This is a genomic window from Arthrobacter sp. KNU-44 (assembly GCF_051843155.1).
Classification (GTDB): Bacteria; Actinomycetota; Actinomycetes; order Actinomycetales; family Micrococcaceae; genus Arthrobacter.
On the sequence record NZ_JBPXNG010000002.1, the window covers coordinates 1 to 55,828 of the forward strand.

General features: G+C 64.1%; 52 protein-coding genes and 5 pseudogenes (1 of these 57 cut by a window edge). 30 read left to right on the forward strand and 27 right to left on the reverse strand.

The window, feature by feature from the left end; all coding sequences use genetic code 11:
• Positions 1-86: 86 nt before the first annotated feature.
• From ACSVHC_RS00890 to ACSVHC_RS00915, 6 genes and pseudogenes are all read left to right on the forward strand, one after another.
• A pseudogene (locus ACSVHC_RS00890) lies at positions 87-884 on the forward strand (IS256 family transposase); the annotation flags it as partial.
• A 131-nt stretch (positions 885-1,015) separates the two neighbouring features.
• The gene (locus tag ACSVHC_RS00895) at positions 1,016-2,236 is read left to right on the forward strand and encodes a tyrosine-type recombinase/integrase (protein ID WP_439180390.1); all 1,221 of its coding nucleotides are present in this window, start codon (positions 1,016-1,018) and stop codon (positions 2,234-2,236) included.
• On the forward strand, positions 2,233-3,174 hold the full coding sequence (locus ACSVHC_RS00900; protein ID WP_439180391.1) for a tyrosine-type recombinase/integrase: 942 nt from the start codon (positions 2,233-2,235) through the stop codon (positions 3,172-3,174). Before ACSVHC_RS00895 ends, ACSVHC_RS00900 begins: the two co-directional genes overlap by 4 nt.
• Positions 3,171-4,160: a tyrosine-type recombinase/integrase gene (locus tag ACSVHC_RS00905; protein ID WP_439180392.1), complete on the forward strand. Its 990-nt coding sequence runs from the start codon at positions 3,171-3,173 to the stop codon at positions 4,158-4,160. The genes ACSVHC_RS00900 and ACSVHC_RS00905 overlap by 4 nt, the downstream gene beginning before the upstream one ends.
• A 109-nt stretch (positions 4,161-4,269) precedes the next feature.
• Positions 4,270-4,728: pseudogene (locus tag ACSVHC_RS00910) on the forward strand (transposase); the annotation flags it as partial.
• Positions 4,729-4,997: 269 nt separating this feature from the next.
• On the forward strand, positions 4,998-6,518 hold the full coding sequence (locus tag ACSVHC_RS00915; RefSeq protein ID WP_437773689.1) for a GH1 family beta-glucosidase: 1,521 nt from the start codon (positions 4,998-5,000) through the stop codon (positions 6,516-6,518).
• Between the two features lie 551 nt (positions 6,519-7,069).
• Here ACSVHC_RS00915 and ACSVHC_RS00920 read toward each other — a convergent pair.
• From ACSVHC_RS00920 to ACSVHC_RS00950, 7 genes and pseudogenes are all read right to left on the reverse strand, one after another.
• Positions 7,070-7,285 (reverse strand): hypothetical protein, encoded by a 216-nt coding sequence (locus ACSVHC_RS00920; RefSeq protein ID WP_437773688.1) that lies wholly within the window; start codon positions 7,283-7,285, stop codon positions 7,070-7,072.
• A gap of 104 nt (positions 7,286-7,389) precedes the next feature.
• On the reverse strand, positions 7,390-7,974 hold the full coding sequence (locus tag ACSVHC_RS00925; protein ID WP_437773687.1) for an SOUL family heme-binding protein: 585 nt from the start codon (positions 7,972-7,974) through the stop codon (positions 7,390-7,392).
• A 241-nt stretch (positions 7,975-8,215) separates the two neighbouring features.
• The gene (locus ACSVHC_RS00930; RefSeq protein ID WP_439180394.1) at positions 8,216-8,716 is read right to left on the reverse strand and encodes a MarR family winged helix-turn-helix transcriptional regulator; all 501 of its coding nucleotides are present in this window, start codon (positions 8,714-8,716) and stop codon (positions 8,216-8,218) included.
• Between the two features lie 93 nt (positions 8,717-8,809).
• Positions 8,810-8,954, reverse strand: a pseudogene (locus tag ACSVHC_RS00935) (transposase); the annotation flags it as partial.
• A gap of 311 nt (positions 8,955-9,265) precedes the next feature.
• A complete protein-coding gene (locus ACSVHC_RS00940; RefSeq protein WP_437773686.1) occupies positions 9,266-10,099 on the reverse strand; it encodes an anti-sigma factor in 834 nt (277 codons plus the stop codon).
• The gene (locus ACSVHC_RS00945) at positions 10,086-10,658 is read right to left on the reverse strand and encodes an RNA polymerase sigma factor (protein ID WP_437773685.1); all 573 of its coding nucleotides are present in this window, start codon (positions 10,656-10,658) and stop codon (positions 10,086-10,088) included. Before ACSVHC_RS00945 ends, ACSVHC_RS00940 begins: the two co-directional genes overlap by 14 nt.
• A 182-nt stretch (positions 10,659-10,840) precedes the next feature.
• Positions 10,841-11,560 carry a DUF4397 domain-containing protein gene (locus ACSVHC_RS00950; protein WP_437773684.1) on the reverse strand — a complete coding sequence of 240 codons (720 nt, stop codon included), beginning with the start codon at positions 11,558-11,560 and terminating at the stop codon, positions 10,841-10,843.
• 804 nt (positions 11,561-12,364) lie between these two features.
• Here ACSVHC_RS00950 and ACSVHC_RS00955 point away from each other — a divergent pair.
• Positions 12,365-12,904 carry a TspO/MBR family protein gene (locus ACSVHC_RS00955; protein ID WP_437773683.1) on the forward strand — a complete coding sequence of 180 codons (540 nt, stop codon included), beginning with the start codon at positions 12,365-12,367 and terminating at the stop codon, positions 12,902-12,904.
• 472 nt (positions 12,905-13,376) lie between these two features.
• Here ACSVHC_RS00955 and ACSVHC_RS00960 read toward each other — a convergent pair whose 3' ends face one another.
• A complete protein-coding gene (locus ACSVHC_RS00960) occupies positions 13,377-13,688 on the reverse strand; it encodes a MerR family transcriptional regulator (RefSeq protein WP_437773682.1) in 312 nt (103 codons plus the stop codon).
• A gap of 133 nt (positions 13,689-13,821) precedes the next feature.
• Here ACSVHC_RS00960 and ACSVHC_RS00965 point away from each other — a divergent pair, with 133 nt between their 5' ends.
• From ACSVHC_RS00965 to ACSVHC_RS01000, 8 genes are all read left to right on the forward strand, one after another.
• Positions 13,822-14,247 (forward strand): Hsp20/alpha crystallin family protein, encoded by a 426-nt coding sequence (locus ACSVHC_RS00965; RefSeq protein WP_437773681.1) that lies wholly within the window; start codon positions 13,822-13,824, stop codon positions 14,245-14,247.
• Positions 14,248-14,460: 213 nt separating this feature from the next.
• Entirely contained in the window at positions 14,461-14,916 is a 456-nt protein-coding gene (locus tag ACSVHC_RS00970) for a J domain-containing protein (RefSeq protein WP_439180395.1), read from the forward strand.
• A gap of 34 nt (positions 14,917-14,950) precedes the next feature.
• Complete coding sequence (locus ACSVHC_RS00975; protein WP_437773775.1) at positions 14,951-15,325, forward strand: hypothetical protein; 375 nt, start codon at positions 14,951-14,953, stop codon at positions 15,323-15,325.
• A 22-nt stretch (positions 15,326-15,347) separates the two neighbouring features.
• Positions 15,348-15,731, forward strand: coding sequence for a hypothetical protein (locus ACSVHC_RS00980; RefSeq protein WP_437773678.1), 384 nt, complete (start codon positions 15,348-15,350; stop codon positions 15,729-15,731).
• Positions 15,732-15,976: 245 nt separating this feature from the next.
• Positions 15,977-16,597 (forward strand): helix-turn-helix domain-containing protein, encoded by a 621-nt coding sequence (locus ACSVHC_RS00985; protein ID WP_439180397.1) that lies wholly within the window; start codon positions 15,977-15,979, stop codon positions 16,595-16,597.
• Positions 16,594-17,052, forward strand: a complete 459-nt coding sequence (locus ACSVHC_RS00990) for a DUF6036 family nucleotidyltransferase (RefSeq protein ID WP_437773676.1) — start codon at positions 16,594-16,596, stop codon at positions 17,050-17,052. Before ACSVHC_RS00985 ends, ACSVHC_RS00990 begins: the two co-directional genes overlap by 4 nt.
• A 287-nt stretch (positions 17,053-17,339) precedes the next feature.
• Positions 17,340-18,398, forward strand: a complete 1,059-nt coding sequence (locus tag ACSVHC_RS00995; protein WP_437773675.1) for an LLM class flavin-dependent oxidoreductase — start codon at positions 17,340-17,342, stop codon at positions 18,396-18,398.
• A gap of 217 nt (positions 18,399-18,615) precedes the next feature.
• Positions 18,616-18,969 (forward strand): TraR/DksA family transcriptional regulator, encoded by a 354-nt coding sequence (locus tag ACSVHC_RS01000; protein WP_437773674.1) that lies wholly within the window; start codon positions 18,616-18,618, stop codon positions 18,967-18,969.
• Positions 18,970-19,382: 413 nt separating this feature from the next.
• Here the strand turns inward: ACSVHC_RS01000 and ACSVHC_RS01005 are convergent, their stop codons facing one another.
• The 3 genes from ACSVHC_RS01005 to ACSVHC_RS01015 all read right to left on the reverse strand — a co-directional run bounded on the left by ACSVHC_RS01005 (position 19,383) and on the right by ACSVHC_RS01015 (position 23,623).
• Positions 19,383-20,459 (reverse strand): methyltransferase, encoded by a 1,077-nt coding sequence (locus ACSVHC_RS01005; RefSeq protein WP_437774010.1) that lies wholly within the window; start codon positions 20,457-20,459, stop codon positions 19,383-19,385.
• A gap of 810 nt (positions 20,460-21,269) precedes the next feature.
• The gene (locus ACSVHC_RS01010; protein ID WP_439180398.1) at positions 21,270-22,160 is read right to left on the reverse strand and encodes an NAD-dependent epimerase/dehydratase family protein; all 891 of its coding nucleotides are present in this window, start codon (positions 22,158-22,160) and stop codon (positions 21,270-21,272) included.
• Positions 22,161-22,270: 110 nt separating this feature from the next.
• Positions 22,271-23,623, reverse strand: coding sequence for a NosD domain-containing protein (locus ACSVHC_RS01015; protein ID WP_439180399.1), 1,353 nt, complete (start codon positions 23,621-23,623; stop codon positions 22,271-22,273).
• A gap of 391 nt (positions 23,624-24,014) precedes the next feature.
• On the opposite strand from ACSVHC_RS01015, the gene ACSVHC_RS01020 reads away from it, so the two are divergent.
• From ACSVHC_RS01020 to ACSVHC_RS01050, 7 genes are all read left to right on the forward strand, one after another.
• On the forward strand, positions 24,015-25,295 hold the full coding sequence (locus ACSVHC_RS01020; protein ID WP_437773671.1) for an ABC transporter substrate-binding protein: 1,281 nt from the start codon (positions 24,015-24,017) through the stop codon (positions 25,293-25,295).
• Between the two features lie 66 nt (positions 25,296-25,361).
• Positions 25,362-26,249 carry a carbohydrate ABC transporter permease gene (locus tag ACSVHC_RS01025; RefSeq protein ID WP_437773670.1) on the forward strand — a complete coding sequence of 296 codons (888 nt, stop codon included), beginning with the start codon at positions 25,362-25,364 and terminating at the stop codon, positions 26,247-26,249.
• A 119-nt stretch (positions 26,250-26,368) separates the two neighbouring features.
• On the forward strand, positions 26,369-27,292 hold the full coding sequence (locus tag ACSVHC_RS01030; protein ID WP_437774009.1) for a carbohydrate ABC transporter permease: 924 nt from the start codon (positions 26,369-26,371) through the stop codon (positions 27,290-27,292).
• A 27-nt stretch (positions 27,293-27,319) separates the two neighbouring features.
• Positions 27,320-28,690, forward strand: coding sequence for a NosD domain-containing protein (locus ACSVHC_RS01035; protein ID WP_437773669.1), 1,371 nt, complete (start codon positions 27,320-27,322; stop codon positions 28,688-28,690).
• Positions 28,691-28,807: 117 nt separating this feature from the next.
• A complete protein-coding gene (locus ACSVHC_RS01040) occupies positions 28,808-29,899 on the forward strand; it encodes a LacI family DNA-binding transcriptional regulator (RefSeq protein WP_437773668.1) in 1,092 nt (363 codons plus the stop codon).
• A gap of 49 nt (positions 29,900-29,948) precedes the next feature.
• A complete protein-coding gene (locus tag ACSVHC_RS01045) occupies positions 29,949-30,902 on the forward strand; it encodes a carbohydrate kinase family protein (protein WP_437773667.1) in 954 nt (317 codons plus the stop codon).
• The gene (locus ACSVHC_RS01050) at positions 30,895-32,433 is read left to right on the forward strand and encodes a glycoside hydrolase family 32 protein (RefSeq protein ID WP_437773666.1); all 1,539 of its coding nucleotides are present in this window, start codon (positions 30,895-30,897) and stop codon (positions 32,431-32,433) included. The genes ACSVHC_RS01045 and ACSVHC_RS01050 overlap by 8 nt, the downstream gene beginning before the upstream one ends.
• A 266-nt stretch (positions 32,434-32,699) precedes the next feature.
• On the opposite strand, the pseudogene ACSVHC_RS01055 reads toward ACSVHC_RS01050, so the two are convergent.
• A pseudogene (locus tag ACSVHC_RS01055) lies at positions 32,700-33,158 on the reverse strand (transposase); the annotation flags it as partial.
• A gap of 159 nt (positions 33,159-33,317) precedes the next feature.
• Between ACSVHC_RS01055 and ACSVHC_RS01060 the strand changes: the two are divergent.
• From ACSVHC_RS01060 to ACSVHC_RS01070, 3 genes are read left to right on the forward strand one after another with little or no spacing between them, the layout of a single operon-like run.
• Entirely contained in the window at positions 33,318-34,538 is a 1,221-nt protein-coding gene (locus tag ACSVHC_RS01060) for a tyrosine-type recombinase/integrase (RefSeq protein ID WP_439180390.1), read from the forward strand.
• Positions 34,535-35,476: a tyrosine-type recombinase/integrase gene (locus tag ACSVHC_RS01065; protein WP_439180391.1), complete on the forward strand. Its 942-nt coding sequence runs from the start codon at positions 34,535-34,537 to the stop codon at positions 35,474-35,476. Before ACSVHC_RS01060 ends, ACSVHC_RS01065 begins: the two co-directional genes overlap by 4 nt.
• Positions 35,473-36,462: a tyrosine-type recombinase/integrase gene (locus tag ACSVHC_RS01070; protein ID WP_439180392.1), complete on the forward strand. Its 990-nt coding sequence runs from the start codon at positions 35,473-35,475 to the stop codon at positions 36,460-36,462. The genes ACSVHC_RS01065 and ACSVHC_RS01070 overlap by 4 nt, the downstream gene beginning before the upstream one ends.
• Before the next feature lie 81 nt (positions 36,463-36,543).
• Here ACSVHC_RS01070 and ACSVHC_RS01075 read toward each other — a convergent pair.
• From ACSVHC_RS01075 to ACSVHC_RS01090, 4 genes and pseudogenes are all read right to left on the reverse strand, one after another.
• Positions 36,544-37,341, reverse strand: a pseudogene (locus tag ACSVHC_RS01075) (IS256 family transposase); the annotation flags it as partial.
• 155 nt (positions 37,342-37,496) lie between these two features.
• Positions 37,497-37,718 (reverse strand): hypothetical protein, encoded by a 222-nt coding sequence (locus ACSVHC_RS01080; protein ID WP_437773665.1) that lies wholly within the window; start codon positions 37,716-37,718, stop codon positions 37,497-37,499.
• Positions 37,719-38,437: 719 nt separating this feature from the next.
• Positions 38,438-38,980 (reverse strand): DUF6036 family nucleotidyltransferase, encoded by a 543-nt coding sequence (locus ACSVHC_RS01085; RefSeq protein ID WP_439180401.1) that lies wholly within the window; start codon positions 38,978-38,980, stop codon positions 38,438-38,440.
• On the reverse strand, positions 38,970-39,515 hold the full coding sequence (locus ACSVHC_RS01090; protein WP_439180402.1) for a hypothetical protein: 546 nt from the start codon (positions 39,513-39,515) through the stop codon (positions 38,970-38,972). The genes ACSVHC_RS01085 and ACSVHC_RS01090 overlap by 11 nt, the downstream gene beginning before the upstream one ends.
• Before the next feature lie 212 nt (positions 39,516-39,727).
• Between ACSVHC_RS01090 and ACSVHC_RS01095 the strand changes: the two genes are divergently transcribed.
• Both ACSVHC_RS01095 and ACSVHC_RS01100 read left to right on the forward strand, forming a co-directional pair.
• A complete protein-coding gene (locus ACSVHC_RS01095) occupies positions 39,728-40,225 on the forward strand; it encodes a hypothetical protein (RefSeq protein ID WP_439180404.1) in 498 nt (165 codons plus the stop codon).
• Positions 40,204-40,860, forward strand: a complete 657-nt coding sequence (locus ACSVHC_RS01100; RefSeq protein WP_439180405.1) for a nucleotidyl transferase AbiEii/AbiGii toxin family protein — start codon at positions 40,204-40,206, stop codon at positions 40,858-40,860. Before ACSVHC_RS01095 ends, ACSVHC_RS01100 begins: the two co-directional genes overlap by 22 nt.
• A gap of 34 nt (positions 40,861-40,894) precedes the next feature.
• Here the strand turns inward: ACSVHC_RS01100 and ACSVHC_RS01105 are convergent, their stop codons facing one another.
• From ACSVHC_RS01105 to ACSVHC_RS01150, 10 genes are all read right to left on the reverse strand, one after another.
• Complete coding sequence (locus tag ACSVHC_RS01105) at positions 40,895-41,173, reverse strand: HPr family phosphocarrier protein (RefSeq protein ID WP_439180406.1); 279 nt, start codon at positions 41,171-41,173, stop codon at positions 40,895-40,897.
• Between the two features lie 55 nt (positions 41,174-41,228).
• Positions 41,229-42,941, reverse strand: coding sequence for a phosphoenolpyruvate--protein phosphotransferase (locus tag ACSVHC_RS01110; protein ID WP_439180407.1), 1,713 nt, complete (start codon positions 42,939-42,941; stop codon positions 41,229-41,231).
• A 157-nt stretch (positions 42,942-43,098) separates the two neighbouring features.
• A complete protein-coding gene (locus ACSVHC_RS01115; RefSeq protein WP_439180408.1) occupies positions 43,099-43,947 on the reverse strand; it encodes a PRD domain-containing protein in 849 nt (282 codons plus the stop codon).
• Positions 43,948-44,034: 87 nt separating this feature from the next.
• Positions 44,035-45,456, reverse strand: a complete 1,422-nt coding sequence (locus ACSVHC_RS01120) for a glycoside hydrolase family 1 protein (protein ID WP_439180409.1) — start codon at positions 45,454-45,456, stop codon at positions 44,035-44,037.
• Between the two features lie 27 nt (positions 45,457-45,483).
• Positions 45,484-47,439: a beta-glucoside-specific PTS transporter subunit IIABC gene (locus ACSVHC_RS01125; protein ID WP_439180410.1), complete on the reverse strand. Its 1,956-nt coding sequence runs from the start codon at positions 47,437-47,439 to the stop codon at positions 45,484-45,486.
• 487 nt (positions 47,440-47,926) lie between these two features.
• Entirely contained in the window at positions 47,927-48,298 is a 372-nt protein-coding gene (locus ACSVHC_RS01130; protein WP_439180411.1) for a DUF2255 family protein, read from the reverse strand.
• A gap of 19 nt (positions 48,299-48,317) precedes the next feature.
• Positions 48,318-49,175 carry an aldo/keto reductase gene (locus ACSVHC_RS01135; RefSeq protein WP_439180412.1) on the reverse strand — a complete coding sequence of 286 codons (858 nt, stop codon included), beginning with the start codon at positions 49,173-49,175 and terminating at the stop codon, positions 48,318-48,320.
• A complete protein-coding gene (locus ACSVHC_RS01140) occupies positions 49,172-49,606 on the reverse strand; it encodes a cupin domain-containing protein (protein WP_439180413.1) in 435 nt (144 codons plus the stop codon). The genes ACSVHC_RS01135 and ACSVHC_RS01140 overlap by 4 nt, the downstream gene beginning before the upstream one ends.
• A gap of 22 nt (positions 49,607-49,628) precedes the next feature.
• Positions 49,629-50,615, reverse strand: coding sequence for an aldo/keto reductase (locus tag ACSVHC_RS01145; RefSeq protein ID WP_439180414.1), 987 nt, complete (start codon positions 50,613-50,615; stop codon positions 49,629-49,631).
• Between the two features lie 2 nt (positions 50,616-50,617).
• Positions 50,618-51,529 carry a helix-turn-helix transcriptional regulator gene (locus ACSVHC_RS01150; protein WP_439180415.1) on the reverse strand — a complete coding sequence of 304 codons (912 nt, stop codon included), beginning with the start codon at positions 51,527-51,529 and terminating at the stop codon, positions 50,618-50,620.
• 132 nt (positions 51,530-51,661) lie between these two features.
• Here ACSVHC_RS01150 and ACSVHC_RS01155 point away from each other — a divergent pair, with 132 nt between their 5' ends.
• The 3 genes from ACSVHC_RS01155 to ACSVHC_RS01165 all read left to right on the forward strand — a co-directional run bounded on the left by ACSVHC_RS01155 (position 51,662) and on the right by ACSVHC_RS01165 (position 55,229).
• On the forward strand, positions 51,662-52,000 hold the full coding sequence (locus ACSVHC_RS01155) for a carboxymuconolactone decarboxylase family protein (RefSeq protein ID WP_284990170.1): 339 nt from the start codon (positions 51,662-51,664) through the stop codon (positions 51,998-52,000).
• Between the two features lie 122 nt (positions 52,001-52,122).
• Complete coding sequence (locus ACSVHC_RS01160; RefSeq protein ID WP_439180416.1) at positions 52,123-52,989, forward strand: MBL fold metallo-hydrolase; 867 nt, start codon at positions 52,123-52,125, stop codon at positions 52,987-52,989.
• 1,193 nt (positions 52,990-54,182) lie between these two features.
• The gene (locus tag ACSVHC_RS01165) at positions 54,183-55,229 is read left to right on the forward strand and encodes a quercetin 2,3-dioxygenase (RefSeq protein WP_439180417.1); all 1,047 of its coding nucleotides are present in this window, start codon (positions 54,183-54,185) and stop codon (positions 55,227-55,229) included.
• A 74-nt stretch (positions 55,230-55,303) separates the two neighbouring features.
• Here ACSVHC_RS01165 and ACSVHC_RS01170 read toward each other — a convergent pair whose 3' ends face one another.
• Positions 55,304-55,828: the 3' end of a carboxyl transferase domain-containing protein gene (locus ACSVHC_RS01170; protein ID WP_439180418.1), read on the reverse strand. 1,023 nt of this gene lie beyond the right edge of the window; only the last 525 of its 1,548 coding nucleotides appear in the window; its start codon lies beyond the right edge, outside the window — the gene reads right to left on this strand; it ends in the stop codon at positions 55,304-55,306.

Consider the following 55,828-nt stretch of genomic DNA (forward strand, 5'->3'; position numbering starts at 1 on the left):
GGACTGTCTGAATAACGGTGTGTGGCTCCGGCCTGATCCGAAAGGAGACGGCCGTGTCTGAATCCACGACCGAGATGACAGGGGTGATGATCGATCCTGTGACGGGAGAGATCATCGATCAGAAGGAGCTTGCGGAGCGGCTGCTCGCGCAGGCCAAGGAACAGGGCGTGAGCCTGGTGGGCCCGGGCGGGCTGCTGAACCAGCTCACCAGGAACGTGCTGGAAACCGCTCTGGAAGCGGAACTTACCGAGCACCTCGGGCACGAGCACGGCCAGACGCCGATCGCAGCCAACATGCGCAACGGCACCCGGCCCAAGACCGTGCTGACCGAGATCGGCCCGGTCGAGATCGAGGTGCCCCGGGATCGGGACGGCTCGTTCGAGCCGGTGATCGTGCCCAAGCGGAAACGGCGCCTGGACGGGATCGACCAGATCGTGCTCTCGCTCTCCGCCCGGGGGCTGACTACCGGGGAGATCGCCGCGCACTTCGAGGAGGTCTACGGGGCCAAGGTCTCCAAAGACACCGTCAGCCGCATCACGGAGAAAGTCGCCGGGGAACTGGCCGAATGGTCGTCCCGGCCTTTGGACCGGATCTATCCGGTGCTCTTCGTCGACGCGGTCGTGGTCAAGGTCCGTGACGGGCAGGTGCGCAACACCGCGTTCTATGTCGTCATGGGCGTCACCGTGAACGGGGAGCGGGAGATCCTGGGGATCTGGGCCGGCGACGGCGGCGAGGGTGCCCGGTTCTGGCTGCAGGTCTTTACCGAGCTGAAGAACCGGGGCGTCGAAGATGTGTTGATCGCTGTCTGTGATGGGCTCAAGGGCCTGCCGGAGGCGATCACGACCACGTGGGAGCGGACGGTCGTGCAGCAGTGCATTGTCCATTATGCCGACCTTCGGATTATGCCGATGTGGTCGCGGGATCCTTTGCGGGACAAGGGCCCGACCCTGGCAAGGTCGGCATAATCCAGTGCGCTGATCCATGCTTGCCTTTCCGTCGTGGAGAGGAGAACGTCATGGTCAAGGTATTGCGGTCGTTCGTGCGGGGACCCTTGGAGCCGCACGTCGAAGGGTTCGCCGGGCAATTGCTTCGACAAGGGTATTCGCGGGCCTCGGCCGAGCAGCAGGTCTGTTTCGTCGCGCATCTGGACCGTTGGATGCAGGGTGCGGGCGTCGGTCTAGGCGATCTGAATGGGGTGGTGCTTGACCGTTACCTGGCCGAGAGACGTGGAGCTGGCTATCGAGAATATCGGTCGGTCAAGGCGTTGCAGCCGCTGCTGGACTACCTGGTTCCGCTTGGAGTGCTGCCTGTCCCGCGTGAGGTTCCGTTGGGGCCGGTGGAGGAGTTGTTGGCCGACTTCCGCGGCTGGCTGCTCCGTGAGCGGGGTCTTACCGAGGGCACGGTTCGCGGCTACGTCGACTGCGTGCGGCCTTTCGTCGCGGGTCGCCTGCGCGGTGAGGTGCTCGACCTTGCCGGCCTGACCGCAGCTGACGTCACCGGGTTCGTGCGGACTGCTTGTCCCGGACGGGCTGTCGGGTCGGCGAAGTTGATCGTGTGCTCGTTGCGGTCGCTGCTGGGCTGGTTGCATGTCACCGGCCAGGTGCCCATGTCGCTGGCCACAGCGGTGCCGTCGGTGGCGGGTTGGCGGCTGTCAGCCTTGCCGAAAGGACTCGAGCCTGACGAACTGCGGCGTTTGCTGTCCGGCTGCGATCGGCGCACCACGGTCGGTCGGCGCGATTTCGCAGTGATGCTGCTGCTGGCGCGGATGGGCCTGCGCGCTGGCGAGGTCGCAGCTCTCGGGTTGGACGATATCGATTGGCGCCGCGGTGAGGTGGTGATAGTGGGGAAAGGCAACCGGTCCGAACGATTGCCACTGCCCGATGAGATCGGCGCGGCGATCGCGGCTTACCTTCGCCGGGGCAGACCTGCCGACGCCGAGGGACGCAACGTCTTCGTTCGTGTTCACGCCCCGCACCGGCCATTGACCACCGGAGGCGTGACCATGATCGTGTTCGACGGCGCGCAACGCGCAGGGCTCCCCAGAATGCACGCCCACCGGCTGCGCCATACCGCTGCCACCGCGATGCTGCGCAGCGGCGCCCCGCTGACCGAAGTCGGGCAGGTCCTTCGGCACCGGTCAGCGATGTCCACGGCGATCTATGCCAAGGTCGACCACGCGGCTCTGGCCGTGCTGGTCCGGCCCTGGCCCGTCGACCCGGCCAGTGGTCTGTCATGAGCCGGCTTCTGAATGAGCAATTGGCTGACTACCTGGGGCTGCGCCGTGCGCTGGGTTACCGGTTGGCCCGGCCGGAGAAGCTGCTCCGCCAGTTCCTCGATCATCTCGAGCAGGCCGGCGCGGATGTCGTCACGACCGAGGCGGCGCTGGACTGGTCGCGGCTGCCTGCCAACGCAGACTCTAACTGGCACGCCTATCGGTTGTCGGTGGTTCGTGGCTTCGCCACCTACCTGCGCACCCTCGATCCGGTGCATCAGGTCCCAGCCCCGGACATGCTGCCGCAGCGGCCGCACCGCGCGAGCCCGTACTTGTATTCCGACGCCGAGATCGCAGGGCTGATCGCCGCGACGGCCACGCTACGCACCCCATTGCGGCGGGCCACGTTCTCGACGCTGATCGGTTTGCTTGCCGTGACCGGCATCCGCGTCGGCGAGGCGATCGCATTGAACCAAGATGACCTGGACCTCACGCAACGGCGGCTCCTGGTGCGGTTTGGGAAGTTCGGTAAGACCAGAGCGCTGGTGCTGCACCCAACGACAGCAGACGAGCTGCGCGGCTACCAGCAGCTGCGTGATCGGCTTGCCCCGTCGACCGGGACGTCGGCTCTGCTCGTATCCACGGCGGGAACCAGACTGATCTACTGCAATGTCCACCACACGTTCAAGCAGTTGTCCCGTCTCGCCGGTCTGCGACCGCGATCCGGGTCATGCCGGCCCCGCATCCACGACCTTCGGCATTCCTTCGCCGTGCGGTCGATGCTCGACGCCTATGCAGCAGGCCAGGACGGGCAGACCCGCCTGACGCTGCTGTCCACCTGGATGGGCCACGTCCATCCGGCCAGCACCTACTGGTATCTATCCGCATCGCCCGAGCTCATGGCCTTCGCCGGGCAACGCCTCGACGCATACCTCGCCGACCAGTCAGCAGGCCGGTCATGAGCGCCCTCGCCCCGACCTTGGAAGCGTTCTTCACCGACCGCCTTATCCGGCAGCGGAACGCCAGCGCACACACAGTTGCCGCCTACCGCGACAGCCTGCGGCTGCTGCTCGGATACGCCTCGGCACAGACAAGGCTCACGCCGTCAGCACTGGATCTATCCGATCTCGACGCACCGTTGATCGCCGGCTTCCTCGATCACCTCGAACACGACCGGGGCAACAGCATCCGCACCCGCAACGCCCGCCTGGCCGCGATCCACTCCTTGTTCCGGTTCGCCGCAATGGCCCACCCCGAGCACGCCGCCAGCATCGCCCGGGTGCTGGCAATCCCGCCAAAACGCTTCGACCGGGCCCTGATCACCTACCTGAAAGAGGCCGAGATCAATGCGCTTCTCGCCGCCTGCGACCGAACCACCCGGACCGGCAGACGCGACCACGCGCTGCTGCTGCTCGCCGTTCAGACCGGGCTACGGATCTCCGAAATCACCGGGCTCACCCGCGCTGACGTGCACCTTGGCACCGGCGCGCACGTCGCTTGCCACGGCAAAGGGCGCAAAGACCGGATCACCCCGCTGACCAGCGGCACCATCACCGTCCTCCGCGGCTGGATCAACGAACAGCACGGCGACCCCAACAACCCCCTGTTCACGACCCTCCGCGGCGCGAAGCTCAGCCACGATGCAATCGAGCACCGAATCGCCCACTACGCCAGCACAGCGGCCGCCGCCTGCCCATCACTGCAGGGCAAAACGATCACAGCACACGTGCTCCGGCACACCTGTGCCATGCGGCTCCTGCACGCCGGCGTCGACACCAGCGTGATCGCGCTATGGCTCGGTCACGAGAGCGTCGACACCACGCAGATCTACCTACACGCAGACCTCGAACTCAAGGAGAAGGCCCTGGCCAGAACCAAACCACCCACCGGCCGGGCCGGCCGATACCAGCCGCCCGACAGCCTCATCGCCTGGCTCGAAGGGCTCTGATTATGCCGACCTCGCCAGCGTCAGACCCCTGTCCCGCAAAGGATCCCGCGACCACATCGGCATAATCCGAAGGTCGGCATAATGCACGTTATGCCGACGTCGGCATAACGTGCACCTGATCCGCAACAGCTTCCGCTACGCCGGCCGCCAGCACCGCGACGGGATCGTCAAGGCGCTCAAGCCGGTCTACACGGCCCCGTCCGAGCAAGCGGCGAAGGACCGGTTCGCCGAGTTCACGGCCGAGTGGGGCCAGCGATACCCGGCCATCGTGCGGCTCTGGGAGTCCTCCTGGGCGGAATTCGTGCCGTTCCTGGAGTACGACGTGGAGATCAGGCGGGTGATCTGCACAACAAACGCGATCGAGTCGATCAACGCCCGCTACCGGAGGGCCGTGAGGGCCCGCGGGCACTTTCCAAACGAGGCCGCCGCCCTGAAATGCCTGTATCTGGTCACCAGGTCCCTTGATCCCACCGGCGGAGGTCGGGCACGCTGGGTCATGAGGTGGAAGCCTGCGCTGAACGCGTTCGCGATTACCTTCGCCGGCCGGTTCGAAAGAACCATTCACTAATGAAAACCGGCCGGACCCACACACCGTTTATCGGACAGTCCCGTGTTTACAGCCGGGACCGGGCTGATCCCGCAGCGCTAGCGGGGCGTTTCCGGCCCGAGGTATTCGCTGTGCGCGCGAGATCGTAGAGGCGGTCGTGTTCGGCGCGGTCCGCATCCGAATCGGCATACCCGTCGGTAACTCAGGGAACCATGGGAAAATATGGTCCGTACGTTGCGTGGGTCAAGGATCCGGTGGCATCGTTACCTCTGTGACGAGGGGCTGAATCAATGCATATCACAGCCAAGGGCCTGGCCAGGCTCATTCCGGCAGACTTCACACTCGGTGTGGCCACGGCGGCCTTCCAGATCGAAGGCGCGCTGAACGAGGATGGCCGTGGTCCGGCAGGGTGGGATGTTTTCTCGGCCCGCCCCGGGGCGGTCGTGGACGGTGACAGCCCCGCGGTTGCGTGCGACCATTACCATCGGATGCCCGAGGATGTTGCGCTGATGAAGCAGCTGGGCGTGGATTCGTACCGCTTCTCCCTATCCTGGCCGCGCGTCCAGCCCGGTGGCAGCGGTCCAGTGAACCGGGCCGGACTGGACTTCTACGACCGTCTCCTGGACGAACTGCTCGCGAACGGGATTTCCCCGATGGTCACCCTCTACCACTGGGACACGCCCTTGCCCCTGGATGACGCCGGCGGCTGGCTCAACAGGGACACCGCCTACCGACTCGGCGAGTTCGCCGCCATCGCCGCCGCAGCCTTTGGGGACAGAGTGGCCCGATGGGTGACCATCAACGAGCCTGCCACGGTCACCACGAATGGTTACACCCTGGGGCTACACTCGCCCGGGGAATCCCTACTGCTCGGGGCGCTGCCCACCGTCCACCACCAGTTGCTGGGCCACGGCCTCGCTGTCCAGGCATTGCGGGCCGCCGGCGTTCCCGGGGAGATCGGAATGACCAACGTCTATTCGCCCATGGTTCCTAACTCCATCAATCCCCTGGACAAGCTGAGCGCCGCTTTCATGGACATCGCGCAGAACCGCCTGTACGCGGACCCAGTGCTCACAGGCAAGTACCCGGACCTGATCCGCGCCGCCAAGTTCTTTGGCTCCTTCGACCACCCCGACGAGGACATGAAGATCATCTCCCAGCCGCTGGACTTCTACGGGCTCAACTACTACATGCCTACCAAAGTCGCCGCGGGCGCCGGCGACGGCACCGTGCCGGCCAACATGGCGGAGGCCATGGGAGACGACTTGAGCGCCACCTCTGGTGGCAGCACTCCATTCCACCTTGAAGCGTGGCCGGAAGCGGACATCACCGCCTATGGGTGGCCAGTGAAGCCCGATTACTTGGGCGTGACCCTGAGGGAGATGGCCGAACGGTACCCCAACCTCCCCCCCGTCATCCTCACCGAGGGCGGTGCCAGTTTCGAGGACATCATCGTCCGGGACACGCGCACGAACACCACCTTCATCCCGGACGAGCGGCGGCTGAAGTACCTATCCGACCACCTCGAGGCCGCACTGAAGGCCACGGCACCCGGCGGACCAGCCGAGGTAATAGACCTGCGCGGCTATTACGTGTGGTCACTGATGGACAACTTCGAATGGTCCGCCGGCTACAGTCAACCGTTCGGCCTGATCCACGTGGACTTCCAGACCCTGGCACGGACGCCCAAGGCGTCCTACTTCTGGCTTCAGGAACTCATTGACGAACGAAACTCAGCGGCCCCGGCGCGCGCCCACACCACCAAGGACACGGATCCGGGACAGGGCACCAAACACGCCGCCGACAACTGACTTCCGATCCGGTCCTTCCAATCGATCAGGACAATGCCTCCCGGTTCCCGTGGAACACCAGACGACTCGACAACGAAAGATTCCGAGAAGGCGCCCACGAATGGCCGCCGTTGCACCACCACCGGCGGTAGAAGGCCGAACGGGGGCCCCATCAGACTGACATACCCAAGTCATGCAGTCCGGTCCCCACCCCACCATGAAGAAGAAACTAGACCACGGACCATCCCCCACCCACAGAAGGCAAGGCAGAGGACCCGACAAAAGACCCCCGAAGGAACACACAAAAACCTGATTTGTGCACGGTCAGAGGGCCAAAGGCCCCTGAGCTGCGACAACATTGTGCCAGAGGTGTGATTCGAAACCGCATTCAGGGACCCGAAAACACTGGGAACTCCCGGAAACATAGCCGGTTCGGCCCAATCCGGCCGATGTATGGCTCAGTCCAAAGGCCAAGGTGTTGTGTGTTGTACATACCCCAAATCTCGCCCTCCAGACTCCCCGCCAACCGCTTGCAATTTCCCACAATCAGCTTGGAATCCCACCCACCGGACCTACCGTCGAATCAGGTGTTTCTCGATCAGGACGGCGCTGCGCGGCAAATCGATGTCGCCCGCGGCCACGGCCCAATACAGATCGCAGCCCTCGTCGGCGCCGAAGTCGTGCCTGTAACTGCTGATCCACACCAGGAGCACCATGAGCCAGAGGCGTCGGCGTAGCTCAAGTAGGGCGCCAGCCTGGATGCCATAGCTGCATTTTACGTCGATCAAGGAGTGCTCCACATCGCATTGACATCAAACGGGCACCTAATTACGAGGCGCCTAATTACGCGGCGCCAAGGCCCTGAACGAAGAGCCATATTCCCCTGACCGACTCAGCTAGGGGTCTCCAGGTCAATCACTATCTCGTTGCGTCGCATGAACCATGGCTTGAACGGTGGATCAAACCGCGCGGACCGCGGAGTCCCGGCAGGGGTGAGCCCAGCCGCCCGCAAAGCACTGTTCAGCTTCTCAAGATGCCGCTGATAGCTCACCGCGCTCCAGCGCCCGCTGTAACGGATTGCCGCTGCAAGGCTCTGGGGAACTGTCCGCAAGTGCACGTTCGGGTCGGTGGGGACGGGTGCGTTCTCGATAGTGAAACCTTCCGGCAGAACAAAAGCAACCCGGAATTTTGGCTCTCCTGTCTCACCCGGCTGCCTTTCGATTCCCTGCCGCACGACCGGGGCAGTCATCGCGATCTTTTCTGGAGCTGAGTCCTGAACCACCGGCGCAGTCATCGCCACTTTCTGTTTGGAGCGGTTCTCTCCGCTGATATAGGCAAACAGGTAGCGGAACGCACGGTTGCCGGAGTCTTCAAAAGTGCCTTCGACAAGGACCTCGGCCAGTAGGTGTTCGGGATACCTTCGAACCTCAAAATCGTCGTAGCTTCGCACAATCTGGTAAGGCTGCTGCGCCGTCATGGCATCACGCTACTCCCGCGGCGTTGCCCAGGCCATGAGGTTCCTGAGGATGGTGAAGATTGGTAGGTAGCCGCCAGCCTCCCGGGTCTCGAATTCGCGCTCGAACTCCACGGCGTTCTCTTTATCCAATCGAGGCCAAAAGAGGCAGACGAAGGTTGCCGGTGCCGGTCGAAGAATCGGTGAGGCCCCGTGGCGGGGACCGCTTCGCAGTACCGAAGGCGCCCCGCGGCTTGCCGGCTATTCATAGCGCTGGCGCATTAGCCCTGCTCGGGCAGATTCTTGATTTTTTTGCTGTTGCTCCGGCCTCCGGCATCTCTCCGCCCCAGCGGGCAGACCCGAGTCGGCGGATAACGGCTATCAGCATGTCGCGCAGTTCCTCCACACCGATATCGACGCCGGGAGCCAGATTCCGGGCAAGCGTCCGAGCCTGGGCAAGGGCCGTTTTGCCCAACTCGGAAACAGCCACCCGCTGCGAGCGCCCGTCCACGCGACTTCGTTCCCGGGTAATGTGCCCGTGCGCCTCGAGCCTCGAAAGTGTCTGTCCCATGGTTTGCGCCTGCACCCGGACTTTGGCTGAAAGCCGGGCCTGCACCATGGACCCTTCCGCATCGAGAACTTCCAGCGCTATGACCCCCGCATGGGTCAGGCCCAGGACGGCAAGCTCCTCATTCCAGGCATGCTCGACCAATCGCGCGGCAGTGGAGAGCAGCCGTGGAGTTGTCCAGTCATTTAAGTCCGGCATACCCCGAGAATAGTAAGCCTGCTTCCTATGTGGGGTCACCGGAGTATCTGCGGACGACGGCTTGTCCGGAAGTCCAACGACGCGCCAGCTGAAGATCGGTACCACGATCGCGTCCAGATAGAGGATCGGCTCAAGGGACCGGCGCTTCCAGAGCTGTAAGTTCATCGAGCACGTCGTCGGTGATTTTGGAGAGGGTCTCGTGTGAGAGTTCGGTCCTGATCGTGGACTCCTGATGGTGGACTCCTCATGGTGCTGGATATCGCGGATGGCTCGGGAAGCAAACAACTCAAGAAGGCACTCCTCAGATCTACCTAGATAGGCTCATGCCGCGACCATCGTCCAAGGCCCACTACGACCGGAAACACCCCCAAGGCAAGAAGCACAACGCCGCCGTCATCTGTGTGGCCCGGCGCCGCTGAATCGTTCTCTTGGCCATGCTCAAAAACGGAACCCTCGATCATGCAAAGACTCCCAAGCCGCTTGACCATAAAGCATAGGAGATTGCCCTCCCCGGAATCTTCTCGCTGCGCCAGGACGGGGCCGTAGGGGTCAGCTTTTCGGCTTGAGCTTTCCGCGGGCGATGCTGTCGGCGGAGTGGGCCGGATCTCCGTTGTACAGCTGGTCGGAGACATCGACAATGGGGTACTGGGCCAGATCAATCCCTGCCGGGATGGCGAAGCTGCCGGAGTCATTGGCGAGGACGCCCAGGCTGACCATTTTGGACAAGTCGGCAGAGCCGACCCAAACTCCACGGAATCCCGCGATGTGGTCGTTGGAGAGCCTGACCACGAGCCGGCGGGTCCCATCGGGGAGTTGCTCCACGCGTGCGTCTCCGCTACCGGTGTGCGCGGGCAGCGGGGACAGGGTTGTTTGGGCCAGGATGACGGTTGCAGGAGCCGACTCGGTGGACACGGGGGCCGGGATTCCGGTGTCCCGGAGGGCTCCGGCGGCGGCCCACCCGGCAGCCGTGCCGAGGACGATGCCGGCGGCCACGGCAATCCAGAGCCCGGGACGGGCACGGCGGTCTTTGGACCGTAGCGGAACCGGTGCCCCCTCAGATCCGTTGCCGTGTTTCGATGGCGCGTCGGGCGTGGCCGGCCCGATGGCCGGGGACGGGTCCCGGCCGGCCTGGCGGCTCAGGGGATCTGCCGCGAGGCTCGGTGAGAGGCCGAGGGCTTGATGGATGGCGGTCCAGTTCTGGCTGCCTGGTTCCTCCAGGTCGATGCCCGCCGGATCGAGGGTGGCGATGTGAACGGCGTGCTGCAGGCCCCGGAGGGTTTCGCTGCATGTGGGACAGCTTGCGAGGTGGTCTGCGTCGGAGTCTGTGGCCAGGGGCTCCCCGAGGGCAATCAGACTGAGAAGCTCGGCGTCAAGGTGTTCCATGTTCCACCTCCAGCCGGGTGCGCAACCGGGTGAGGCTGCGCCGGATGTGGCTTTTGACGGTACCGAGCGGAAGATTCAGGCGCGAAGAGATCTGGTCGTGGGTCAGGTCTTCGTAAAATGCCAGCCGCATTATTTCCTGCTGCGGATCCCCTAGATGTTCCAGTTCTTCCTCAAGGGTCAGGCGGTCGGCGACTTCTTCGACGTCCCCGGCATCGGGGCCGGGGACGGGGTCAACAACCAGGAGAATCGCTGCTTGTTCGAGATGGCGCTGGCGGGAGCGAGCAGACAAGGCATCGGAGATGGCATTGCGGGCGATGCCGATCAGCCAAGCGGGCAGTCGTGCCGCCTCGGGGCGATAACTGGTCCGTGATTTCCAAGCCCGGATGAAGACCTCCTGGGTGACGTCGTCGGCCGCGGCACGCTCTCCCAAGGTTCGCAGCGCCAGCGTGTAAACCAACGGACCAAACCGGCGGTACGCCTCCGCGAGGATGCGTTCGTCGCCACCGGCAAACGCGTGATCGAGACCGGCGTCCCAATCATGCGTTGCGGCAGCCTCCATCGGGTGTTCCTTTGAACGGCAACGGGTCCTGTTGAAGCACATTATGCCCCGACCATCGTGGCTCCGCCATAGCCGAACGGCGCCCGCCGCCCGGGATGCCACGGAACACATGCCGGTTGGGGCCGTGGTCGACGGGCCCCAACCGGCAGTGGGAACGGGATGGCAGCGGGCGCTCCGGACGTCTACTCCTCGTGGTTGTTGTCGCGTCCGCGCGATGAGGAGTCCACCACCTGCACGGCAACTCCGAGGTTGTTCTCGGCGAGGCTTCCCCAGGCGTAGACGATCGTGTTCTTCCCCTCCGCGACCTTGACATCGGCGGGACCGATCAGCGGGGCGGTGGTTCCGGCGGCGGCGACCGAAGCGGAGACGGTCCCGGCATTAAGGGTCAGAGCCTTTTGATGCGGGTTGGTCAGTCCCTTGATGACAGCGGTCCCGCCGGCCAGGACATCGACGGCGGGCGCCGCAGCGACGTGCCTGACGGTCAGCTTGCCCTTTCCATCAGGGCTGGCCGAGGTGTCATTGGTGAAGAGCGTGGCCGTCGGGGTGCCGTCAGCGGCCAGATGCGCGACCGCCGTGTAGTCCCGGCCTGCTTCCAGGTCGACCGTCACGGGGCCGATCACAGGGTTATCGGCGCTCGTGGCGTCGGCGCCGGTAATAGCAATCTTGTGGTCGCCGTCGGGGACGGTCAACGGGCCCGCCAGCATGCCCGGCTTGAAGTTGTCCAGGGCCCGCTTGCCGTCGACCCAGACGTCCACCGTAAGGCCAGGGACGCCGTGAAGGACGGACAATTTTGCTGTCCCGTCGTCGTGGTGATGCCACGTGCTGGCCTGGGCCGGGACGGCCAAGGCCAGCGATGCCAGCAGCGTCATTGCTCCGGCGGCTGCAAAGATTTTCTTGCGCATTTCCAACTCCTCAAAGGGGCCCGAGTGGGGGCGGTGGTTTTGCTTACACCCTTACTACCGGCCGAAGACCATCCCCGGATGCACCCTTACGGAAGTTTCTTCGGCTTGCCGTGGACGCCGGCCGTTCGCTTCCACGAGCTAACCAAACCTTCTCGGGTAACCAGCGCGCGCGCGGGCCTGCATTCCGCGCGGCGGGGAGGACGAGGAGGTCAGGACGCGCTGGATTCTTGGTGGTGAGATCGTGGGTTGTTGGGGCCGGTCTGATGAGCCTGTTTCGTCCCCTCCGTGGAGTCACTGACGATCGCAGGAAGTAGAGCCAATCGTTCGGATGACAGTCAACTAACCCGGGGAAAGGAACGCAGGGTCTGGATGCAGACCGCCTTCATCGGTTTCTTCTGCGTGAGCGCAGATTGTCAGCGGGTGGTCGTGTACCAGATCAGCAGCATCGTGACGAATAACCCGGTCGCCTAGATCAGCCACAGGAACCGTTCCCAGCCGCGGTGGGCGTGTTCGGCCCTGTCGTCTTCGAGGGAATCGACACTTGGCCGCGCCGACCACATCCAACCCGGCAAATACAGGCCCCTACGATGCCCGGCAAAACCTTGGTGCCCGGATATGGCACGTTTTTTCACAAGCTCGCCGCGAATTCGAGCCGCCTGCCGAACGCGCTCCGGGGTGCCCCGCGAGGAGGCGGAGGAACCACAGCCGAAACGGCGAACCCGACGATGAGACATGGGACCACCCCGTTAAGCCGGCAGCCTGCCAGACTGTAAGTCCAACCCTCGATCGAACAAGGTGGACCAAGTGTCGGCTGAACTCCAACAGACGAGCGGGCCCATAGCGACGGCCAGAACGGGACTCGGGCGCCAAATCACGGCACTTTTGGGATTTCTGGTTCTCTCCTACACGGTGTCTTTCCTGGGGTCCGTGGCCATCCTTGGGAATGCCTCCGGCTGGTACGCAGCGGCCAACAAAGCGCCCTGGACGCCCCCGGGCTGGGTTTTCGGCTCGGTCTGGGCGGTGCTGTACACGGCGATGGCCGTAGCTTCGTGGCTGGTCTGGCGCCGACGATCGGCCAAGACCCGCGCAGCCATGACCGCGTACGGTATCCAAATGGCGCTCAATCTGGCGTGGGCACCCACCTTTTTCGGCATGTACCCCGCATGGGGCGACACCGCACTATGGCTGGCCCTACTCCTGATCGCCGCACTGGCCCTGGCCGCGACAGCCACCGTCATCCTCTTCGGTCCCATTAACACAACAGCAGGACTGCTCATGCTGCCTTATATTTCCTGGATCGTGTTTTCCGCCAGCCTGAACCTCTATGCCGCAGCCAACAACTAACGAACCCCGGACCGGCCAAGTACGAGTCTGGACGGGTTGCCTTGGCAAGAAGAAGCAGAGCCCATCCGGACGGCGACAACGGTACCCACAGGTTATGCCGAGCATCCCGAGATTCGGGTCCCAATTCGGAGTGACGGAAGGCTACATCGTCGCGACTCCCTTTCAAGATGCGTCCGACGCTTCCGAACGCCGGCTTGTGTATGTCGGGGTCACCTCCGCCGCAAAATCACGGGACTAGCAGGTCCATGCCCTCTTCGGCCTGTGCGCACTCGTCCATAACTCGATCGCCGGCTTGACCGCCTAGATCGAAGCAGACCATCAAACAGATCAGTCACCGCACCCGGCCCATCTGAATCAGAGCAAGGACGAACCTGTGCTCAAGAAACTAATGACGGGCCGGGGAGCCGGGACCGGCAGGCCGAGGAAGCATCGCCCATCGAGAGTTCAATAGCTGACGGCGATCGGTTCCGCCTTATTCCGGCCGGGCCCGGTCCGGCGCGGCGTTTGCGGACTTGAGTTCCGCCTCGAGGCGCCGGTTGTCGGCCTCCAGGACCAGGACCATCCGGATGCCGGCCAGGTTCAAGCCCGATTCCAGAAGCTCCCCGATCCGCCGCAAGGTCACAAGGTCGTTCTCGCTGTACTGGCGGGTCCCGCCCAGGGTCCTGCCCGGTTCCAGCAGGCCCTTGCGTTCGTAGAGGCGCAGGTTCTGCTGACCCGTTCCCACCAGTGCGGCCGCAACGGAAATCGCATACACGCCCCTCCCCCGGTCCCCGGCCTGCCCCATCGGGCACCTCCAAAATCCTTCGAAAATCAGGCTTGCCCTGACCCATATGCAGTGCTATAAGAAATATATACCAGCCACCATAGATCAGCTGGATTGACAACAAAAAACTGCGATCTGCAAGGAGTGACACACCATGCTGATGCGAACGGACCCCTTCCGTGAACTCGACCGGCTCGCCGAACAGGTACTCGGCACCACAGCCCGGCCGGCGGCCATGCCCATGGACGCCTGGCGGGAAGGCGAGGACTTCGTGGTCGCCTTCGATCTGCCCGGAGTCAACGTGGACTCGGTGGACATCGACGTCGAACGCAACGTCCTGACCGTCAAGGCCGAACGCCCGGACCCCGTCGGCGAGGACACGGAACTGATCGCCTCCGAACGGCCCCGCGGCATCTTCAGCCGCCAGCTCATCCTCGGCGACGCGCTGGACACCGAAGGCGTCAAAGCAAACTACGACGCCGGCGTCCTGACCCTGCGCATCCCGGTCGCGGAAAAAGCAAAACCGCGCCGCATCGAAATCGAAACCACCGGAAAACAGCGCCAGGAAATCAACGCCTGACCGCCGGCGCACCCTCCCGGACCGGGAGCACCACAGCGGCCCACCATGCAAAGAGGGCGGTCGAGTTCACAGACCACGCCACAGCGCAGCCAGCGCACGGATGGATGAGGCCCCGAGGATGACTCCCGCAACGATGGTCCCCGGCCGAACAGGCCGGGGACCATCCCCGCCCACGGAAACACCCCGCATCCAAAACACACACCACCGCCAACCATGAGGAACAACGGCCCCGACCTTTACGAGACCCTGCAGATCGCCCCCACCGCCACGGCACGCGAGGTGACCCGCGCCTACCGCACGCTCATCCGCAGCCGGCACCCCGACACCCGGGCGGCCCGCGAACACCCCACCGGCCCCGGCCCGACGGAACCGGAGACGAAGACCCAAAAAGAGCTGCAGGAGCTCCGGGACATCATGGCCGCCTACGCCATCCTCGGCAACCCGGAAAAGCGGGCCGCCTACGACCGGGAGCACCCGCGTCCAGCCGCGAACGCCACGCCGCAACGCCCCGGCCCCGTTCGGATCCCAAGGCAGTTGCCTCCCGCCACGGCGCTGCTGATCGGACCGGTCATCTGGGAGCCGCCCGCCCGACGGTCCCCGGGAACGCCGCTCCGGCAACCGTCATATCCGCCAACCCGCTACACGCTCATCCTGCAGATCAGGCGATAAGAGCCGGAAAACCACACCAGCCCAAGGAGCCCCCATGAGTGCCTGGCGACCCTACGACAACCAACTGATGCCCGCGTTCTACGAACGCTTCGAAAAACGGTGGGGCAAAGGAACAGCCCCGTTCCTGGACCCCGAAACCCACGAACAACCCACCCCCCGGGCCCAATGGATCAACCCGGACACCGGCGCCGCAGTCGCGGTCGTCCCCATCTGGACCGAAGACCCCCAGCACCGCTCCTTCGCCGTGTTCTACCTACCCCCGGCCGGCGACATCTGGATCCTGCGGCCCGGCTACACAAACTACCTCGAAACCGACCCCAAAAACCCCGGGCAAGCCACCCTCCGCAACGACGCCTTCCGAAAAGCCGTCGCACACGCCAAGGAATTCATCTACGGAACCCAACCCTGAAAACCGTTCCCCGGAGCACACCATGACCCCTCCACAGATCAGCCAGTTCCTCCAGGAATGCATTGTTCACGATGACCCAAGCGAGTCAGGGATCAACGCCGACGCGCTCTACGGGCTCTACGTCAGCTCGTGCTCCCTGAACCGCAAAATCCCCCTCCACGACCACGCCTTCCGCACCGCCCTGCGCCTCGCCGGCCTTCGCACGGAAAACAACGGGAAGAGCAAAAAGAGAGTCTTCCACGGCCTGCGCACGACAGGACCAGCCGCCGTGGACCACATCCTCAACAGCAGCGCCCAAACCCCGGCGGACCCCCCTGGCGGAGAAGGAATTCACGGTCTGGCCGGCCGCGATAACGGACCTAAGCTATTTCTGGCTGTTAATGGATTTCCACACCGCTCCGGCTGACATCATGACCGAGTCCGTGACGATGAGGGTCCAACTCGGGCCCTCGCCGGACACTGTCCGGTATGGAGGCGTGCGCCTCATCCGCTGACTGACCCGCCCGACGGATGCTGTCTTCTGGAAGAGTCCGGTTCATATCGATGCCCGTTGATATCAACGCATCAAGCAATTTAGTTTGCTGACAGACAAGTTCGACAGGTCACTGCTGTCACCATTCGGTGACATAATGAAATCGTGAAGGAAGACGTTTGACGAACACGGCAAGCATTGACACGCCCGCGGCGGCCGGAGCGATCATCCGCGCCCGGCGACAGGAACGCGGCCTTTCACAACAGTCGCTTGCACAGGCGAGTGGTGTTTCACGGAAGTTCCTTGTTGACCTCGAGGCCGGCCACGAACGGGCCGAACTCGGCAAGACCATGGCCGTCCTCCGCACCCTTGGATTGTCCCTGACCGCCGCGGACGCCATCCCCCGCGGTAGCGACTACGACCCGGCACGGCGGGACTACGCCGAAACGTTCGCCCAGCTGATCGGCTCACGGGACTTCGAATTCGCCATCAAGATGCTCGCCGACTACGCCACAGCCTCCCTCAACGCCGGAAAGCCACTGCTCCAGCGCAGCCCCCGGCTCAAGGACCCGCACTGGTCCGCGGCCCTGGCCGGGATCACCAACTACACCGCACACCGGCTCGGGCAACCCGCCCCGTCCTGGACCAAGCGCGTCAAAGCCCTCAACCAAGCGTGGATGCCGGCCGAGTCATACCGGAACGTCAGGGAACCCATGAAGAAACTCACCATGTCCGAAACCCCAGCCGAACTCGCCGCCCTGAACGTCTTCATCCGCGAACGCAGCCTAGCCACCGCATGAGCGGCGGGGAACTCACCGCTAATCAAATCCGCGCTCTCCTCCACGAACTCGGCCGACGCCTGCAGGCCCGAGGTGTCCGCGGCGACGTCAAACTCGTCGGAGGTGCTGCGCTCATCCTCCAAGGAATCAGCAACCGCCCCACCGCCGACATCGACGCCAGCTACGCCGACCCCGCCACGGTCAACACGGTCGTCACCGAGATGGCCGAGGACTACGATCTTGCGCCGGATTGGCTGAACTCCACCGCGGCAGCGTTCGTCCCGGACAACGCCACCTGGGTGACCCTGGAACAACTCGACGGGCTGACGATCCAGGCCGCGGACACCGAAACGCTCCTGGCGATGAAAATCGCCGCCGAGCGCGACAAGGACGCCCTCGACATCGCCCGGCTCCTCCGTAGGCTCAACATCACCAACGCCGACGACGCAGCCGCTACCCTCGAACCGAACGAATAATCTCCCAGACCAGCCCTCCAGAAACCGCCTCAACCCGGCCCCGCGTTTGGATCACCATCTCCGACATCGAGACGAGCAGTCGCCCGAGCCCGCTTCGGGGGCGGAAACCCTTACTGCCAAGAAGACAGCCGTCACACAACCCGTACAGAGGGACTGTACTGAGACCTTCTCGGCCAGCATGATCTCACCTCAGCCGACACGAGGGGTAACCTCCCGCCATTGTCGGAAGAACCTGCAGGTCCCGGCGCATATTCTGAGACCAGCTCTATCCGATCCTGAAGGAAGCCATGCCCGAAACCTCACGTCCATTACGCAAACTTGGATTCCTCACTATCGGCCTGTTCGATCCGGCGGATCCCGCCTCGGGCCACGAATCCACTCTGCAGATCATCGAACTTGGCGAAGGCCTCGGATTCGACAGCGCTTGGCTGCGGCACCGTCATCTGCAGTTCGGAATCTCCTCCCCCGTCGCGATGATGGCCGCCGCCAGCCAGCGCACCTCACGGATCGAGCTTGGAACCGCCGTAACCCCGCTGGGCTGGGAAAACCCCTTGCGCCTTGCCGAAGACCTGGCCACCGTGGATCTGCTCGCCGGGGGACGCATCAATCCGGGGCTGAGCGTGGGTGAACCGATGCACTACGACACAGTGAAGCACGAGCTGTACCCGGATTCCTCCGAGTTAGAGGATTTCAGCTACGGGCGCCTGAACCGATTTGCCCGTCTGATCGCGGGGGAAAGGGTGCGGGACTTTTCCGGCAGGCAGGGTGTAGTCGAGGAATTCTCCAACCGCGTCGAGCCGCACTCTGCCGGGCTCCGGGATCGCCTTTGGTATGGGGCGGCCAGCAGGAAGTCGGCCGTCTGGGCCGGGGCAAACGGCTTCAATCTGCTCTCCAGCAGCGTCATCTTTCCGGAAGCGGATCAGGAACCGGACTTTGCCCGAATCCAACAGGCGCAGATTCGTGCCTTCCGTGAAGCCGCTGAAACGTCAGCCCAGGCGCACGGACAGGCCCGTGTGTCGCAGGGCCTGGTGGTGATCCCAACTGATTCGGCTTCGCCGGGTCAGCGGGAGAAATACCAGCGGTATGTTGATGAACGCACTCCCCGCACACGGGCGCCGCAGGGGGGAAGGGGCATGCTGTTCGCGGCGGACCTCATCGGTACCAGCGACGAGATCGCCGAGCAGCTATACGCACACGCGGGATTTCAGGAAGTCGACGAGGTGGCGTTTGCGCTGCCCTTCAGCTTCGACCACGAGGATTACATCCAGATCCTCACCGACATCGCCAGCAAACTCGGTCCAGCCCTGGGATGGACGCCAGCTGAAGTCCGGCGCGACCCGCAGTAGGCGTCACGGTCTACAATCGACCACACGTTGGGCATTCCCTGGCGCCTGTGCGCTGCCGAGTCGCGGTACTCCCAGTTGTCAGAGCGGTCCCACGAGCTCGCGGCCTGGCTCCCGACACCGGATCCCAAACACCGACACCCCGCGCCGGATTTTGCACTACGGACCCGAACTACGACAACCAGCCTGGGAGCTCAACTGTGCGGTAGCCTTTCATCCCATGGTCGATGCGAACCGGTTCCGAGTACTCCTTGAGGAGGAACGTGACCGCAAGGTTGCGCTCTTGAAAGCCCTGCTTGGGGACATCACTTCGGTAAACGAAGCCAGGCAGGACGCGAACGTCGACGACGAACACGATCCGGAAGGGAGCACGATCGCCTTCGAACTTTCCCAGGCTTCCGCACTCATGGAGCAGAGCCGGGCGGGCCTAGAGCAGATCGAGGCCGCTTTGCTGCGGATTGCCAACGGGAGTTACGGATTGTGCGCCGTGTGCGGCAAGCCCATCGCGGAGGGTCGCCTGGAGGCGAGGCCTTGGACTCCATATTGCATAGAGCACGCATCCGGTCAGAGCTAAGCCACGGCGAATACCCCTCCGGCCACTCGCTGCCAACGACGTACGATCCGGCGTGAGGACCCATCTGAAGCATCCCGCCGTCGACGACGCCGGTAAAGCCGGGAAGGCAATCACCGCAGCGACCTCGGCACTCTCCAGACCTCCCTTCCTCGACCCAGCTTTCTACGATGGCAGCATCGGTTCGGGGAGACGAGCCACGGGTACCGGGGGTGGCTGGTACAGAAGGTGCGGGAATGGTTCGCGAGGCGATCACGGCGGACAACGGCGGCCCGCATGGCCATCGTGTTGACTACGCGGCTTCGGCTGTCGGGGAGGGCCCTCAGGAACAGGCCAGCCGCTTGATGCCGGAGGCAAAGAGGCGCAGCCGATGGTTGCGGTCGAGGTCCCCGAGGGTTACGCCCTATCGCACCGGACTATCGGCGAACAAGCCGCCACAGCGACGTCACCTCGGCCGTGCGCTCCTCGAACAGGGGATCGTCACGGTCCGATGCCTTCGGATGCGTTGGCTTGGTATCGAGCCGTTCCACCACCTTCAGCCCAGCCGCCGTGATGGCGGTCAGCAGATCGTCACGCGTCCGTAGGCCAAGGTGTTCGGCCAGGTCGGAGAGAACAAGCCAGGCCTCACCGCCCGGCTCCAGATGGTCGGAGAGTCCGTCCAGGAAGCGGAACAGCATCCTGCTCCCGGGGTCGTAGACGGCGTTGTCCAGGGTGGAGTGCGGCGTGGCCGGAATCCAAGGCGGGTTGCACACGATGAGGGGTGCCCGCCCCGGCGGGAACATGTCGGTCAGGACGGCCTCAGCACGGTCCTCGACACCGAGGTTCCGGAAATTCTCGGCGGCGCAGGCGATTGCACGCGGTTCATTGTCCGTGGCCACCACGCGGTGGACGCCACGGCGCGCGAGGACGGCAGCGAGTACACCCGTGCCGGTTCCGACGTCGAACGCCAGCGTGTCAGAGGGCAGCGCAGCGGCGGCCACGAGATCCACATACTCGCTCCGGGTGGGGAAGAACGTGCCATAGTGCGGGTGGATGCGGCCCTGCAGGGCATCGACGTAGACGCCATTACGCCGCCACTCGTGGGCGCCAATGGCCCCGACAAGCTCATGCAGGGACACAATGGAAGATTCGCCGATATCACCGTACGCTTCAGCGGCGGCCTGCCGAATGTCCGGTGCGCGGCGCAGCGGCACCACCGGGCCCGGATCAAGAGGAATCAGTAGAAGGCCGAGAATGCGTGCGCGGTGCGAGCGGGACTGGCGGTGCCGATAGAACTTGTCGGCCGGAGTTGATGCGATCTCTTTCTTTCCGGCGCCTATCCGTCGGTCCATGGCGTTGAGGATCTGCCGTGCGTTGTGGAAGTCACCGTGCCAGAGCATCGCGATCCCCTGTGACGCCATCCGGTTCGCATCATCGGCCGTGAGAGAGTCGGAGACCACTTCAACGCGCGTCGACGCCGGCCTGCCGTTCGCCGAACGCCATGGCGCGGTCATGCTCTCACCAGCCTCGGCCCATGTCACAAGGGCACGCTCAACCACCGTAGCTCTGCGCTCGGGTTTGAGGGCCGGCGTCGGGATTCCCACGGGAGCTGGCTTGTCGGTAGTGATAAAGATCCATTCCAAGAGTCCGGAGGCCGATCGGAGGCTGACGATTGCGGCGGTGATTCGACAACGTGGATGGCTACGGCCCAAGTTTCCGGACCGTCATCCGGCCGCGAACCGAGCTTGGTTGATGGCCGCTGGAACCATTCAACCTGCATTGTCAGGATACAGGTGTGCCGTGGCCGCCGCCCGTCTACTATTTGGCTTACCGGGCAGATCTCACGCTCGTTACAGGGCTCAGTCCTGAGTACAGCCTCCGCTGCCGGAATATCGGGAACGCCTCCCGCATGAGGTCCCGTCTCGGCGTTGGAGCGGCAGCGGCGGCCAGGCCACAGCCCGCGAACTTATCGCCAGAGGGACGCCAACACAAGCTTTGTACACACGTTAAAGCGAAAACCCCCTCTGACCTGCGGAAACACTGTGCCCGAGGGCCAGTCCGACGGACAAAGTGTGTATGTTGCACACACCCCGATTCTGTCCTGTGAACTCCCCCGCCGACTGTTAATCGGGCATTCCGACAATCAGCTTGGGACCCCTCCCACCGCACCTAGCGCCGCCTATCGTGATGCGGCTGATGGTGAGGCCCGAGGGTCCGAATGGCGTGTACTGCGCCGATGCTCCTTCTCGCGCTGGGCGCAAGGGTGCACTAGCCTTGCCCTGCAAGGCTAGTGTGTCGGTGTACCACCCTCGTCTTGATGACGTTTAGTAGTTGCTGGTTCGTGCTTTCACCTGATCGTCGCTGAGTCCGGTGACCTGATCGATCCACGTTCCGAAGTCACGGCTCGGTGCGTAGCCTGTCTCGGTCCAGCCGAGCTTGCTTGGCTTTACGGGGGGTGCTGAGATGTCCAGGCCGAACCGTTGGACTATGGCCCGGGCCCCGGGGAAAAGGCGGTCTGCGGTGCCAATTGGGTCAAGTTTCCACTCGGCCAGGTCTGCGGCTGGGACTGCGTCCGGATGGAGGGCATCCAACACCAGACCGTTGTCGTTTGATGCCACATAGTCCACCGACGACACGATTGCGTCGAGCACGTCATTGCGATCTACGCGTTCGTAGAGCAGGCCGCGACCATAGTCACGGGCCCAGTCTGTCCAGGGGACCAGCGAAGCAGGACGGACGGCAACATATGAGATGCCGTGGCGCACGCGGTGATAGTCCAGAAGCTGCTCGCCGATGACTTTCGTGAATCCGTAGACGTCGTTCGGCTCATGCCAAGCCTGCGAGGAGAGCCAGACCACTTTCCGGACACCGGCGTCGATGGCTGCTTGCAGGGTGCGGAATGTGCCATTTACATTGAGGTCCCAGAATTCCCTTTCAATGTGATCGACGACGTGGATGCCGTGCAGGGCCGGCAGGTGCACGAGAATGTCAGCGTCGACCATCACGGCCTGGAGACCCTCTCCTGTCTGGACGTCCGCGGCAGCGAAACGTGCTTCGGCATCGAGGCCGTCGACGGGTTTACGGTCGGACAGGGTCAACTGGTATCCAGCGGCTAGGAGTCGTGGGGCGAGGCCACGGCCCATGTTCCCGCCGGCACCGGTCATAACGACGCGCGTACCAGTTGGTGCAGTAGAGGCGTGGTTTCCGTGAATCATGATGCTCCTTTCCGGAAGTCGGGACACGTTGGAGGAGCAGATCAATGCGTGGGAGCGCGCCCCGAGGACGGAGACCCGGCCTCGGGACGCGCTCCTGGCGCGTTGGTCTGTCAGGGGGTCGGACGTATTGCCGTGTCCGGGCTGTAGGAGGTGATCTGGGAGGCTGTCCCGCTGTCGAGCACTTTCGAGTGGGTGGTCGATGCGTCGAGAACGACGTGCTGGGAAGCGACGTCGCTGACCACGTGGTTGAGCGCGACGACGTTGGCGTCCCCGCCGGCGATCAGGATCTGGGTCGGTTGGGCGCCGGCGGGGGCGATGTTGCCGGGCGGGACGTTGTAGGCGAAGAGGTTGTCCGAGATGAGGTTGTTGTCTCCCGCGACGTGGACGACGCCGTAAAGGTCGTCGAGGCCGTTGCCGCGGCCGATGAACGGCGGGTACCCCTCGTTGGTCCGGCGGATGTGGTTCGCCGTGATCAGGTTTTCCTTGCAGCCGTTCAGCAGGCGGAGCATGCCCGGGTAGAAGCCCTGGAGCCTGTTCGAAGTGACCGAGCACCGGTTGCAGCCTGTGAATTCGATGAGGCTGCGGCCCCGGGGGAAGAGATTGTTGCCCGTGACGAGGAGGCCCTCGTGGTTCTCCGCCAGAAGCGTGACCCCGTCAGGACCGGCGCCCATGTGATTGCCTCTGACAATTGTCGCCTGCCCGGCCCCGGTGAGCTCGACGCAGTTGCCGCATTCGGCGATCATGTTGTCGTTGACGCGGAGCGCGTCCGCGCCGCGCACGATCAGGGCATGTTCGAGGTAGACGAATCCCATGCCGGTGATGTGGAAGGAGTCGTTATCGGAGGCGACTTCGATTCCGGTCTTGCCGTTGTGGTAGCTGTTCTTGTCGGGGGTGAAACCGACTCCGTCGAGGCAGAAGTCCCGGAATACGATTCCTGAAAGACGCGGATCCCCCGCCCGCTTGACGAGGAATGCCTGGGGCGCGCTCGGAGAGGTCAGGACGCGGATGTGGCTGGCTCCGGGCTGGAGGTTCTGCCATCCCGTCGGGTTCGAGTTGTCGAGGATGCTTCGGGAGAAGAAGCCATGCCCGAAGCCGGCGATGGTCAGGTAGCTCACATCGACGACGACCTGGGTGTGCAGGTCGTAGTCGCCCGGAGGGATGATGATCGCGGCTCCGGGACGCGCGTCCGGGGACGACTGCCGCTGCTTGATGTCGGCGATGATGTCGTTGATGACCGCCCCGAGGTCGGACTGCGCGGTGACGTCCGGGTGCGCCTTGATCCTCCAGGTGGTTACGTCGTACGTGTTGGGCGAATTGAGGGGTGCGCCTTGCTGGCCGTCGGCCGCATTAGCATTCTGCGTTGCTCCAAGGGTCAAGGCAGCCGCAAGCGTTCCGGCGGCTCCCGCGCCGATCAGCCGGCGGCGGCTTGGATTCGCTTTTTCTAGATTGTTGCCAGTTACCACGGGTTCTCCTCTGTGAGATAAGACTGCTGCTGTTCAGAATCGGGCGCTGCCGGGTCGGCCGCCCAAGCTTGACTGTCCTTGTCATCCGCCTCGGCGGCATCACGCTTTTGTTCCCGGGAAACGGCTAATGTCCCACGTGGACTAATGTCACAACTGATGTGCCAAACCGTTTAGGCTCACCAGAGATGACACTAGGAGTACGGGATGACGGCTGTCAACGCCAAAATTCAGGCAGAAGTTTTTGGCACATCCGACGGCGTCTACCAATGATTTGTGACCCTTGACACCCTCCGCGCCCTGCGCGTAATCTGTTGCCAAGTCGTTTTGGCAAAACGGTTTTTCATCCTATCCCGTCTTCGTATTCCGTTCCCGAGAAAGGGAGTCGACAGCGATGTCCTCTCGAAAAACAATCTCCAGGCTTGCCGCCCTCGGCAGCCTTTCAACCGCGGTAATCCTGGCCGCGACCGCATGCGGCGCAGGGGGCCCGGCGACGTCCGGGGGCGCCGCCGGCAGTTCCATCAACGTCCTCGTGGAGGCAGGCGGCCATGCAGAACTGCAGCCCATCGCCGACCAGTGCAAGAAGGACACCGGGGTCAACGTCAACTTCGTCGAACTCCCATACGATGGCCTCTTCAACCGTCTCTCCAGCGAATTCTCCTCCGGCACTGTCTCCTTCGATGTTGCGGCTCTTGACTCCGTGTGGCTGCCCAGTTTCAAGGACGCCCTGCAGCCCATCGATGAGCTCTTCACGGACGAGGCAAAGAAGGACATCTTCCCTTCACTGGTCAAGGAAGCCAACGTCGATGGCCATTTCATTGGAATGCCGGCGTGGACCAACGCCGAGATAGTCCTCTACCGCAAGGACCTCTTTGAGGACGCCAAGAACAAGGCCGATTTCAAGGCCAAGTACGGTTACGACCTCGCCGCGCCGAAGACCTGGCAGCAGTACCAGGACATCTCCGCCTTCTTCACCAAGGACGGCATGTATGGCACGGACGTCAAGGGCGGCGTTGAAACCGAGTACCTTGCCCACGTGCTCCAGGCCGGATCGCCGATGGTCATGGACAGCAACAACAACGTCGTGATCGACAATGCGGCCCACAAACAAGCGTTGGATTTCTACACCAGCCTTGTCAAGGACGCCCCGGCCGGCGCGGCCCAGGTCGACTGGGCGGCCGCCCAGAACCTCTTCAACCAGGGCAAAACAGCCATGACCCAGTTCTGGGCCCATGCGTACCGGCAGATCCCCAAGGACTCCCCGGTCTACGGCAAGGTCGGAACGGCCCCGATGATCGGCGGGTCCGCCGGTGTTGCCGGTGTTCCCGGCCCCTGGTACCTCTCGGTACCCAAGGCCACCAAGAACACGGACGCCGCGAAGAAGTTCGTCAAATGCGCCTTCGACCACAATGACCTGGCCATCCAGTCAAGCCTTGGCCTAGCAGCACGGGTCTCCGCCTTCCAGAAGTACCAGGACCAGCCCGGCTACGAGAGCTTCAAACCGCTGATCGAAACACTCAACGCTCCCGCGACGGCAACCCGTCCGGCAACAGCAAAGTGGCAGCAGATCGTCGACACCGTACTGGTTCCGATGCTTCAGAAGGCCGTTGCCGGCGGAGACAGCACGACTTTGCTGGCGGACGCCAAGTCCAAGATCCAGGCCCTCCTTAAGTAAGACTCCGCGGCCGGCAGCAGCCCATGGCGTTGCCGGCCGCGGCCCCAACCAGCGGAAGAGAATCCCGTGCGCATCCCAGATCGCCGCTTCGCCCTTTACCTGATGACCCCGGCGGCGTTGTTCCTCGCAGTCTTTGTTGCCTACCCATTGTTCCGGTTGGTCACGGACAGCTTCTTCAAAATTTCCCCGATCGTCGGGGGCCCCCGTGACTTCGTGGGCCTGGACAACTACGTCCGGGCCTTCACCTCGGAGGCCTTCATCGGTGCAGGATGGCGGACCCTCGCTTACACCCTGATGGTGGTGACCCTCGAGTTCACCCTGGGCCTGGGCATGGCCCTGCTGTTCACGACCTTGGGCCGGAAATCCCAGGTCTGGCGGACCATGTTCCTGTATCCACTCATGATTGCCCCGATCGTGGCCGGCCTGCTGTGGAAGTTCCTCATGATCGATAACTTCGGTTTGCTCGGCACCCTGCTGAGCCAGGCCGGCATCCTGAAGGATCCAAACCAGATCGGCTGGCTGTCGAACCCGGACATCGTCCTGTTCTCGGTCGCCGTCCCGGACATCTGGCTCACGACGTCGTTCATGTGCCTTGTGCTGTTCGCGGGCCTGCAGAACATCCCGGGAGACCTCATCGAGGCGGCCAGGCTCGACGGCGCCCGTGCGCCGTCGCTGCTTTTCCGGATCATTCTTCCGCTGCTCCGGCCGGTCATCGCCGTGGCGCTGGTGGTCCGCGGCATCGACGCAGCACGGGCTTTTGACACCATCCTCATCCAGACCAACGGCGGACCACAATCCGCCTCCGAAACCATGAGCCTGCTCATCTACCGGACGATGATCCGCTTCGGCGACCCAGGCCTGGCAAGCGCCATGGGCACCATCTACCTGTTGGCCATGCTCACCATCGCCTTCGTCGCCGTAACCACCATCTGGCGGCCAGGAAAGGACACCTGATGAGCTCGGTCCAGACCCCCGACGACGGCGGCATGCTGGCGGCCGCCGTCCCCGACCGGCCACGCCACGCCGGCATCGCAGACCGCAATGCGCCGGCACCGCACCAAACGGAGAGCACCATGCCAAGCCGAACAGCGACTGCGCCTCAGACCACCACGGAACCGGCGTCGGCCGGCGGAGGCCGCAGGCGCCGCGGCGTCAATCGTGAAGGACTCGAAGCCGGCAAGCGCAGCACCAGGACCATCCTGTGGATCCTCCTCGCCGCGGCGCTCGTCCTCTACGGCTTCCCATTCCTCTACCTGCTGTTCACGTCCTTCAAGACGCCGATCGACACCATTGCCGTGCCGCCGACCATCCTCCCCAAGGAATGGACGCTGGATAACTACATCAACGCCCTGGGCCGCAATGGAGTGCCGGCGTCGTTCATCAACAGCATCCAGACCGCCGTCATCAGCACCCTGCTGTCCCTCGTCCTGGCCGTCCCGGCGGCCTACGGCATCACACGCTACAAAACAGCCAGTGGCAGGGTGTTCATCATGGCTGCGCTCGTCACCCGCATGGTCCCCCCGGTCGCCATCGGCATCCCGTTGGCGTCCATGATGGCCTCGGTCGGCCTGGCCGACACCCCGATCGCACTGTCCATCGCGCACACAACCATCTCGCTGCCGCTCTCCATCTGGCTCATGTCCAGCTTCTTCGAGGCCGTCCCACAGGACCTGGAGGAAGCAGCTACCGTGGATGGCTGCAGCCGGCTCGGAGCCCTGTGGCGGGTGGTCATCCCGGTGGTCTCCGGAGGCATCGCAGTGACGGCGATCTTCGCCTTCCTCGCCTCCTGGAACGAGTTCCTGTTCGCGTTGCTTATGACCGCCGTCCGGTCCCAGACCACCCCCGTGGTCATCGCAAACTTCCAGACCCAGTTCGGACTGGACTGGGGATCCATGACAGCCCTCGCGGCGGTCTACTCGATCCCCGTCATCCTTCTCACTCTTCTCTTGCAGCGCAAGATCGTCGCAGGCATGACGCTCGGCGCCGTCAAGGGCTGAGAAGCCACAGCACTAAGGGAAGAACCTATGTTAAGCAACAACTACTACGACGTGACGACGTGGCCGGTCGGCAATCCGTCCGAGGACGTCGGTGAAGTAATCAACAGCATCATCGCCGATATCAAGGACCGGCAGACCGCCACCGATGCGAACAATGGAGGAAAGCCAGGCGCGGTGATCTACATTCCGCCCGGAGACTACCGCCTTCGTACGCAGGTGGTGATCGACGTCAGCTTCCTCAGGATCCACGGCTCGGGACACGGCTTTACGTCATCGAGCATCCGGTTCAACGTCCCCGAAGACGAATGGCCCGACCTGCATGAGCTATGGCCTGGAGGGAGCCGCATTCTCGTCGATCTTCCCCCCGGCGGAGACGGAGAGGAATCCAAGGGAGCCGCGTTCTATGTTGAACGAAGCGGAAGCCCGCGGATCAGCTCGGTCGAGTTCTCCAACTTCTGCATCGACGGGTTGCACTTCGCCCCGGATGGCTCGGGGATGCACCCCGAGAACACCTACGTCAACGGCAAGACCGGCATCTATGTCGCGAACGCCAATGACTCATTCCGCGTAAACGGCATGGGGTTCGTCTACCTAGAGAACGCTCTCACCATCTACAACGCGGACGCGCTTTCCGTTCACGACAACTTCATCGCCGAATGCGGAAGCTGCATCGAGCTGCGCGGGTGGGGACAGGCATCGAAGATCACCGACAACCTGGTCGGAGCAGGGCCCAAGGGCCACTCGATCTACGCCGAGAACCATGGCGGGCTCCTGATAACCGCGAACAACGTCTTCCCCCGTGGCGCGAGCAGCGTCCATCTGGACGGCGTCACGCGTTCAAGCGTCACCAACAACCGTTTGCATTCGTTCTACCCGGGGATGCTGATTCTCGCGGCGAACAGTTCGGAAAACCTCGTGGCTACGAATCACTTCCTGCGCGACCACGAGCCCTGGACGCCTTTCCTGGGAGTCGACAACGGACTGAACGACCTCAACGGACTTCTCTGTATCAGCGGCAGCAACAACTCTGTCATCGGCAACCACTTCTCCGAGATCATCGACTCACAAAGCATCCGACCGACCGGTGCGACGCCCGTCATCATCCGGCTGATCGCCGGGGGTGGCAACTTCGTCTCCAACAACCACGTGGTGGCGATGGACGTTCACGCCACGTCCAGCGGATCCGCTTTCGAAGCTCAGGTGGACGCCCTGTTGACAACCGAGGCTTCGGACGCCCTCGCCGTTACAGCCGTCATGGTCGATCCCGAATCAGCCCGGAACACGATCCTTGATTCCGGAAGTGACGCCCAAGTTATCGCGGACAGGGCTGTCAACGCCTTCAGGGCCACACCCACGGTCGGTTTTCAGGCGGCACACGCACCACTTGTGGCCCAGTAGCCCGCTCAGGCCCGGCGAGACCCCCGGGGATCGCCATCGGGCCTCTGGGGCGAATAGAACGTACCCAGCAAGTACCCGGACATAGAATCAGCATCAACATAAGGACGTGGGAGACCAATGAACAAGTCGGTGGGAATCAAGGACGTGGCGGCCGCAGCCGGCGTCTCGGTCACGACGGTCTCCCACGTCCTCAATGACGTTGTCTACGCCCGGGTGGGGGCGGAGACGAGGGAACGGGTCCACGAGGCGGCGCGACGTCTCGGATACGGCCCGAACCGGCTGGCGCAGGCCCTGCGGACCCAACGTTCGGGCATGATCGGGTTCATCAGCGAGGAAATCGCCACCACCCCCCACGCTGGCCGGATCATTTTGGGGGCCGAGGAGACGGCACGTGCTCGCGGGTACCGCATCATGATCATCAACTCCACCAGCACCAGCTCCCAGGATTCCAGGGAAAGTGATGTGGCGGATCTGCTGGACCGGCAGGTAGACGGCATCCTGTACGCCACGATGTATCACCGCAAACTGGTCGTCCCCAAGAACCTCGTCGGACTCCCCGCTGTCCTGGTGGACTCCGAAGACATCAGCCACACCGTTTCCTCCGTAATCCCCGACGAAATCGCCGGTGCGAGGTCGGCCGTACAAACCCTGATCGACGCCGGACACACCCGCATCGGCATGCTCAACAACACCGACGACGTCCCGGCCACCCACTCCCGACTGAAGGCCTTCAAGGACACACTCGCAGATGCCGGGCTGCCCTATCACGAAGAACTGGTCCAGTCCGAGCCGTCGGAGGTGCCCGGCGGCCACCTGGCGGCCCTGCGCCTGCTGAAAACCCCAAACCGGCCCACAGCCGTGTTCTGCTACAACGACCGCATGGCCATGGGCGCGTACCGGGCCGCCGGGGAACTTGGCCTCAGGATTCCGGACGACATTTCCATCGTCGGTTTCGACAACCAACAACTTATTGCCGAAAACATCCACCCCGCATTGACAACCGTCGCCCTTCCGCACTACGAAATGGGCGCCTGGGCCACCGAAAACCTGATCGACGCCATCGAGGGAAAAACCGACCTGCAGCTGTTCGCCGCTCACCCGACCCTTCTTCCCTGTCCCCTGGTCCTTCGCGATTCCGTCGCCTCCCCAAAGCATCAGGACGCTTCGAGCAGGGCAGCACCGGACTCACCTACACGCCCCAACACCTGACCTCGAGCGCGTCCAGAAACAGACGCGCCCAAACCTCCAAGGACCTTGAATGCACAGCACCCCAGTTCCCCCATGCCCTGAAACGGATGTCGTCGTCGTCGGCGAGGCCATAATCGACATCATTGACACCGCGGCAGGGTCCGTCGAGTTTCCCGGCGGATCAGGGATGAACGTCGCGTTCGGTCTCGGCCGGCTAGGCGTCAGCACCTCATTTCTCACCGCGCTGGGCAGGGATGAACGCAGCAGGAGCATCCAGCAGCACCTGGACACCGCGGGTGTACGCCTGTTCCCGGGAGCCGAACACCTCAACCGCACATCCACTGCGAGGGCGCTTCTGGACAGCAGCGGTTCCGCAGAGTACGAATTCGACTTCGAATGGAATCTCCCCCAAATCAGTCCCACGTTCCTCCCGAAGGTGCTGCATACGGGGTCGCTGGCCTCCTTCACGGAGCCCGGAGCAACCCAAGTCCGGTCCTTGCTGGAACAGTTCTCCCGCCGCTGCTTGATCACGTACGACCCCAACATCCGCCCGACGCTGCTCCACAGCCACACTGAAGCGCTCAGGACTTTCGAACACACAGTTGCCCTGGCTACCGTTGTGAAGCTCAGTTCGGACGACGCCCAGTGGCTTTACCCGCGCACGTCTCCTCACGACGTCGCGCGGCGGCTGCTTGATCTCGGGACGGAACTTGCAATCATCACCGATGGCGCATCCGGATCCTATCTGCGCTCGAACGCCGCCGAGATCGAAGTGCCGGCACCGCCAGTGCTCGTCAAAGATACTGTCGGCGCAGGCGACTCCTACATGTCATCGCTTATCGCTGGCCTCATCGAGGACCCCGCGGACGATTTCGGCTACGGCAAACTCACCCGCCTGGGAACCGCCGCCTCGTCCGCTGCGGCCATAACGGTCGGACGGCACGGAGCGAACCCGCCAACGCGGGCGGAACTGATCCGATCCCTGGAACTGGCCCGGACTTCCCGAAAGAACTCCGATGACTGAAACAACAGCGCACCTTGCCGGGGGCCGCGCCGAAGAAACTGCCCCCACCATGCGCCCGATACTTCACTACACAGCCAAGAACACGTGGCTGAACGACCCCAACGGACTCGTGTGGCACCAGGGCGTCTACCATCTCTTCTACCAAAACAACCCCTTCGACAACGTCTGGGGCAACATGTCCTGGGGACACGCCACCTCAACCGACCTTCTGCACTGGACCGAACACCCGGTGGCCATCGCCTGCGACGAGGAAGAAGACGTCTTTTCCGGCAGCATCGTGGTGGACCACGGCAATACGTCGGGATTCGGCACAGCAGAAGATCCGGCCTTGGTGGCCATCTACACGAGCGCCTTCAAGGAAGGCTCGGTGCACCAAGGGACACAGGCCCAGTCTCTCGCGTTCTCAACGGACGCCGGCATGACGTGGAGCAAATACGCGGGCAACCCGGTGCTTGGCCGCGGCTCGGCCCATTTCCGGGATCCCAAGGTGTTCCGCTACGAGGGACCGGCCGGTTCCTGCTGGATCATGGTGGCGGTGGAGGCCCAGCACCAGCAGGTTGTGCTGTACCGCTCGGCCGACCTCAAGGACTGGGAATACCTGAGCACCTTCGGCCCCGCCAACGCCAGCGGCGGCGAATGGGAATGCCCCGACCTCTTCCCGCTCCCCGTCGACGGAGACCCGGGCAACGTCAAATGGGTCCTGGTGGTCAATATCAACCCGGGCGCCGTGGCCGGCGGCTCCGGAGGGCAATACTTCGTCGGCGACTTCGACGGGGTGCAGTTCACCGCCGACCCTGATTCGCTCGCTCCAACGGATGCCGACGGGAACGTAGATCTCAGACACTGTCTGTGGCTCGACTGGGGACGTGACTACTACGCCGCCGTCTCCTTCAGCAACGCTCCGGAGAACCGCCGCATCATGATCGGCTGGATGAACAACTGGGACTACGCCAACTCCCTGCCCACGTCCCCGTGGCGTTCCAGCATGTCGCTTGCCCGCGAGGTCGAGCTCGCGATGGTGGACGGCCTGCCGCGCCTGGTGCAGCGCCCGGTGCTGCCGTTGGACTCCGGGGAGCCGGCCCGCACCATCCAAAACATGGAACTTCACAACTCCCTGCTGCAGCTGCCCGACGCGATGCCCGGATCAGCCCAGCTGATCGAGGCCGAGATCCTGCCCGGCACGGCACGGACCATTGCGTTCAGGCTTCTCCGGGCACCGGACGGGAGCACCGCAACGATCCTCAGCTTCGATGCCCTGACGGGCCGGCTCACCCTGGACCGCCGCAACTCCGGAAACACCGCCTTCCACGAAAAGTTCGCGTCGGCGGAGTCCGCACCAGTGAAGCTCGACGGCGGCACGCTAAGGCTCCGCATAATCGTCGACCAGTGCTCGGTGGAAGTCTTCGCCCAAGACGGCAAGGTTGTCCTGAGCGATCTAGTGTTCCCCCGGTCCGGGAACCTAAGCACCGACGTGCGCGTCGAAGGCGGCACAGCCATGGTGCGGAAACTGGCCGTCACGTCCTTACCCTAATAACAGCACCACGCTGCAGTGCCCACAGCGGCGACTGGGTGGTTACTGGGGCAAACAAGGACATCTAGAACGACCCCGACCCCACCATGGAGATTCAAGACGACACACCACTCCCCAACGAGGAAAGCGAGGCAGCTGACCACCAAACGCCCCCGCAAGGGACCCTTCTGCCCTCGCAAACACAGGGAAGTCCAGAAGACATGCCGAGTACGGGCCGGTCCGGCGGGACTGTCCGATAAACGGTGTGTGGGTCCGGCCGGTTTTCATTAGTGAATGGTTCTTTCGAACCGGCCGGCGAAGGTAATCGCGAACGCGTTCAGCGCAGGCTTCCACCTCATGACCCAGCGTGCCCGACCTCCGCCGGTGGGATCAAGGGACCTGGTGACCAGATACAGGCATTTCAGGGCGGCGGCCTCGTTTGGAAAGTGCCCGCGGGCCCTCACGGCCCTCCGGTAGCGGGCGTTGATCGACTCGATCGCGTTTGTTGTGCAGATCACCCGCCTGATCTCCACGTCGTACTCCAGGAACGGCACGAATTCCGCCCAGGAGGACTCCCAGAGCCGCACGATGGCCGGGTATCGCTGGCCCCACTCGGCCGTGAACTCGGCGAACCGGTCCTTCGCCGCTTGCTCGGACGGGGCCGTGTAGACCGGCTTGAGCGCCTTGACGATCCCGTCGCGGTGCTGGCGGCCGGCGTAGCGGAAGCTGTTGCGGATCAGGTGCACGTTATGCCGACGTCGGCATAATGTCCATTATGCCGACCTTCGGATTATGCCGATGTGGTCGCGGGATCCTTTGCGGGACAAGGGCCCGACCCTGGCAAGGTCGGCATAATCCAGTGCGCTGATCCATGCTTGCCTTTCCGTCGTGGAGAGGAGAACGTCATGGTCAAGGTATTGCGGTCGTTCGTGCGGGGACCCTTGGAGCCGCACGTCGAAGGGTTCGCCGGGCAATTGCTTCGACAAGGGTATTCGCGGGCCTCGGCCGAGCAGCAGGTCTGTTTCGTCGCGCATCTGGACCGTTGGATGCAGGGTGCGGGCGTCGGTCTAGGCGATCTGAATGGGGTGGTGCTTGACCGTTACCTGGCCGAGAGACGTGGAGCTGGCTATCGAGAATATCGGTCGGTCAAGGCGTTGCAGCCGCTGCTGGACTACCTGGTTCCGCTTGGAGTGCTGCCTGTCCCGCGTGAGGTTCCGTTGGGGCCGGTGGAGGAGTTGTTGGCCGACTTCCGCGGCTGGCTGCTCCGTGAGCGGGGTCTTACCGAGGGCACGGTTCGCGGCTACGTCGACTGCGTGCGGCCTTTCGTCGCGGGTCGCCTGCGCGGTGAGGTGCTCGACCTTGCCGGCCTGACCGCAGCTGACGTCACCGGGTTCGTGCGGACTGCTTGTCCCGGACGGGCTGTCGGGTCGGCGAAGTTGATCGTGTGCTCGTTGCGGTCGCTGCTGGGCTGGTTGCATGTCACCGGCCAGGTGCCCATGTCGCTGGCCACAGCGGTGCCGTCGGTGGCGGGTTGGCGGCTGTCAGCCTTGCCGAAAGGACTCGAGCCTGACGAACTGCGGCGTTTGCTGTCCGGCTGCGATCGGCGCACCACGGTCGGTCGGCGCGATTTCGCAGTGATGCTGCTGCTGGCGCGGATGGGCCTGCGCGCTGGCGAGGTCGCAGCTCTCGGGTTGGACGATATCGATTGGCGCCGCGGTGAGGTGGTGATAGTGGGGAAAGGCAACCGGTCCGAACGATTGCCACTGCCCGATGAGATCGGCGCGGCGATCGCGGCTTACCTTCGCCGGGGCAGACCTGCCGACGCCGAGGGACGCAACGTCTTCGTTCGTGTTCACGCCCCGCACCGGCCATTGACCACCGGAGGCGTGACCATGATCGTGTTCGACGGCGCGCAACGCGCAGGGCTCCCCAGAATGCACGCCCACCGGCTGCGCCATACCGCTGCCACCGCGATGCTGCGCAGCGGCGCCCCGCTGACCGAAGTCGGGCAGGTCCTTCGGCACCGGTCAGCGATGTCCACGGCGATCTATGCCAAGGTCGACCACGCGGCTCTGGCCGTGCTGGTCCGGCCCTGGCCCGTCGACCCGGCCAGTGGTCTGTCATGAGCCGGCTTCTGAATGAGCAATTGGCTGACTACCTGGGGCTGCGCCGTGCGCTGGGTTACCGGTTGGCCCGGCCGGAGAAGCTGCTCCGCCAGTTCCTCGATCATCTCGAGCAGGCCGGCGCGGATGTCGTCACGACCGAGGCGGCGCTGGACTGGTCGCGGCTGCCTGCCAACGCAGACTCTAACTGGCACGCCTATCGGTTGTCGGTGGTTCGTGGCTTCGCCACCTACCTGCGCACCCTCGATCCGGTGCATCAGGTCCCAGCCCCGGACATGCTGCCGCAGCGGCCGCACCGCGCGAGCCCGTACTTGTATTCCGACGCCGAGATCGCAGGGCTGATCGCCGCGACGGCCACGCTACGCACCCCATTGCGGCGGGCCACGTTCTCGACGCTGATCGGTTTGCTTGCCGTGACCGGCATCCGCGTCGGCGAGGCGATCGCATTGAACCAAGATGACCTGGACCTCACGCAACGGCGGCTCCTGGTGCGGTTTGGGAAGTTCGGTAAGACCAGAGCGCTGGTGCTGCACCCAACGACAGCAGACGAGCTGCGCGGCTACCAGCAGCTGCGTGATCGGCTTGCCCCGTCGACCGGGACGTCGGCTCTGCTCGTATCCACGGCGGGAACCAGACTGATCTACTGCAATGTCCACCACACGTTCAAGCAGTTGTCCCGTCTCGCCGGTCTGCGACCGCGATCCGGGTCATGCCGGCCCCGCATCCACGACCTTCGGCATTCCTTCGCCGTGCGGTCGATGCTCGACGCCTATGCAGCAGGCCAGGACGGGCAGACCCGCCTGACGCTGCTGTCCACCTGGATGGGCCACGTCCATCCGGCCAGCACCTACTGGTATCTATCCGCATCGCCCGAGCTCATGGCCTTCGCCGGGCAACGCCTCGACGCATACCTCGCCGACCAGTCAGCAGGCCGGTCATGAGCGCCCTCGCCCCGACCTTGGAAGCGTTCTTCACCGACCGCCTTATCCGGCAGCGGAACGCCAGCGCACACACAGTTGCCGCCTACCGCGACAGCCTGCGGCTGCTGCTCGGATACGCCTCGGCACAGACAAGGCTCACGCCGTCAGCACTGGATCTATCCGATCTCGACGCACCGTTGATCGCCGGCTTCCTCGATCACCTCGAACACGACCGGGGCAACAGCATCCGCACCCGCAACGCCCGCCTGGCCGCGATCCACTCCTTGTTCCGGTTCGCCGCAATGGCCCACCCCGAGCACGCCGCCAGCATCGCCCGGGTGCTGGCAATCCCGCCAAAACGCTTCGACCGGGCCCTGATCACCTACCTGAAAGAGGCCGAGATCAATGCGCTTCTCGCCGCCTGCGACCGAACCACCCGGACCGGCAGACGCGACCACGCGCTGCTGCTGCTCGCCGTTCAGACCGGGCTACGGATCTCCGAAATCACCGGGCTCACCCGCGCTGACGTGCACCTTGGCACCGGCGCGCACGTCGCTTGCCACGGCAAAGGGCGCAAAGACCGGATCACCCCGCTGACCAGCGGCACCATCACCGTCCTCCGCGGCTGGATCAACGAACAGCACGGCGACCCCAACAACCCCCTGTTCACGACCCTCCGCGGCGCGAAGCTCAGCCACGATGCAATCGAGCACCGAATCGCCCACTACGCCAGCACAGCGGCCGCCGCCTGCCCATCACTGCAGGGCAAAACGATCACAGCACACGTGCTCCGGCACACCTGTGCCATGCGGCTCCTGCACGCCGGCGTCGACACCAGCGTGATCGCGCTATGGCTCGGTCACGAGAGCGTCGACACCACGCAGATCTACCTACACGCAGACCTCGAACTCAAGGAGAAGGCCCTGGCCAGAACCAAACCACCCACCGGCCGGGCCGGCCGATACCAGCCGCCCGACAGCCTCATCGCCTGGCTCGAAGGGCTCTGATTATGCCGACCTCGCCAGCGTCAGACCCCTGTCCCGCAAAGGATCCCGCGACCACATCGGCATAATCCGAAGGTCGGCATAATGGACAATGCACTGCTGCACGACCGTCCGCTCCCACGTGGTCGTGATCGCCTCCGGCAGGCCCTTGAGCCCATCACAGACAGCGATCAACACATCTTCGACGCCCCGGTTCTTCAGCTCGGTAAAGACCTGCAGCCAGAACCGGGCACCCTCGCCGCCGTCGCCGGCCCAGATCCCCAGGATCTCCCGCTCCCCGTTCACGGTGACGCCCATGACGACATAGAACGCGGTGTTGCGCACCTGCCCGTCACGGACCTTGACCACGACCGCGTCGACGAAGAGCACCGGATAGATCCGGTCCAAAGGCCGGGACGACCATTCGGCCAGTTCCCCGGCGACTTTCTCCGTGATGCGGCTGACGGTGTCTTTGGAGACCTTGGCCCCGTAGACCTCCTCGAAGTGCGCGGCGATCTCCCCGGTAGTCAGCCCCCGGGCGGAGAGCGAGAGCACGATCTGGTCGATCCCGTCCAGGCGCCGTTTCCGCTTGGGCACGATCACCGGCTCGAACGAGCCGTCCCGATCCCGGGGCACCTCGATCTCGACCGGGCCGATCTCGGTCAGCACGGTCTTGGGCCGGGTGCCGTTGCGCATGTTGGCTGCGATCGGCGTCTGGCCGTGCTCGTGCCCGAGGTGCTCGGTAAGTTCCGCTTCCAGAGCGGTTTCCAGCACGTTCCTGGTGAGCTGGTTCAGCAGCCCGCCCGGGCCCACCAGGCTCACGCCCTGTTCCTTGGCCTGCGCGAGCAGCCGCTCCGCAAGCTCCTTCTGATCGATGATCTCTCCCGTCACAGGATCGATCATCACCCCTGTCATCTCGGTCGTGGATTCAGACACGGCCGTCTCCTTTCGGATCAGGCCGGAGCCACACACCGTTATTCAGACAGTCCCGGTCCGGCCGATGTACGACCCAGTCCGAGGCACAGAGTGTGCACAGTGACGAGGTAAGGGCTTGGCAACTACTCTCCGAAACGATTTCGGCGGGCCTGGTCGTTTTCATGGATGATTCCGAACGGAATGTTTGGTGCAAGCGCCAGGGTGAAGTGGTCGAAATCGTGGCGCGTTACAAGGACCCCTCGGCAATGTGCAGCTGCGTCGGCATAGGCAGCTGCGATGACAGCGTCGAGCTTTTCGTACAACTCTGCTTTGTGCTCGATTTTGATGTCGGCGATAACCTGCATGACCCTTCTTGGTTCCTCTCGAACTGGTGCTGCGGCTGAACTTGTGAGGCGGCAGACAGAACCGGAACGAGGAACCGCATAACCCCACCCCAGAGCAGGCGGAGGGCCCACCAGCCAGGACCCTGAACCCGCCACCCACACACCTTCATAGGCCACCGCGGCGGCCAGACCACAGCCCGCGAACCTAGCGTCAGAGGCGCGCCAGCGCAAGCTTTGTCAACACGTTAAAGCAAAAACCCCTCTGACGAGGGGGAATGCTGTGCCCGAGGTGGGACTCGAACCGCATTCCGGGCCTTGCAAACACAGGGAAATCCCAAAAACATCGCCAATCCGAGCCAGTCCGGCCGATGTACGGCCCAGTACGGAGCCAAATCTGTTGACATTGTCAACACCCCTTTCTGACAGAATTTGAAGAACACAGAGCGACTGCCGCCCTCGTTTTAGGAGAAGCGGCAGTCGCTCTATCGTCGGCTGCAACGGCATCAGGCCAACTCGTCCTCGATGCATCCGTCCGCGACAGATGTGTCGGCTTGATTCTGGTCACGGCGATCCTCCTTCGTACATCTCATAGACCCAAAGTGCAGGAGCGCCCATGACCTTGCAGTCTGCACGACAACGTCACCGTGGGCCGTGGAACCGAGCGAACGGGTTGGAGCTGAAACGCGGGTGCTCTGTACCAGGCGGCCGTCGAGGATGCGGCGGGCGCGGTCGCCTGATTATCAGCGGCCGGAGGAACTCCGCACCCATGCCAGGGCCCGGTCCCGGCGAATGTCGTCACCACGTACGGTTTCAAGCCGAACGGCAATCGTGTCCGCGTCGACCAGCCCATGCTCAAGGAGGGCGTTCACGAAGACGCGATCCTTGGCCCGGCCGGCGATGAGCTTGGCCGCACATAGGTCGTGCGGTTCAAGGCAGAGTCCGGTCCGGCCATTGGTGTTGGCGTTATTGACCCTCGCCAGCCTGTCCGTCCAGCCCTCGGGCAGCACCGCAGTGTCCATGCCGACGCCCTGGACATAAAACCCGTGTGTTTCATGGAAGAAGGACATCTCACCGATGGCCGCGTCCAGCTCGGTCGCCAACGACTGGGCATCATCGTCCTCCATCGGAGCGACGTCGACTTCCTCGGACATCGTTGCCTCGAGCGGCAACTCGTTCTCCGTGAACGATCCCAGGATCGCCTGGCTGCCGATGATAACGACGGTGTCGTGCCGGATGATTTCCGTCGCCGCCCGAATGGCGTGCTCCAGCTGGCTACGATCCATGCCGTGTCGCCTTGTGAATGGCCAAAAGCCTCTCCTCATCTGTCAGCACTCCGGCGAATGGCGTCATCTGGCGCAGGTCGATGGACCGCTCGTCCGGGCGGAGCATCACCTCAACAAGGTCATCGACCGGGCCGGCGAGCAACGCCGACCACTCGCTCACCCATCCCTCGGCAAAGGCGCCCCGGGACCTTGCCGCAAGACGGGCGAGGTTCACCTTCGCCTTGCTCAGTACAGCCTGAGGATCGACACGCAACTTCTCGGCAACGGCCCGGTGCAACTCATAGGACACTCGCTCCTCCCGCCGTTCAAACGCCGGCCGGCCGGCCCGGGCCTTCTCCAACAGACGCTGACTCACCGAAGGACTGACAGCCGTCGCCTTGGCGATCCCCCGAACCGTCATGCCCTCGACCCACAAAGAAAAGACAGCTTCCGCGCGGCTATCCGAAGCCGCGACCATTTCCCGACGCGCCTTATTGGCCGCCGCGCCAGCAACTTTCACCTTCTGGATGAGCACATCCGTCAACACGGTGGACATGTTTGTATCCTACCCGGGTACAGGTATTTTCTAAAAGCCAGCGATGAGAATACGGCGGCCCTTCGGCCGTTTCCTCCCTCTGCCATCACAGCTTGGGCCAACCTCGCGACGCCGAACAGCCGCCTCTCACCCTGTCATAACACCCTCTTTCGGGTGTCATGACACCGCGTAGACTTGACCGTAAAGGTCAAGCCCTCTGAAAGGAGCGCGCCATGTCGGCAGGGACGCCACGGCACACGATCCGGGTCAGCGACGAACTGTGGAATGAAGCCCACCGCAAAGCCGTGCGGGAAGGCACCTCCGTGTCCGAACTCATCCGTATCCGGCTCCGCGAGTATGTCGCAGCCCCGGTCGAGCACCGGCACACCATCGCCGACTCCCTCGTCTACTTGGTCCCTAACCATTTCAACGACCTGCACGGCCCCGCGACCGGAACCATGGAACTCCCGCTGCACGTGGACTGGGGACCGGAGAGAAGCTACACCGTGGACGATGACGGAAGCTGCTCGGTGCTGTACCAACTCACCCTGCAGAATTCCGGATCCATCGAGGAAATCTGCCGCATCGTCCACCCAGCACGACTGACCGCCCTGTGGCCCACCATGATCCTTCCCGCACGGTGCAGGCAGCTCTGGGAAAACACCTTCCCCCAGCTCCCCGCCACCCGCGAAGCGAAGGAACACCCATCATGGACGACGCTCAGCGCGTAGCAGCCAAGATCGCCCTCGGCGTCCTGGCCGCCGACGGCTTCCTCCTCGCCGGCGGCCAGGCTCTGATTGAGCACGGCATCACCGAACGCCTCTCGGACGACATCGACCTCTTCGCCCTGCACCGCCAGCACACCCCGGCAACCTTCGCCGCATCGGCACAGAAAGTGACCGCCGCTCTCGAAGCCGCCGGATACGCCGTCGAGATCACCCGACAATACGAGGAGTTCGCCAGCGTCACCGTAGGACACGACGAACAAGCCGTCGTCATCGACCTCGGACTGGACTGGTGGGAGAACTCCCCCGCCATCATCGACATCGGACCAATCCTGTCCCTGAAAGACTCCGTCGCATCCAAGCTGCTCGCCGTCTACTCACGCGGATACGCCCGCGACTACCTCGACGCCTCCTCCATCATCACCAGCCGCCGCTTCACCCACCAGCAACTGATCACCCTCTGCCAACGCCGCGACCCGACACTGGACCTGCCAACCTTCGCCGCCGCCATCGCCAGGCACCGGACACTCCCCACCACCGAATTCACCAAATACGGCCTCCACCCCAGCGAACTCCCCGCCCTCAGCACCACCCTCCTGGACTTCGCCAAGACAATCCACAACGCCTCATCAGCCGACTGACCTGCCGGGCGGACATTGTCTCTTCCGGAAATCGTCAGAAGGCGTCCAGGTCGGTTTCAACCAGGGCTGCGAGCTTGTCCAGGGCCTCTTCGGCGCCAGCGCCCTCGGCGCGCAGCACTACCGTGTCGCCGTTGCCGGCGCCCAAGGTCATGAGGGACAGGATGCTCGAGGCGTCCATGGCTTCGTCCTCCGGGGTGCCGTCCAGGGCGATAGTGACCTCGACGTCCAGTTCAGCGGCGGCTTCGGCGAAGATTGCCGCGGGACGGGCGTGCAGACCGGAGCGGCTGGCGACTACGGCTTTGAGTTCGGTCATGGGGTTCTCCTTCAGAATGGGGATCGATGAGGGTCGGGTGAAATCCAGGGTGCTTCTACAGGCCCAGTTCGGCCAAGATCGACAGGCGTGCCCGCACGGAGTCGCGGCCTTCCGCGGCTGTGGCGGCTCCCACCGCCAGGGCCGCCACCTCCTGCGCCTCGGCCAGGGTGACGGTCTTCAGCACCGCGCCCACGGCTGCCAGTGAGCGGGACGTCATGGAGAGGGTGTTCACGCCAAGGCCTGTGAGGACGACGGCGAGGGCCGGGTCCGCGGCGGACTCGCCGCAGACGCCCACGGCCTTGTCCCCAGCGGTCTTCGCGCCTTCGACGGTCAGCTGCACCAGGCGCAGAACGGCCGGCTGCCAGGGGTCGTTGAGCCCGGCGAGGGGGCCGAGCATGCGGTCCGCGGCCATGGCGTACTGGGTGAGGTCGTTCGTGCCCAGGGACGCGAACTCGACTTCCTTAAGGACACTTCCGGCGGTCAGCGCGGCGGAGGGGACCTCCACCATGACGCCCGGCGTCTTCAGCCCCGCGGCGGCACACAGGCTGGCGAAGTGCGCGGCCTCGGGCCGGGTGGCGATCATCGGGGCCATGACCCACACGTCCGCCTCGGAGTCAGCGGCCGCCCGCGCAATCGCGGAGAGTTGGCGATCCAGCACGCCCGGGGTGGTCCAGTCGGTGCGGTAGCCGCGGACGCCCAAGGCGGGATTCGGCTCTGTGGAATCGGTCAGGAACGGCAGGGGCTTGTCCGCCCCGGCGTCCAGGGTGCGGACCACCACCTTCTTCCCCGGGAAAGCCGCGAACACGGCTCGGTAGGCGTCGGCCTGCTCGGCCACGGACGGCTCGGTGTCCCGCTCCAGGAAGCAGAACTCGGTGCGAAACAAGCCCACGCCCTGCGCGCCCATGCCCGCGGACGCCTCAGCGTCCTTTGCGTTGCCCACATTGGCCAGCAACGGCACCGGGTGACCATCCGCCGTCGTACCCGTGCCATCGAAGGAAGCCAGGGTCGCGGCACTGACCGCCCACTTCGCGGCCGATTCCCGCTCCGGCTCCCCCGGTTCCGGGACGACGACACCGGCAGCGCCGTCAACGTACACCTCCACGCCGTCGTCGATCGCCTCGATGCCCGCTGCCGCGACGACGGCAGGCAGGCCGAGGGAGCGGGCGATGATGGCGGTGTGGGACTGGGGTCCGCCGCCGGAAGTGGCCAGGGCCAGGACCACGGTGGTGTCCAGGGTGGCGGTATTGGCCGGGGCGAGGTCCTCGGCCAGGAGGATGAACGGGGTGGCGGAGCTGGGGATGCCCGGGGCGGGGACGCCGCGCAGCTGAGCGACGATGCGGGCGCGCACGTCCAGTACATCAGTGGCGCGTTCGGCCATGTACCCGCCCAGGGCCTTGAACTGGGCGGCCACGCCCTCGGCGGCCTCCCACACGGCGCGTTCCACGCCGGTGCCGGCCGTGATCAGCTTCCCGGCGGCCTTCAGAAGCATGGCGTCCTTGGCCATCAGGGCCGTGGCTTCCAGGACGGTTTTGCCGTCCTCCCGGGCCCGGGAGGCGCGATCCTTGAGTTCGTCATGCACGGCCAGCGCCGCGGCCTTCAGGCCAGCGATGGCCTCCGCCGGGTCCGTCCCGGCGGGCAGGGCATCACCGGTGGCCGGCTCCGCCAACGGCTCCGGCATGTGCCTGACAGTAGCGATGACGCGGCCCGGATTGACTCCGACTCCCTGAAACCCTGTGGTTCCTGCAGTTTTCAGAGCTGTTGCTTTCATTGAAGTTCTCTTTCGTCTGTTCGGCTCAACAGTGCCCAGCGGGCGTCAATGCTGCCGGTTGGTTGAGGGAGGATTGTGACGGCGTCAGTGCACCGTGCCGCGACCATGGCTCTGTGGGCATGCTGCTCGGCCCTGGAGCGCGAGACGCATCTCGGTTTCAGCGGTATTCGTTCACGTCCGCAACGAGGCGTGCCACGTGCAACGCCAGGTAGGCGACCTCGTCCCGGGTGAGGCTCGTGTCCAGTCCCATTTCCAGTAGGTACTGGATCTTGGCGGCGCAGACGACGGCCTCGGGGTGGCTCTGGATGATCGCGTCCACGAGTACGGAGGACTTCTCAGAGATCTGTTTGCCCGAGGCGACTCGGCTGAACAGGTATCGCAGATGGGTGACGAAGCGTGCCGCGTTCATGGACTGCTGGTCCACGGTGAAGCCGAAGGTCTTGTCCACCAGCGCGAACGCCTGCGCGATGACACCGGTCATCTGCATGGCTTTCTCCATGCCGGGGGTGGCGAACTGGGCGTTCACGAAGTGCATGGCCAAGGCGACCGCTTCGTCGTCGTGCAGTCTCACGCCCAGGGACGCCTCCACCAGGCCCAGCGCCTCGCGTCCCGTGGAGAGCTCCTTCGGGTACAGCTGGGAGACCTCCCAGGCCAGCGGGAACTGCGCCGGGATCCCCGCCTGCAGCCGTTCGACGGCGAAGCTGAGATGGTCAGCGAGCGGTACCACAAGGGCTTGGCTGACCCGCAGGTCGAGCCGCTCCCCCGCCAGCGCCGCGACCTCGCCGGCTGCATTCAGGCAGTCCAGGGGGATGTCATCCAGGAAGCGGGCAAGCCGCTCCACATTGGCGTTCTCCGCCGCGACGAAGACCTGGTCTGCCACTTCGCGGGAGATTTCATCACCCGGTCTGCGGCCGTGGCCGAGGCCCCGTCCGATCACCACAAGGTCCTTGCCGTCGTCATCGATCGCCAGGACCGCGTTGTTGTTGAGCACGCGCTTGACTTGCACGTCTCACCGTTCCTTCCATCAACAGTTCATGGGGTGGTGCAGAGCAGGACGCCCCGCACCACCGGTGCCCGCACCGCGGGCCCGTCCTCAGAAGGACAGTGACTCACCGCCGGTGGCGATGACGCCCTGGTACCAGAAGAAGCTGTCCTTCCGTACCCGGGCCAGTTCCTTCAGATCGTCCTCCGTGCGGTCCACATAGATGAACCCGTACCGCTTGGAGATGCCCTGATGGGTCGAGATCACGTCGATCGCAGTCCAGGGGCAGTAGCCGAACACGTCCACGCCGTCGCTGATGGCCAGGCGGATCTGTTCCAGGTGTAGCTTCAGGAACTCGATCCGGTAGTCATCCCGGACCCGGCCGTCCACCAGCTCGTCAAAGGCACCCAGGCCGTTCTCAGTGACGATGAGCGGCAGCTGGTACCGGTCCCAGAGGCGGCGCATGGTGGTGCGGAAGCCCACCGGGTCGATCTCCCAGCCGAAGGCGTTGACGGGCAGATGTTCGTTCTTCACCGCTCGGTAGAGTCCCACCTCGCCGCGTACGATCTGCTGGTCCCCGCCCCGTACCTGGATGTCCGAGGAATCCCCGCGGGACGCACCCACGGTCTGGGTGGAGTAGTAATTGAACGCGAGAAAGTCCGGCTTCGCTGCGACCAGCAACTCGAGGTCCCCGTCCAGGATCTCCGGCTCCCAGCCCTTGGCCACCAAATACGCCCAGGCCAGATTGTGATAGCTGCCCCGCACGGACAGGTCCACGTAGAGCAGGTTGCGGATGGCATCCCAGTCGTCCGCCGCAACGACGTCCTCCGGAGCGGATGTGGCCGGGTAGACGGAGACGATGTTCGGGGCCGGCCCGATCTTCGCCTCCGGCAGCAGCTCATGACAGAGCACCATTGCCCGGGCCTGGGCAAGGAACATGTGGTGGTTCTGCTGATAGAGCTCCTTACCTCCCACCTGGCCGCTGCGGCCCGTGGTCCCGATGGCCCGGCCGTGCAGGATCATCATGTTCTGCTCATTGATGGTGAGCCAGAACTTCACCTTGGAGCCGTACTCCTGAAACAGGACCCGGGCGTAGCGTTCAAAGGCGTCGATGGTGGCCCGCTCCGACCAACCACCACGAGCGTCCAGCGCCGCGGGCAGGTCGAAGTGGTACATGGTCACCACGGGCTCGATGCCCTTGGCCAGGAGCGCGTCGATCACCCGGTGATAATGGGCGACGCCCGCGGCGTTGATCTCGCCGTCACCGTCCGGGATGATCCGGGTCCAGGCGATGGAGAAGCGGTAGGCATTCAGCCCCAGCTCTGCGAAGAGCTCCACGTCCTCGGCGTAGCGGTGGTAATGGTCCGCGGCGACATTGAAGTCCGTGACACCTTTCGGACGGTGCATGTGGATGTCGATCACGGACGCGCCCTTGCCATCGGCGTCCCAGCCGCCCTCCACCTGGTAGGCGGAGGTGGAGGCCCCCCAAAGGAAGTCCCCGGGAAATGGGGTGAGCTGCTCATGCTGCTGCATTCTGCGGTTCCTTTCCTGGCTTCCTGGTCAGCGTCCGACGGCGGCGATCGCCGCGCCTGCCACCACGGAGCCGCTCTCGAGCTGCTCCACCGGTGCGTCCTTGGGACCGTTGGTCACCACCACCAGCACGGTGGCCGGGTGGCCGGCGGCCCGGATGGCGTCCAGATCGGCCGTGACAAGCGGCTGGCCGACCTCCACACGGGTGCCGCGTTCCAGCGCGCCGTGGAAGCCTTCACCCTTCATGGTCACCGTGTCGATGCCGACATGCACCAGCACCTCCGCGCCGTCGTCGGTCTTGATGCCGAAGGCGTGACCGGTCTTCATGGCCACAGCGATGGTGCCGCTCACCGGGGAGGCGATGACGCTCGAGGACGGCTCCACGGCAATGCCCGGGCCCATGGCTCCGGAAGCGAACACCGGGTCACTGACCTCGGCAAGCGGCACCACGGAGCCGGCGCAAGGGGCCGCGAGCTCCACGGTCTCGGCACGCACCAGCGTGGCCATGCCACCCGCACCACTGGCGACGACGGCGCTCTCGGCAACGGACGAGCGGCGGCCGGACGGTGCGGCGACGGCGTCGTCCGCTGCCGCAGTTGCTTCGCCGGCGGACTTTTCGAACTTGAACGAGAGGATGAAGGTCAGCACGGCGGAGACCACCGCGGAGATGACCAAGGCAATGATGATGTTGATCATGTTCACCAGCGTGTTGTCACCGATGTAGAGGAGCACGGCAGGCAGGCCGGAGGATCCGGTGGCGAAACGGTGCGCCTGGGACAGGCCAGCGTACAGGCCGCCCGCGCCGCCACCGATCATGGCCGCGATCAGCGGGTACCGCTTGGGCAGAGCCACACCGTAGAGGATCGGTTCGGTGATGCCCATCAGGCCGGTGATGCCGCCCGCGGTGGCAATCTGACGCGTCTTCTTGTCCTTGGTTCGGAAAGCGACGACCAGGGACGCTGCACCCATGGCGATGTTGGAGACCAGGGCGCCCGGGCCGAAGATGCTCTCCTTGCCCGTCTGGGCCAGCTGGACGACACCGAGAGGCGCGATGCCGTTGTGCAGGCCGAACATGACCATCACCGGAAGGGTCGCACCGACCAACAGGGCCGGTGCCCAGGCGGCGTTGGTGCTGAGGAAGGTGAAGAACGAGCCCAGGTAGCCGCTGAGGATGCTGCCGATCGGGCCGAGGACGCCGAGGGCCAGAGTGCCCATGATGAGGAAGGTCAGCATGGGGACGAACACGAGGTTCACGGACTTCGGGATTACGCGGGTGAGACTGCGCTCCACGTAGTACTGGGCGAAGATGACCAGGATGATCGGGATGACCGCACCTGAGTAGTTCACCAGCGGGAAGGGTAGGATCTCGAAGAAGCTGACCGGCTCTTTCTTTGTCACCAGGGCCACCCAATTGGGGTGCAGCATCATGGCGGCGACCGCGGCGGCCAGGATGGGGCTGATTTTCAGCTTCTGTGCCGCGCTGAACGCCAGGAGCACGGGCAGGAAGTAGAACACCGCATCTGCGAAGAGGTTCACCAGCACGTAGGTCTGGGAGCCGGTGTTCACTACCTTCAGGACGACCAGCAGGGCCAGGAGGGCCTTGACCATACCAGCGCCGGACAGAGCCGGGATGAGGGGCTGGAAGACGCTGGAGACGAACTCGATGACCGCGCTGCCCACGTTTTTGCGCTTGCCCTTGGCTGGGCCGTCGTCGTCCTTGGCGTTGGCAGACAGATCGCCGAGCTCGCGCTCCACTTCGTCAAACACGTCCTTGACGTGCATGCCGACCACCACTTGGAAAACTCCGCCCTTGGAGAGGGTTTTTGCGATGCCTTCAGTGGCGTTCAGTTCGTCCAGCGCGACGGCGGACTCGTCCTTGAGGGCGAAACGAAGCCGGGTCTGGCAGTGGTAGGCCTCGGTGATGTTGGCTTTGCCGCCAACCAGCCGCACGATGTCTGCGGCTAAGGGAGCGTATTGCTTGCTCATGATTTCCTCGCGTTCTCAGATCCGCCCTTCATTGGGCGGAGGTGTGAGGCAACGCGGCTTGAGCTGTTTCAGGTGATCCTGTTTCGGGGCACGAAAAAGGCCCAAGCCGGTTGACCGATGAAGGTCGCAGAGCTTGAGCCTTGCCTCGCCCGAAGCGAGTTACATACCCAGGTCTCGAAAGAACCAGCAACCATCATGTCAGGTGATATGAGTCACGTCAAGCGAAGCGGCCATCGGATCGATCGCGGGACGCATTGACCTCACCGATCGGGTGTTCCTCCTGACCGGCCGCAAAGGGTGCAAGGCGTCGTGATCGGCACGAACCTGCTTGGCTCCGTTACCTCATCGGGGTATTCCTCGACCAGCTCACGAAAAGGAAACCGGCAAGCTGATCAAGGTCTTCTCGGACGGCCGTGTGCCTCTGATTGAGCCGGGCGTCCTCGACGCCGGACTGCCCAGCTCGATCAGCGGTCGGAGGGAGGGAGCCCTACCTCGGGTCGACGCGCACTGTCGCCGCGCGAGTCCTCGTTGAGGTCATCGGCGGTAGATACGGGCTGCCTGCGTATTTCTTCGCATAGGCTGCGTCGATGCGGTCGTTGATCTCGCCGTCCACCGGGGTGAACGCAACTTCAGCGTCGATGCCGCCGGCGCGGATGCGCCCAGCCCCCTGCGTCATCGCTGAGCTGTGCCAGCGGGATGCGGGCCCGTTGTACGCGCGAACGTACACGTCACCCTCGACGACGACAGACCAGATCCAGGTCGGTGTGCCCGGAGTCGTGCCGTCATCACGGTAGGGCGAGATGTGGAAGTCGTCGGAGGATCCGATCTTCCCGAGCTGCTGCGGGGTCCAGACGGTCACGCTTCTTCGTCCTCCTGTGTCATTTACCGCTGTAAACCGGGAATACGCTGTGCTCGCCGTAGTCCACGTCCCGCAGACCGCGCAGGGCGGCCATGTCCTCATCGGCGATCACGAAGTCGACCTCGGCGTTGGCGCGCATGTGCTCGGGGTTGGCGGTCTTCGGAAGCGACACCGTGCCCAGCTGCAGCGTGTACCGGATGCACAGCTGCGGCACCGTCACCCCGTATCTCCCTGCCATCGCCTGGACCTCGGCGTTCTTCAGGATCTCCCCGTGGGCGATCGGCGAGTATGCCTGGACAAGGATGCCCTTGCTCTCGCAGTAGGCCAGCAAATTTGCCGGTGTGTTGCCCGCGTGGACCAGGAGCTGATTCACCTGCGGGACCACGGCCGCGGTGGACAGGATGTTCTCCATATCCTCCTGCAAGAAGTTCGATACCCCTATCGAGCGTATCTTGCCGGCTCGGTAAGCGTCCTCCAGGGCACGCCATGCCTGGCGGTTCCCGTCTGCGTAGTCACCACCGCGAAAGTCGTCCCACGGCTGCGGAGAATGAATGAGCATCAGGTCGATGTACTCGAGCCCAAGCTTCGCCAGCGAGCCATCGATCGCGGCCACCGCACGGTCATAGTCCTTGATCTCCGCGGCCAGCTTGGTAGAGACGCACAGCTCTTCGCGAGCGACCCTGCTGGTGCGGATCCCTTCGCCCACACCGCGCTCGTTGCCGTACGCCTGAGCTGTGTCGATATTCCGGTAGCCGATCTCGATCGCGGCCTTCACCGCGTCAGCAGCATTGTCGTCGTCGATGAACCAGGTGCCGAGGCCCAGCTTCGGGATCTCGACGCCGTTGGCCAGTGTGTAGCTCTCGCTCAAGACGCTCATACGTTCTCTCCGTTCTTCGGCAGTGCGCCGTACACCTCATCGGTGACGGGCTCGAGCCATTCGTTGCTGACGCCCTCGCCCGGGGTGATGAACGCGAGGTGGGAGAACCACGAGTCAGCCTTGGCTCCGTGCCAGTGTTTCGTACCGGCTGGAACGTGAATCACCGTTCCAGGCTCCAGGCTGATCGGCTCGGTGCCCTCTGCTTGGTACCAGCCGCTGCCCGCGGTGCAGATCAGGATTTGGTCGCCTCCACCATCGGTGCCGTGGTGGATGTGCCAGTTGTTGCGGCATCCCGGCTCAAAAGAGATGTTGCTGACCGGCACGCTCCCGCCGGCGAGCGGGGCCAGGTAGCTCTGCCCGATAAAGTACTGGGCGTAGGCGTCGTTCTCCGCCCCGAGCGGGAAGATTTGTTTGAAGTTGATCTCAGTCATTCTGCTTTTCCTTTCGTTGTAATCAGTGGTTGACGTACGCCATGTGTTCGGCGTTGTAGCGGTCTCCGCGAACGCCGAGGCGCCGGGCGAGGCTGTCGAGGTCGGCGCGTTCGTCCGCGGAGAGCGCGACCTGGGTGGCCGCCGCGTTCTCGCGGATGCGTTCGGTGCGTCGGGTGCCGGGAATCGGCACGATCCCTGGTTGCTGCGCGAGCAACCAAGCCAGAGCGATCTGCCCCGGCGTCGCGCCCTTCACCTTAGCGAGGCCCACCACATGGTCGACGAGCTTTTGGTTCGCGGCGAGGTTCTCGGCCTCGAACCGCGGGACACGGTTGCGGATATCGTCTTTGGTGAACGAGGTGGATACGTCGACGGTGCCGGTAAGGAAGCCTTTACCGAGCGGGCTGAACGGGACGAACCCGATCCCGAGCTCCGCCAGGGTGGGCAGCACCTCCGCTTCGGGATCCCGTGTCCAAAGCGAGTATTCGCTTTGGACCGCGGTGATCGGGTGCACGGCGTGGGCACGGCGGATCGTGGCGGCGGAGGCTTCGGAGAGGCCAAAATGCTTCACCTTGCCCTCGGCGATGAGGTCGCCGACAGCACCGGCGACATCCTCGATCGGCACCTCGGGGTCGACGCGATGCTGATAGAACAAGTCGATCGCCTCGATGCGGAGCCGTTTCAGCGACGCCTCGGCGACACGGCGGATCTGCTCGGGCCGGCTGTCAAGGCCTACCGCCCTGCCGTCCCGGATGTCCCAGCCGAATTTGGTGGCGATCACGACCCGGTCGCGGATCGGCTCAAGCGCCTCCCCGACGAGCTCCTCGTTGACGTACGGCCCATAGACCTCTGCTGTGTCGAAAAACGTCACGCCCTCGTCGACGGACGAGCGCAGCACTGCGATCATCTCGTCGCGACTGCCGGGGTTGGGCCCGTAGCTCTGGGACATGCCCATTGCTCCGAGCCCGATCGCAGAGACCTCGAGGCCTTGGCCGAGTTTTCTGGTGTGCATGATCAATCCTTCGTGGTTCTGGTGTCGTCGAGCACGGAGTGCGACGGCGACTCGGTCAGCGTGGCTGCGGCGGCTGTAGCTGCGAGGCTCGCCAGCAGCTGCAGGCGCTGATCGCTCGGCGAACCGGGCTCGGCGGTGTAAATGAGGAACGACAGCCCGGGCTCGGCGGTCAGTTCCAGACCTTCGTATGTGAGGGTGAGGTCGCCGACCTCGTGGTGGTGGAAGTCCTTCGTGCCCGAGCCGTGGCGACGGACGTTGTGCGCACCCCACCGCGTGCGGAACGCGTTACTGCGGGTGGAGAGTTCACCGACGAGGTCGTGCAGCTGCTTGTCCCGTGGGTCATGGCCGGCCTCCGTGCGCAGGATCGCGACGGTGACGTCGGCGGCTGCCTCCCAGTCCGGGTAGAAGGTCCTGGCGCGTTCGTCGAGGAAGCAGTACCGGGCGAGGTTTCCCTGCCCGGGCCCGGCGAAGACCTCGTCGTAGAAGGCGCGGCCCAGAGCGTTGGTGGCCAAGATGTCCATCCGCCCGTTGCGTACGAAGGCCGGGCCGTTCACGATGACCTCCAGTGCACGGGTCAGGCTATCCCTCGCCACCCACGTCTTCGGCTTGCGTCTGCGCACAGGCTGCGCACGCCCGTTGGCGGCCCGGGCGAGGTCGAACAGGTGCTCGCGCTCGGCATCGTCGAGCTGCAGGGCCCGGGCGACCGACTCCAGCACGGAGTCGGACACCCCGACGAGGTTGCCTCGCTCGATCTTGGCGTAATACTCCGGGCTCACGTCCGCAAGCATCGCCACCTCACCACGCCTCAAGCCCGCCACGCGACGGTGACCCGAGACGGCCAGCCCTGCCTGCTCGGGGCTGATATTCGCCCGACGGGACATGAGGAACTCCCGCGCTTCGTCCCTGGTATTCATGCAGACAACGCTATTCCGGCCACCGACCTGGAGGGAGTCCCCACTGGTACACCCTTCACTGGAGACTCCCTCCCCCGCCGCCGCGGCGATGGAATAGAAGCATTCGAGCAGCTACGACTAAGGAGAATGATCATGAGCCATGAAGAGCAGAACACCGGCTGGAGCGGCGGGAAGAAGGCCTTCGGCGACTTCGCCCCCGGAATGGTCCACTACACCGACAAGGTTCTCTTCGATGAGGTCTGGGAGCGCGAGGAGCTCTCCAAGCGCGATCGGAGCCTGATTACGGTCGCGGCGCTGACCGCACTGGGCAAGATGGACCAGCTCAAGTTCCATCTCGGTTTCGCCCGACAAAACGGTGTCACCGACGAAGAGCTGAAGGAAGCCCTCCTGCACCTGGCGTTCTACTCCGGTTGGCCCAACGGTATGGGCGCGATGAGCGTATTGAAGGGCATTATCGAGGAAGAGAGCTGAGCGTTTACAGCTGCTTAGTACGACTAGACTGACCCGTTCCTGGCAGCAAATCGGCAGTGCCCATTCCCCGACTCGATCGGAGAAGCACCCGCTGCACCCCAGAATTGTCCCAAGGAGAGTAAATGAACGATCCGCGCACACCGGTCCGGCGCAGCCCCCGCGGGCAGGCCATGGCCCCGCCGACGGTGCCGATTCGGGCCGAGGCCTTCGACGACCCACACGGCACCGTCCTGTACTGGCTCGGCATGGCGGGATTCCTGATCAACGCACGAGGAACTTTGCTGGCCGTCGACCCGCTGCTCCAGGACTTCGACATGCCCGTGCTCATCGACTTCCCGCTGCAGGCGGCAGACGTGCCCCGACTCGACGCCGTCCTCGTCACCCATGCCGACAATGACCACTTCAGCGTGCCGACATGTACAGCCCTGAGGGCAGTCACTCAGCGGTTCCACTCGACCCGCTACGTTGCCGAGCTGATGCGCGAACTTGGCATGCCCGCCGACGGCCACGGCATCGGCGACGCCTTCTCCGTCGGAGGGGTCCGGGTCACGGTCACCCCGGCCGACCACGCCTGGCAGAATGCCGCGCCCCAGCCGGGGCAGCGTACCTTCCACGATGAGGACTCGTGTGGCTTCTGGATCGAGACCCTTGACGGCGTGATCTGGGCACCAGGGGATTCACGGTTGATCCGCGAACACCATCTGACCATGCCGACTCCGGACGCGCTCCTCTTCGACTTCTCGGACAGCGAATGGCACTTCACCTTCGACGGCGCGGTCGAGATGGCCAATGCCTACCCCGATGCGGACTTGCTCCTGCACCACTGGGGCTCGGTGGACTCCCCCGAGTTCGCCCCGTTCAACGCCGACCCGGACAGGCTATGGGACGTCGTGGTCAACCCCAAACGGATCCGTGTGCTCGCACCGGGCGAACCTTTCCGACTGGGCGGCGCGTCCGCATCGGCGCGACACACTCAGCGGTTGACATAGCCAAGGTGAGTGGAACCGCCGCCAAGACTAGAGCCAATTCGACGATCTGCCCAGTCAAAGAACATGGCATGTGACTTCTGACTCGAGCGCAGAATCTCGCGACATGAGCGATTTACCAACGTTGTCAGATAGGTATGCAAATGTGCCTCTGAAATGCGGCGATACCTTCAAGCGACCGGCTGACGACCCATATGCGTCCCCGCACATTCACTCACCAGTGACTGTGGTGAGGTGGGTTGTGCCGGTGGCTTTCACCGCACCCCCAGCGTCGATAAAGCAGACATCAGTGTTGACAGTGTCCACACCCGCTTTGACAGGACCAACTCACCCACACAGTTCCCCGGATGGCCACGAGCAACCTTCCGAGAACCGCTCCCCAACAAAATCGGTTTCATCATGTCGTACCTGCACCCCAATCCCATGAACAGGTGTTGGCCATCCACGACCAACCAGAGCGAACCGGAGCGAGGAACCGCATAATCCCACCCATAGCAGGCGGAGGGCCCACCAGCCAGGACCCTGAACCCGCCACCCACACACCTGAACAGGCCACCGCGGGAGCCAGGCCACAGCCCGCACCCCTAGCGTCAGAGGGACAGCCCCAAGCTTTGTCAACACGTTAAAGCAAAAACCCCCTCTGACAAGGGGGAATGCTGTGCCCGAGGTGGGACTCGAACCGCATTCCGGGCCCCGGAAACACCGGGAACTCCCGAAAACATAGCCAATCAGAGCCAGTCAGACCGATGTCCGACCCAGTCCGAAGCCAAATGTGTTGACACTGTCAACACACCGTCATTTCCCACTTTTGAACCCGCTCCCAGGTGTGGCCAAGAGGACCACATGATGCGGGACGGGGTGCCCAATAAGCGATCTGGATCCGTTCGTCCGTCGCCGAGATCAACCTTGACACGAAGCCCGTCACCGTCCGCTTCGACGTACTTGGAGGAGTCACCTATCCCCGCCACTTCGCTCAACTCAGTGCCGAAGCAGCCGACACACGAGGCAATGACTCCCAGGCAAGCGTGCGCCGAACGTTGGCATCGACAGGCATCGGAAGGCTTGACGCACTCCGAAACCTTTCCAATGATTGAAACTCGTTGACTGCCGCACGTGATGGGAAGGCAGGCTAGAGTGCAACTTCGGTGCTAACCGCCTGTCAGGAAGAAGGAACCATGTCCCTCAATGTTGAGGAAATGAATAAGCAACTGCCGGTAGCGAATGTCTTGCCTGGCGAGGCCGTGCCTTACTACATGGCTTCCGGTGAGGGTGCCCGATACGAGGTCAACGGCCAACTGGTGACGGTGATCGCACGGGCCGCGGATACGGGCGGGATCTTCAGCGCGGCATACATCTCCGGCGGCATGGGCATGGAGTCGGACTTCGTCAGTCACTCGATCGAGCACAAGACTCTGTACGTCTTCGACGGCATCCTCCACGTGTGGCTCCCCGGTGAAAGCCGGGTCCTGACTCCCGGTGATTCTGTGGTCATTCCTCCCGGAACTCCCCACGCTTATCGGATGGCCAGCCACTACACGCGGTTCCTCAACTGGATGACGCCGGGCGGCGCAGAAGCCTACTACGAGAGGATCGGCACCGCCATAGATTCGCACGTTCCGCCGGTGCGGGCCGGCCACCAGGTGACCCAACGCGAACTGGCAGACGTCGGCGCCGAGTTCGGCATCACGTTCCCGGACGTGGAGCGGGTAGCGCCGTCGCTGCAGCTCAACGCGGGGCTGCCGACATCGCTCAGTCCCTATTTTCTCAGCGCCGGGGAAGGCGAAAGGCTGGTCAGCTACCAGACCATGTTCAGCTACCTTTCACGGCCGGAGAACACCGGCGCCAACTACTTCGCTGTCCACACCAAGGGCGCCAAATCGCCCTACATTCCGCTGCACTTCCACTCGGAGCACACCGAAAACTTCCTGTGCACGGAAGGCCGTATGTGGATCTACGCCAACGGCCGCGAGGTCCTCCTCACGAAGGGCGATTTCCTCCATGCGCCGGCGGGCACCATCCATTCCTTCGCCTTCGACTCGCACAACACCCAGATGGTGGGGTTCCTGACCCCGTCGGTGTTCAACGGCTTCTTTGAGTACTTCAATAAGCCCACGGAGGACTACATGTACACCGAGGGTGGGGAGCCTTACATGGACATGGAAGGCTTCGGCCGGGCACAGGCGGAAATGGACCTGACCGTCGTCGGGCCTCCCCCTCAGCGCCGCGCCGCCCTGGATCTGTGATCGCCCGGCAGTTGTGATCGAAGGACGGCATGAGGCCCGGACTCCGCGAGGAGTCCGGGCCTCATGCTTCGCAGCTAGAGGATTCCGAACCCGGCCAGAAGTTCCTGGACGGTTCGTTCAATGACCCTTCCCGCCCTCCGGCAGAAGGCCTCGGGCTCTTCGGCGGCATCCGGTTCCTCAGATATCACCGCATCCACGGCGCCGGCGTCAAGCAGTTCCCGGGCGCTTGTCCGCAGGCTCCGGGCCAGCTCAGGCGCCCGGGCAATGTCACGGTGAAGAATGGCACTGGCGCCCTCCGGCGCCAGTGGTGCCAGCCAGCCATGGTCGGCGCAGATGATCCGGTCCGCGGGAAGAAAGGCAATCGCCGCACCGCCAGTGCCCTCCCCAAGGATGAAGGACACGGAAGGTACCGGAAGTGTTGGAAGGAGTGCCACGCAGCGCGCGATCTCGCGGGCCAGTCCGCCTTCTTCGGCTTCGGGGCTCAATTCGGCGCCCGGGGTGTCAATCACCGTGAGCAGCGGAAGCTTCATCGCGGCGGCGAGGCGCATTCCCCGGCGCGCCCGTCTCAGTTCCTCCGGCCCGATGAGCGCGCCCGCGGT

Excerpts from the sequence above, each read along its gene's own strand:
- ACSVHC_RS00895 (WP_439180390.1), top strand. The coding sequence starts at position 1,016 with ATGGTCAAGGTATTGCGGTCGTTCGTGCGGGGACCCTTGGAGCCGCAC.
- ACSVHC_RS00900 (WP_439180391.1), top strand. The coding sequence starts at position 2,233 with ATGAGCCGGCTTCTGAATGAGCAATTGGCTGACTACCTGGGGCTGCGC.
- ACSVHC_RS00905 (WP_439180392.1), top strand. The coding sequence starts at position 3,171 with ATGAGCGCCCTCGCCCCGACCTTGGAAGCGTTCTTCACCGACCGCCTT.
- ACSVHC_RS00915 (WP_437773689.1), top strand. The coding sequence starts at position 4,998 with ATGCATATCACAGCCAAGGGCCTGGCCAGGCTCATTCCGGCAGACTTC.
- ACSVHC_RS00925 (WP_437773687.1), bottom strand. The coding sequence starts at position 7,974 with ATGACGGCGCAGCAGCCTTACCAGATTGTGCGAAGCTACGACGATTTT.
- ACSVHC_RS00930 (WP_439180394.1), bottom strand. The coding sequence starts at position 8,716 with ATGCCGGACTTAAATGACTGGACAACTCCACGGCTGCTCTCCACTGCC.
- ACSVHC_RS00940 (WP_437773686.1), bottom strand. The coding sequence starts at position 10,099 with ATGGAACACCTTGACGCCGAGCTTCTCAGTCTGATTGCCCTCGGGGAG.
- ACSVHC_RS00945 (WP_437773685.1), bottom strand. The coding sequence starts at position 10,658 with ATGGAGGCTGCCGCAACGCATGATTGGGACGCCGGTCTCGATCACGCG.
- ACSVHC_RS00950 (WP_437773684.1), bottom strand. The coding sequence starts at position 11,560 with ATGCGCAAGAAAATCTTTGCAGCCGCCGGAGCAATGACGCTGCTGGCA.
- ACSVHC_RS00960 (WP_437773682.1), bottom strand. The coding sequence starts at position 13,688 with ATGGGGCAGGCCGGGGACCGGGGGAGGGGCGTGTATGCGATTTCCGTT.
- ACSVHC_RS00965 (WP_437773681.1), top strand. The coding sequence starts at position 13,822 with ATGCTGATGCGAACGGACCCCTTCCGTGAACTCGACCGGCTCGCCGAA.
- ACSVHC_RS00970 (WP_439180395.1), top strand. The coding sequence starts at position 14,461 with ATGAGGAACAACGGCCCCGACCTTTACGAGACCCTGCAGATCGCCCCC.
- ACSVHC_RS00975 (WP_437773775.1), top strand. The coding sequence starts at position 14,951 with ATGAGTGCCTGGCGACCCTACGACAACCAACTGATGCCCGCGTTCTAC.
- ACSVHC_RS00980 (WP_437773678.1), top strand. The coding sequence starts at position 15,348 with ATGACCCCTCCACAGATCAGCCAGTTCCTCCAGGAATGCATTGTTCAC.
- ACSVHC_RS00990 (WP_437773676.1), top strand. The coding sequence starts at position 16,594 with ATGAGCGGCGGGGAACTCACCGCTAATCAAATCCGCGCTCTCCTCCAC.
- ACSVHC_RS00995 (WP_437773675.1), top strand. The coding sequence starts at position 17,340 with ATGCCCGAAACCTCACGTCCATTACGCAAACTTGGATTCCTCACTATC.
- ACSVHC_RS01000 (WP_437773674.1), top strand. The coding sequence starts at position 18,616 with ATGGTCGATGCGAACCGGTTCCGAGTACTCCTTGAGGAGGAACGTGAC.
- ACSVHC_RS01005 (WP_437774010.1), bottom strand. The coding sequence starts at position 20,459 with ATGACCGCGCCATGGCGTTCGGCGAACGGCAGGCCGGCGTCGACGCGC.
- ACSVHC_RS01010 (WP_439180398.1), bottom strand. The coding sequence starts at position 22,160 with ATGATTCACGGAAACCACGCCTCTACTGCACCAACTGGTACGCGCGTC.
- ACSVHC_RS01020 (WP_437773671.1), top strand. The coding sequence starts at position 24,015 with ATGTCCTCTCGAAAAACAATCTCCAGGCTTGCCGCCCTCGGCAGCCTT.
- ACSVHC_RS01030 (WP_437774009.1), top strand. The coding sequence starts at position 26,369 with ATGCCAAGCCGAACAGCGACTGCGCCTCAGACCACCACGGAACCGGCG.
- ACSVHC_RS01035 (WP_437773669.1), top strand. The coding sequence starts at position 27,320 with ATGTTAAGCAACAACTACTACGACGTGACGACGTGGCCGGTCGGCAAT.
- ACSVHC_RS01040 (WP_437773668.1), top strand. The coding sequence starts at position 28,808 with ATGAACAAGTCGGTGGGAATCAAGGACGTGGCGGCCGCAGCCGGCGTC.
- ACSVHC_RS01045 (WP_437773667.1), top strand. The coding sequence starts at position 29,949 with ATGCACAGCACCCCAGTTCCCCCATGCCCTGAAACGGATGTCGTCGTC.
- ACSVHC_RS01050 (WP_437773666.1), top strand. The coding sequence starts at position 30,895 with ATGACTGAAACAACAGCGCACCTTGCCGGGGGCCGCGCCGAAGAAACT.
- ACSVHC_RS01060 (WP_439180390.1), top strand. The coding sequence starts at position 33,318 with ATGGTCAAGGTATTGCGGTCGTTCGTGCGGGGACCCTTGGAGCCGCAC.
- ACSVHC_RS01065 (WP_439180391.1), top strand. The coding sequence starts at position 34,535 with ATGAGCCGGCTTCTGAATGAGCAATTGGCTGACTACCTGGGGCTGCGC.
- ACSVHC_RS01070 (WP_439180392.1), top strand. The coding sequence starts at position 35,473 with ATGAGCGCCCTCGCCCCGACCTTGGAAGCGTTCTTCACCGACCGCCTT.
- ACSVHC_RS01080 (WP_437773665.1), bottom strand. The coding sequence starts at position 37,718 with ATGCAGGTTATCGCCGACATCAAAATCGAGCACAAAGCAGAGTTGTAC.
- ACSVHC_RS01085 (WP_439180401.1), bottom strand. The coding sequence starts at position 38,980 with ATGGATCGTAGCCAGCTGGAGCACGCCATTCGGGCGGCGACGGAAATC.
- ACSVHC_RS01090 (WP_439180402.1), bottom strand. The coding sequence starts at position 39,515 with ATGTCCACCGTGTTGACGGATGTGCTCATCCAGAAGGTGAAAGTTGCT.
- ACSVHC_RS01095 (WP_439180404.1), top strand. The coding sequence starts at position 39,728 with ATGTCGGCAGGGACGCCACGGCACACGATCCGGGTCAGCGACGAACTG.
- ACSVHC_RS01100 (WP_439180405.1), top strand. The coding sequence starts at position 40,204 with ATGGACGACGCTCAGCGCGTAGCAGCCAAGATCGCCCTCGGCGTCCTG.
- ACSVHC_RS01105 (WP_439180406.1), bottom strand. The coding sequence starts at position 41,173 with ATGACCGAACTCAAAGCCGTAGTCGCCAGCCGCTCCGGTCTGCACGCC.
- ACSVHC_RS01110 (WP_439180407.1), bottom strand. The coding sequence starts at position 42,941 with ATGAAAGCAACAGCTCTGAAAACTGCAGGAACCACAGGGTTTCAGGGA.
- ACSVHC_RS01120 (WP_439180409.1), bottom strand. The coding sequence starts at position 45,456 with ATGCAGCAGCATGAGCAGCTCACCCCATTTCCCGGGGACTTCCTTTGG.
- ACSVHC_RS01125 (WP_439180410.1), bottom strand. The coding sequence starts at position 47,439 with ATGAGCAAGCAATACGCTCCCTTAGCCGCAGACATCGTGCGGCTGGTT.
- ACSVHC_RS01135 (WP_439180412.1), bottom strand. The coding sequence starts at position 49,175 with ATGAGCGTCTTGAGCGAGAGCTACACACTGGCCAACGGCGTCGAGATC.
- ACSVHC_RS01140 (WP_439180413.1), bottom strand. The coding sequence starts at position 49,606 with ATGACTGAGATCAACTTCAAACAAATCTTCCCGCTCGGGGCGGAGAAC.
- ACSVHC_RS01145 (WP_439180414.1), bottom strand. The coding sequence starts at position 50,615 with ATGCACACCAGAAAACTCGGCCAAGGCCTCGAGGTCTCTGCGATCGGG.
- ACSVHC_RS01150 (WP_439180415.1), bottom strand. The coding sequence starts at position 51,529 with ATGAATACCAGGGACGAAGCGCGGGAGTTCCTCATGTCCCGTCGGGCG.
- ACSVHC_RS01155 (WP_284990170.1), top strand. The coding sequence starts at position 51,662 with ATGAGCCATGAAGAGCAGAACACCGGCTGGAGCGGCGGGAAGAAGGCC.
- ACSVHC_RS01160 (WP_439180416.1), top strand. The coding sequence starts at position 52,123 with ATGAACGATCCGCGCACACCGGTCCGGCGCAGCCCCCGCGGGCAGGCC.
- ACSVHC_RS01165 (WP_439180417.1), top strand. The coding sequence starts at position 54,183 with ATGAATAAGCAACTGCCGGTAGCGAATGTCTTGCCTGGCGAGGCCGTG.